55 protein-coding genes (2 of these 55 only partly in view) are annotated in these 57,116 nt (G+C 62.8%); 18 read left to right on the forward strand and 37 right to left on the reverse strand.

Annotated elements, in window-relative coordinates:
- Positions 1–138 carry the 3' portion of an LLM class flavin-dependent oxidoreductase gene (locus tag IWX88_RS09050; protein WP_196829461.1) on the forward strand. The gene continues 882 nt to the left of window position 1, outside the view, so 138 of the gene's 1,020 nt are visible here — the last part of the coding sequence; its start codon lies beyond the left edge, outside the window; its stop codon occupies positions 136–138.
- 42 nt (positions 139–180) lie between these two features.
- Positions 181–993: an SDR family NAD(P)-dependent oxidoreductase gene (locus IWX88_RS09055; protein ID WP_196829463.1), complete on the forward strand. Its 813-nt coding sequence runs from the start codon at positions 181–183 to the stop codon at positions 991–993.
- 94 nt (positions 994–1,087) lie between these two features.
- On the opposite strand, the gene IWX88_RS09060 is transcribed toward IWX88_RS09055, so the two are convergent.
- The gene (locus IWX88_RS09060) at positions 1,088–1,927 is read right to left on the reverse strand and encodes an endonuclease/exonuclease/phosphatase family protein (RefSeq protein ID WP_370568274.1); all 840 of its coding nucleotides are present in this window, start codon (positions 1,925–1,927) and stop codon (positions 1,088–1,090) included.
- A 55-nt stretch (positions 1,928–1,982) separates the two neighbouring features.
- Between IWX88_RS09060 and IWX88_RS09065 the strand changes: the two genes are divergently transcribed.
- On the forward strand, positions 1,983–2,210 hold the full coding sequence (locus IWX88_RS09065) for a DUF1653 domain-containing protein (RefSeq protein ID WP_196829465.1): 228 nt from the start codon (positions 1,983–1,985) through the stop codon (positions 2,208–2,210).
- Here the strand turns inward: IWX88_RS09065 and IWX88_RS09070 are convergent.
- The 3 genes from IWX88_RS09070 to IWX88_RS09080 all read right to left on the reverse strand — a co-directional run bounded on the left by IWX88_RS09070 (position 2,108) and on the right by IWX88_RS09080 (position 6,246).
- The gene (locus IWX88_RS09070; protein ID WP_196829467.1) at positions 2,108–3,445 is read right to left on the reverse strand and encodes a cation:proton antiporter; all 1,338 of its coding nucleotides are present in this window, start codon (positions 3,443–3,445) and stop codon (positions 2,108–2,110) included. The two genes, IWX88_RS09065 and IWX88_RS09070, sit on opposite strands and share 103 nt — an antisense overlap.
- 14 nt (positions 3,446–3,459) lie before the next feature.
- Positions 3,460–3,948, reverse strand: a complete 489-nt coding sequence (locus IWX88_RS09075) for a cation:proton antiporter regulatory subunit (RefSeq protein ID WP_196829469.1) — start codon at positions 3,946–3,948, stop codon at positions 3,460–3,462.
- Between the two features lie 126 nt (positions 3,949–4,074).
- Complete coding sequence (locus tag IWX88_RS09080; protein ID WP_196829471.1) at positions 4,075–6,246, reverse strand: ATP-dependent DNA helicase RecQ; 2,172 nt, start codon at positions 6,244–6,246, stop codon at positions 4,075–4,077.
- 182 nt (positions 6,247–6,428) lie between these two features.
- On the opposite strand from IWX88_RS09080, the gene IWX88_RS09085 reads away from it, so the two are divergent.
- Positions 6,429–6,923: a hypothetical protein gene (locus IWX88_RS09085; protein ID WP_196829473.1), complete on the forward strand. Its 495-nt coding sequence runs from the start codon at positions 6,429–6,431 to the stop codon at positions 6,921–6,923.
- A gap of 82 nt (positions 6,924–7,005) precedes the next feature.
- On the opposite strand, the gene IWX88_RS09090 is transcribed toward IWX88_RS09085, so the two are convergent.
- Positions 7,006–7,536, reverse strand: coding sequence for a glutathione peroxidase (locus tag IWX88_RS09090; RefSeq protein WP_196829475.1), 531 nt, complete (start codon positions 7,534–7,536; stop codon positions 7,006–7,008).
- 247 nt (positions 7,537–7,783) lie between these two features.
- On the opposite strand from IWX88_RS09090, the gene IWX88_RS09095 reads away from it, so the two are divergent.
- Both IWX88_RS09095 and IWX88_RS09100 read left to right on the forward strand, forming a co-directional pair.
- Complete coding sequence (locus tag IWX88_RS09095) at positions 7,784–8,704, forward strand: DnaJ domain-containing protein (protein ID WP_196829477.1); 921 nt, start codon at positions 7,784–7,786, stop codon at positions 8,702–8,704.
- A 232-nt stretch (positions 8,705–8,936) separates the two neighbouring features.
- On the forward strand, positions 8,937–12,449 hold the full coding sequence (locus tag IWX88_RS09100) for a bifunctional RecB family nuclease/DEAD/DEAH box helicase (RefSeq protein ID WP_196829480.1): 3,513 nt from the start codon (positions 8,937–8,939) through the stop codon (positions 12,447–12,449).
- Here the strand turns inward: IWX88_RS09100 and IWX88_RS09105 are convergent.
- On the reverse strand, positions 12,421–12,591 hold the full coding sequence (locus IWX88_RS09105) for a hypothetical protein (protein WP_196829482.1): 171 nt from the start codon (positions 12,589–12,591) through the stop codon (positions 12,421–12,423). The two genes, IWX88_RS09100 and IWX88_RS09105, sit on opposite strands and share 29 nt — an antisense overlap.
- Before the next feature lie 270 nt (positions 12,592–12,861).
- On the opposite strand from IWX88_RS09105, the gene IWX88_RS09110 reads away from it, so the two are divergent.
- Positions 12,862–13,551, forward strand: coding sequence for an endonuclease/exonuclease/phosphatase family protein (locus IWX88_RS09110; protein ID WP_196829625.1), 690 nt, complete (start codon positions 12,862–12,864; stop codon positions 13,549–13,551).
- 48 nt (positions 13,552–13,599) lie between these two features.
- Here IWX88_RS09110 and IWX88_RS09115 read toward each other — a convergent pair whose 3' ends face one another.
- From IWX88_RS09115 to IWX88_RS09150, 8 genes are all read right to left on the reverse strand, one after another.
- On the reverse strand, positions 13,600–14,058 hold the full coding sequence (locus tag IWX88_RS09115) for a DUF2269 family protein (RefSeq protein WP_196829484.1): 459 nt from the start codon (positions 14,056–14,058) through the stop codon (positions 13,600–13,602).
- Positions 14,059–14,536: 478 nt separating this feature from the next.
- Entirely contained in the window at positions 14,537–15,016 is a 480-nt protein-coding gene (locus IWX88_RS09120; protein WP_196829486.1) for a MarR family transcriptional regulator, read from the reverse strand.
- Between the two features lie 338 nt (positions 15,017–15,354).
- Positions 15,355–15,870: an FAD:protein FMN transferase gene (locus tag IWX88_RS09125; protein WP_370568276.1), complete on the reverse strand. Its 516-nt coding sequence runs from the start codon at positions 15,868–15,870 to the stop codon at positions 15,355–15,357.
- Between the two features lie 4 nt (positions 15,871–15,874).
- On the reverse strand, positions 15,875–16,192 hold the full coding sequence (locus IWX88_RS09130; protein WP_370568277.1) for a hypothetical protein: 318 nt from the start codon (positions 16,190–16,192) through the stop codon (positions 15,875–15,877).
- Positions 16,193–16,331: 139 nt separating this feature from the next.
- Positions 16,332–16,574 (reverse strand): hypothetical protein, encoded by a 243-nt coding sequence (locus IWX88_RS09135; RefSeq protein ID WP_196829488.1) that lies wholly within the window; start codon positions 16,572–16,574, stop codon positions 16,332–16,334.
- Positions 16,575–17,278: 704 nt separating this feature from the next.
- A complete protein-coding gene (locus IWX88_RS13895) occupies positions 17,279–17,470 on the reverse strand; it encodes a hypothetical protein (RefSeq protein ID WP_231369054.1) in 192 nt (63 codons plus the stop codon).
- Between the two features lie 132 nt (positions 17,471–17,602).
- On the reverse strand, positions 17,603–18,331 hold the full coding sequence (locus IWX88_RS09145; protein ID WP_196829492.1) for a VIT family protein: 729 nt from the start codon (positions 18,329–18,331) through the stop codon (positions 17,603–17,605).
- A gap of 51 nt (positions 18,332–18,382) precedes the next feature.
- Positions 18,383–19,657: an APC family permease gene (locus IWX88_RS09150; RefSeq protein WP_196829631.1), complete on the reverse strand. Its 1,275-nt coding sequence runs from the start codon at positions 19,655–19,657 to the stop codon at positions 18,383–18,385.
- Between the two features lie 192 nt (positions 19,658–19,849).
- Here IWX88_RS09150 and IWX88_RS09155 point away from each other — a divergent pair, with 192 nt between their 5' ends.
- Complete coding sequence (locus tag IWX88_RS09155) at positions 19,850–20,716, forward strand: ABC transporter permease (protein ID WP_231369055.1); 867 nt, start codon at positions 19,850–19,852, stop codon at positions 20,714–20,716.
- Positions 20,717–20,756: 40 nt separating this feature from the next.
- The gene (locus IWX88_RS09160; protein WP_196829496.1) at positions 20,757–21,212 is read left to right on the forward strand and encodes a universal stress protein; all 456 of its coding nucleotides are present in this window, start codon (positions 20,757–20,759) and stop codon (positions 21,210–21,212) included.
- A gap of 66 nt (positions 21,213–21,278) precedes the next feature.
- Here IWX88_RS09160 and cydC read toward each other — a convergent pair whose 3' ends face one another.
- The 5 genes from cydC to IWX88_RS09185 are packed head-to-tail and all read right to left on the reverse strand — an operon-like array spanning position 21,279 to position 28,068.
- A complete protein-coding gene (cydC, locus tag IWX88_RS09165) occupies positions 21,279–23,009 on the reverse strand; it encodes a thiol reductant ABC exporter subunit CydC (RefSeq protein WP_196829498.1) in 1,731 nt (576 codons plus the stop codon).
- A complete protein-coding gene (cydD, locus tag IWX88_RS09170; protein WP_196829500.1) occupies positions 23,002–24,657 on the reverse strand; it encodes a thiol reductant ABC exporter subunit CydD in 1,656 nt (551 codons plus the stop codon). The genes cydC and cydD overlap by 8 nt, the downstream gene beginning before the upstream one ends.
- 4 nt (positions 24,658–24,661) lie before the next feature.
- The gene (gene cydB / locus IWX88_RS09175; protein WP_196829502.1) at positions 24,662–25,711 is read right to left on the reverse strand and encodes a cytochrome d ubiquinol oxidase subunit II; all 1,050 of its coding nucleotides are present in this window, start codon (positions 25,709–25,711) and stop codon (positions 24,662–24,664) included.
- Positions 25,712–25,720: 9 nt separating this feature from the next.
- Positions 25,721–27,130 (reverse strand): cytochrome ubiquinol oxidase subunit I, encoded by a 1,410-nt coding sequence (locus IWX88_RS09180; protein ID WP_196829504.1) that lies wholly within the window; start codon positions 27,128–27,130, stop codon positions 25,721–25,723.
- Positions 27,127–28,068 (reverse strand): universal stress protein, encoded by a 942-nt coding sequence (locus tag IWX88_RS09185; protein ID WP_196829506.1) that lies wholly within the window; start codon positions 28,066–28,068, stop codon positions 27,127–27,129. The genes IWX88_RS09180 and IWX88_RS09185 overlap by 4 nt, the downstream gene beginning before the upstream one ends.
- 183 nt (positions 28,069–28,251) lie before the next feature.
- Here IWX88_RS09185 and IWX88_RS09190 point away from each other — a divergent pair, with 183 nt between their 5' ends.
- The 4 genes from IWX88_RS09190 (at position 28,252) to IWX88_RS09205 (ending at position 34,294) form a co-directional block, all read left to right on the forward strand.
- Positions 28,252–30,018 (forward strand): GAF domain-containing protein, encoded by a 1,767-nt coding sequence (locus IWX88_RS09190; RefSeq protein ID WP_196829508.1) that lies wholly within the window; start codon positions 28,252–28,254, stop codon positions 30,016–30,018.
- The gene (locus IWX88_RS09195; RefSeq protein WP_196829510.1) at positions 30,018–30,659 is read left to right on the forward strand and encodes a response regulator transcription factor; all 642 of its coding nucleotides are present in this window, start codon (positions 30,018–30,020) and stop codon (positions 30,657–30,659) included. The genes IWX88_RS09190 and IWX88_RS09195 overlap by 1 nt, the downstream gene beginning before the upstream one ends.
- A 135-nt stretch (positions 30,660–30,794) precedes the next feature.
- Positions 30,795–32,180 (forward strand): magnesium chelatase, encoded by a 1,386-nt coding sequence (locus tag IWX88_RS09200; protein WP_196829512.1) that lies wholly within the window; start codon positions 30,795–30,797, stop codon positions 32,178–32,180.
- Between the two features lie 68 nt (positions 32,181–32,248).
- A complete protein-coding gene (locus tag IWX88_RS09205; RefSeq protein WP_196829514.1) occupies positions 32,249–34,294 on the forward strand; it encodes a VWA domain-containing protein in 2,046 nt (681 codons plus the stop codon).
- A 75-nt stretch (positions 34,295–34,369) separates the two neighbouring features.
- Here IWX88_RS09205 and IWX88_RS09210 read toward each other — a convergent pair whose 3' ends face one another.
- The 5 genes from IWX88_RS09210 to IWX88_RS09230 all read right to left on the reverse strand — a co-directional run bounded on the left by IWX88_RS09210 (position 34,370) and on the right by IWX88_RS09230 (position 38,200).
- The gene (locus IWX88_RS09210) at positions 34,370–35,137 is read right to left on the reverse strand and encodes an SCO1664 family protein (protein ID WP_196829633.1); all 768 of its coding nucleotides are present in this window, start codon (positions 35,135–35,137) and stop codon (positions 34,370–34,372) included.
- Between the two features lie 2 nt (positions 35,138–35,139).
- Positions 35,140–35,703 carry a DUF3090 domain-containing protein gene (locus IWX88_RS09215; RefSeq protein WP_196829516.1) on the reverse strand — a complete coding sequence of 188 codons (564 nt, stop codon included), beginning with the start codon at positions 35,701–35,703 and terminating at the stop codon, positions 35,140–35,142.
- A gap of 9 nt (positions 35,704–35,712) precedes the next feature.
- Complete coding sequence (locus IWX88_RS09220) at positions 35,713–36,453, reverse strand: histidine phosphatase family protein (RefSeq protein WP_196829518.1); 741 nt, start codon at positions 36,451–36,453, stop codon at positions 35,713–35,715.
- A gap of 117 nt (positions 36,454–36,570) precedes the next feature.
- Entirely contained in the window at positions 36,571–37,290 is a 720-nt protein-coding gene (locus IWX88_RS09225; protein WP_196829520.1) for a hypothetical protein, read from the reverse strand.
- Between the two features lie 136 nt (positions 37,291–37,426).
- The gene (locus IWX88_RS09230) at positions 37,427–38,200 is read right to left on the reverse strand and encodes an SGNH/GDSL hydrolase family protein (protein ID WP_196829522.1); all 774 of its coding nucleotides are present in this window, start codon (positions 38,198–38,200) and stop codon (positions 37,427–37,429) included.
- Positions 38,201–38,921: 721 nt separating this feature from the next.
- On the opposite strand from IWX88_RS09230, the gene IWX88_RS09235 reads away from it, so the two are divergent.
- From IWX88_RS09235 to IWX88_RS09245, 3 genes are all read left to right on the forward strand, one after another.
- Positions 38,922–39,443, forward strand: coding sequence for a hypothetical protein (locus tag IWX88_RS09235; RefSeq protein ID WP_196829524.1), 522 nt, complete (start codon positions 38,922–38,924; stop codon positions 39,441–39,443).
- A gap of 103 nt (positions 39,444–39,546) precedes the next feature.
- A complete protein-coding gene (locus tag IWX88_RS09240) occupies positions 39,547–40,677 on the forward strand; it encodes a DUF916 domain-containing protein (protein WP_196829526.1) in 1,131 nt (376 codons plus the stop codon).
- A gap of 86 nt (positions 40,678–40,763) precedes the next feature.
- Positions 40,764–43,148 carry an ice-binding family protein gene (locus tag IWX88_RS09245; RefSeq protein ID WP_196829528.1) on the forward strand — a complete coding sequence of 795 codons (2,385 nt, stop codon included), beginning with the start codon at positions 40,764–40,766 and terminating at the stop codon, positions 43,146–43,148.
- A gap of 29 nt (positions 43,149–43,177) precedes the next feature.
- Here the strand turns inward: IWX88_RS09245 and IWX88_RS09250 are convergent, their stop codons facing one another.
- From IWX88_RS09250 to IWX88_RS09275, 6 genes are all read right to left on the reverse strand, one after another.
- Positions 43,178–44,125 carry a Ppx/GppA family phosphatase gene (locus IWX88_RS09250; protein ID WP_196829530.1) on the reverse strand — a complete coding sequence of 316 codons (948 nt, stop codon included), beginning with the start codon at positions 44,123–44,125 and terminating at the stop codon, positions 43,178–43,180.
- A gap of 113 nt (positions 44,126–44,238) precedes the next feature.
- Positions 44,239–45,012 carry an amino acid ABC transporter ATP-binding protein gene (locus IWX88_RS09255; protein WP_305038635.1) on the reverse strand — a complete coding sequence of 258 codons (774 nt, stop codon included), beginning with the start codon at positions 45,010–45,012 and terminating at the stop codon, positions 44,239–44,241.
- 2 nt (positions 45,013–45,014) lie between these two features.
- Positions 45,015–45,683 (reverse strand): amino acid ABC transporter permease, encoded by a 669-nt coding sequence (locus IWX88_RS09260; protein ID WP_196829531.1) that lies wholly within the window; start codon positions 45,681–45,683, stop codon positions 45,015–45,017.
- Between the two features lie 32 nt (positions 45,684–45,715).
- Entirely contained in the window at positions 45,716–46,534 is an 819-nt protein-coding gene (locus IWX88_RS09265) for a transporter substrate-binding domain-containing protein (protein WP_196829533.1), read from the reverse strand.
- A 166-nt stretch (positions 46,535–46,700) separates the two neighbouring features.
- Positions 46,701–48,740: an acetate--CoA ligase gene (gene acs / locus IWX88_RS09270; protein ID WP_370568279.1), complete on the reverse strand. Its 2,040-nt coding sequence runs from the start codon at positions 48,738–48,740 to the stop codon at positions 46,701–46,703.
- Positions 48,741–48,754: 14 nt separating this feature from the next.
- On the reverse strand, positions 48,755–50,128 hold the full coding sequence (locus IWX88_RS09275) for an LLM class flavin-dependent oxidoreductase (protein ID WP_196829535.1): 1,374 nt from the start codon (positions 50,126–50,128) through the stop codon (positions 48,755–48,757).
- A gap of 87 nt (positions 50,129–50,215) precedes the next feature.
- Between IWX88_RS09275 and IWX88_RS09280 the strand changes: the two genes are divergently transcribed.
- Positions 50,216–50,845 carry a flavin reductase family protein gene (locus IWX88_RS09280; protein WP_196829639.1) on the forward strand — a complete coding sequence of 210 codons (630 nt, stop codon included), beginning with the start codon at positions 50,216–50,218 and terminating at the stop codon, positions 50,843–50,845.
- A 12-nt stretch (positions 50,846–50,857) separates the two neighbouring features.
- A complete protein-coding gene (locus IWX88_RS09285; RefSeq protein WP_196829537.1) occupies positions 50,858–51,865 on the forward strand; it encodes an isopenicillin N synthase family oxygenase in 1,008 nt (335 codons plus the stop codon).
- Positions 51,866–51,884: 19 nt separating this feature from the next.
- On the opposite strand, the gene IWX88_RS09290 is transcribed toward IWX88_RS09285, so the two are convergent.
- From IWX88_RS09290 to IWX88_RS09320, 7 genes are all read right to left on the reverse strand, one after another.
- Entirely contained in the window at positions 51,885–52,709 is an 825-nt protein-coding gene (locus IWX88_RS09290; protein ID WP_196829539.1) for a hypothetical protein, read from the reverse strand.
- A gap of 3 nt (positions 52,710–52,712) precedes the next feature.
- A complete protein-coding gene (locus IWX88_RS09295) occupies positions 52,713–53,246 on the reverse strand; it encodes a hypothetical protein (protein WP_196829541.1) in 534 nt (177 codons plus the stop codon).
- 57 nt (positions 53,247–53,303) lie between these two features.
- Positions 53,304–53,531, reverse strand: a complete 228-nt coding sequence (locus tag IWX88_RS09300) for a hypothetical protein (RefSeq protein WP_196829543.1) — start codon at positions 53,529–53,531, stop codon at positions 53,304–53,306.
- A 241-nt stretch (positions 53,532–53,772) separates the two neighbouring features.
- Positions 53,773–54,357 (reverse strand): CoA-binding protein, encoded by a 585-nt coding sequence (locus IWX88_RS09305; protein WP_196829545.1) that lies wholly within the window; start codon positions 54,355–54,357, stop codon positions 53,773–53,775.
- Complete coding sequence (locus IWX88_RS09310) at positions 54,357–55,676, reverse strand: O-acetylhomoserine aminocarboxypropyltransferase/cysteine synthase family protein (RefSeq protein WP_196829547.1); 1,320 nt, start codon at positions 55,674–55,676, stop codon at positions 54,357–54,359. The genes IWX88_RS09305 and IWX88_RS09310 overlap by 1 nt, the downstream gene beginning before the upstream one ends.
- 84 nt (positions 55,677–55,760) lie before the next feature.
- Positions 55,761–56,672, reverse strand: coding sequence for a MetQ/NlpA family ABC transporter substrate-binding protein (locus IWX88_RS09315; RefSeq protein WP_196829549.1), 912 nt, complete (start codon positions 56,670–56,672; stop codon positions 55,761–55,763).
- A protein-coding gene (locus IWX88_RS09320) for a methionine ABC transporter permease (RefSeq protein WP_196829551.1) crosses the window boundary here: on the reverse strand, positions 56,669–57,116 show its 3' portion. 308 nt of this gene lie beyond the right edge of the window; 448 of the gene's 756 nt are visible here — the last part of the coding sequence; its start codon lies beyond the right edge, outside the window; it ends in the stop codon at positions 56,669–56,671. The genes IWX88_RS09315 and IWX88_RS09320 overlap by 4 nt, the downstream gene beginning before the upstream one ends.

The following is a 57,116-nucleotide window of genomic DNA, read 5'->3' on the forward strand; positions in this document are numbered from 1 at the left end:
ACCTTCCTCGACGAGTTCGCTGCCTCTGTGAACGCCGATGAGCTGCTCCTTGCGCATCAGTCACCGAATATCGACGATCGTCTGCGCTCGGTGGTGCTCACCGCCGAGGTTATGCACTGCCTGCAGCCGGTCCAATAATCAGCCGATCCACCACCCAGCCGCCACCAGAGATAATCGGGTATGCCCGAAACCATCATCATTACCGGAGCAAGCGACGGGATCGGCGCCGCCGCCGCCCGCGCTCTCTCCGCTAGCGAGCACACCGTCGTTATCGTCGGCCGCTCTCCCGAGAAGACAGCACGAGTTGCGGATGCCCTTGGCGCCCAGCACTTCGTCGCCGACTTCTCGAAGCTGAGCGAGGTGCGTCGCCTCGCCGAAGAATTGCGCGAGCGATACCCGCGCATCGATGTACTCGCCAATAATGCCGGCGGCATCTTCGGCGATCGCACCCTCACCGAGGATGGCCACGAGCTCACCCTCCAGGTCAATCACCTCGCGCCTTTCCTGCTCACGCACCTGCTGATGGACCGTCTCATCCTGAGCAAGACCCGTATCATCAACACCTCCAGCGTGGCGAACCTCAGCGGCAATATCGACATCAACGATCTCGATCTCGCGACGCGGTTCTCGCCCGGTCGCGCTTACAGCAACGCAAAACTCGACAACATCCTCTTCACGAGCGAACTTGCCCGCCGGTTCGGCGCCGAGGGCATCACCACCGCAGCATTCCATCCGGGGGTCGTCGCTTCAAATTTCGCGAGCGAATCCACCAGCCCACTTCGGGTGATCTATCGAAGCCTGCTGCGCAACACGCTTATTTCATCCGAAAAGGGCGCCGACACCCTGGTCTGGCTCGCTACCACCGCTCCCGGCCGCGACTGGACATCCGGAAATTACTACATCAAACGCAAACCGGGTCGCACCAACCGGCAAGCGGATGACGCGGGGCTCGCGAGCGCGCTCTGGGAGCGCAGCATGGCGCTGGTCGAGTAGGAACCTATATCCGGCGCATCCTGCAGCACTCGCAACCGCAATCGCACTCGCACTCGCAACCGCAATCGCACTGGCGGGCTCGGGCTCGACCCGCTCAGCCAGAGGCGCGTGCGCCGGTAAGGGTGATGAGTGCCTGCACCGGCGCGTGGTCCGAGGGCCAGCCGCCATCGAATTGGTCGACGTTGATTGCGGTCTTGGAGACGTCGATACCGGGAGTTGCGAGGATCCAGTCGATGCGCTTGCGATCGAGCCTGGGGGCGCGATAGTCGGGAAAGGTGCCCCAGGCATCAGTGACCCGCTCGATCGCCGTATCCCAGGTATCCACGAGCGTCCCTCCGGCGGTGAGGGCGTCGAACGGGAGCGAACCGACGCTCGTGTTGAAGTCACCAATGACAACAGTGGCGAGGGGCGTGAGGGCGACGAGACTGCGGACCAGCGCAGCGGAATGCATTCTCGAAGTGCGGGACCGATGATCGAAGTGGGTGTTGAGTAGCCGGAAAGTGTGGCCGGTGGCCCGATCCTGGAAGGTGACATCAACCAGCACCCGCGGCACCTTGTTGCCCCAGCTGGAAGAGCCGGCGATGGCTGGGGTATCGGACAGGGCCGTCTGGCTCCACTGCAGCAGCTTCAGCCGTCGACCATCGTAAAAGACCGGACAGCCCTCACCACGCTGATCTGCGTTACGTCCATAGCCGATTGAGCGGAATTCGTCCCCGAGTGCGTGGCGAAGAAATCCGGCCTGATCGGGCAGTGCCTCCTGAACCCCGATGATCGTGGGCCTCTCGGCCTTCAGGAGTCGAGACACCAGCGGCCGACGCCTGCTCCAGCGATCGGGGCTGCCCGGCATCAGGTGCGGTATCCGTCGGCGGATGTTGAAACTCATCACGTGCACCAGCGGAGCGATGACCGGGCCTAATAGCGGGGTGTCCGTCACGCAGCAAGCCTACGGTCGCAGCGATTCATATTCAGCCACGAGCTAGCCTTCTGTGATGGCCGAATCATTACCCGACATCCTCCCCGGCACCTACCGTCACTACAAGGGCGGCCTGTACGAGGTGATTGGGGCGGCAACCCACTCGGAGACCGAAGAGCCACTGGTCGTATACCGCGCACTCTACGGAGCATTCGGGTTGTGGGTACGTCCCCGCGAGATGTTTTTCGGTAACGTCCAGGTCGATGGCCAGAGCATAATCCGATTCGAACCGGTCCCGGGCTGAGCGGGTCCCGCTGACCCGATCCCCGCCGACCCGATCCCCGCCGAACCGATTCGCGCAGACGCGATCCGCTCCTGCCGGATGCTGAGCCGACGTCGGAACCAGGCCGCATCCGTCATCCGTGTGAGTAGCGGACCGGCAATGACTGTCAGCAGCACGTAGGCCGTCGCGAGTGGAGCGAGTCGCGGTTCGATACCGGAAGCCGCAGCCAACCCGGCAATGACGATCGAAAACTCACCGCGGGGCGTCAGTGCGAACCCGGTTCGCCACCGCCCGGGTACGCCGATACCCGCCGCAGCGGCCGCGCGGTAGCCGGTGAACGTCTTCGTCGCAATCGTGATCACCGCGAGGATGGCTGCAGGAAGGAGAACCGGCGGAATGCTTGCCGGCTCGGTGGAAAGCCCGAAAAATACGAAGAATACCGCCGCAAAGAGATCACGCAGCGGGAAGAGGAGTTGCTGGGCATTGTGCGCAACCCGGCCGGAGAGTGCGATTCCCACCAGGAATGCACCGACTGCAGAGGAGACATTGACTTCCTGCGCGATTCCCGCCACCAGCATGGTGAGTCCAAGAACACCGAGCAGGAGGGACTCCGAGTGCCCGGCAGCGAACAGTCGCGAGACGACGCGGCCATGCCGCAGGGCAAAGTAGAGAATCATCGCAACGACCAGCACCGCGATGGTCAGCGCCGTCGCTCCCGCAAGCACACCGGCTCCGATCGCCAGAGCTGAGAGCACAGGCAAATAGAACGCCATTGCCAGATCCTCAATGACCAGGATCGACAGGATCGTCGGCGTCTCTCGGTTGCCAAGACGCCGCAGATCCCGCAGAACCTTTGCGATCACTCCCGAAGACGATACCCAGGTGATGCCGCCGAGCGCCACGGCGGCCACCGGCCCCCACCCGAGGATGAGGGCGCACGCGGCGCCGGGCAGCGCATTGAGCAGAAAATCCAGAATGCCGGCTTTGCGCGACCGTCGAAGGCTGGTGATGAGCTCCGTCGGCGAATATTCCAGTCCGAGCATGACGAGAAGCAGGATGACTCCGAGTTCGCTTCCGAAGCTGAAAAAATCGTTGCCAGCGTCGAGCGGGACGAATCCACCCACCCCGAATGCAAGACCGGCGAGAAGATAGAGCGGGATCGCCGAGACGCCAATCCGATCGGCAAGCCGTGACAGCAGGCTGAGCCCGAGAAGCACGGCCCCGACCTCAATGAGGAGCAGTGCGGCGTCATGCATGGGCGGAAGGGATATCAGCCGTCGGTGAGCAGGCGAGCGAGGGCATCGAGCCCGGCACGGGTACCGACCGCGACAATGGTGTCTCCGGCGGCGAGGAGCGTATCCGGTGTTGGCGAGGGGATAACATCCGCCCCCCGCACAATTGCGACGATGGACGAATGCGTGCGTGTGCGGGCCTTCGTCGCGCCCAGCACCTCACCGGCATAGGGCGAGCCAGCCGAGATCACCAGCTGCTCGGTAAATAGCCCGGCAGCTTGTTCGCGGATGCCCGCGAGTTGTCCGAGCATCAGCGACGCCCCGAGCACATCGGCCAGGGCGGCGGCCTCATCGTCGGTCAGTGCGATGGAGTCAACAGCCTCATCCGGATCATCGACGCCGAACAGCGCGAGCTCCCGCTCGCCCGACCGATGGGATACGACACCAATGCGGCGGCCTTTTTTCGTGATCACGTCATGGCGCGTGCCGATCCCCGGCAGATCGACTTTTTCGACTCGTACGCTCACGCGGCAACCCTAACAGGAGGCCCGGTCAGGGTGGGCGCGACTGGCGCGACCAACCGGGTAGCGATTTTGCCAGTCTGAAGAAGCGACGCCAATTACTTGTCCTCCTTAAGCCTCCATCCCGTGTCCCTAGGCCCGAAGTGCCAACACGAAGGGCAACACGGCGGGGGTGCCGGCCCGCCGCAGTTCGCGTCCCGCCACCGTGAGCGTCCAGCGGCTATCTGCCAGGTCGTCGACCAGCAACACCGGACCCGATGTCAGATCGAAGCCAGCTGCCGGATCGCGACCCGCAGTCAGGATGAGATCCGCCGCGCCGAACCGCTGCCAGACGCCGGCGAGTCGATACGCACTATTGCCGCCCGGGTCTCCCAAGGGCCCTCCGCCGATCAAGTCGAGCGCACCGAAGTAGGGGAGCTTGCCAACCGCGGCGATGCCTTCGGCCACAGAAGCAATGAGCAGCGGATGGCGTCGCGAGGGCATGCTCACCACTGCGACTGGGCGCTCCTGCCAGCTCCAGTCCGCGAGCACCCGCACGCAGGCAGAGATCAGTGCCGGACTCGCCCGGGCGTCCAGCGAGTCGGGAGCAAACAGTTCGCGTAGAGTGCCACCCCACCCGAGGTCGGTCAGTCGCGCCAGCGCTCGGCCGGGCTCGGTGCGCTCGGCGATCGGGATATTGCCGCGAACATCGATCCCCAGCCGATCCATGCCACGCGGCCACTGTGCCCGCGGCTCCACCGCAACACCGACTCGATCGAGCGATGCTGCAGCCGCTGCAGTGGCGTCCACCCCTATCTCCGTGGCAAACCATGTGCCCGCACAGCGATCACAACGACCGCATGGCATCGCCGTGTCATCGTCGAGCGCCCGTTGCAGAAACTCCATGCGGCATCCAGAAGTCGTTTCGTAGTCGAGCATCGATTGCTGCTCCGCTGCCCGCGCGGCGGAGATGCGCTCGTACCGTTCGGCGTCGTAAGTCCACGGAACACCGGTGGCGATCCAACCGCCGGACACGCGCCGCACTGCACCGTCAACATCCAGCACCTTGAGCAGCAGTTCGAGGGGAGTGCGCCGAAGGTCCACTCGCGCCTCGATTGCCGCCGTCGACAGCGCCGAGCTGCCCAGTGCGTCAATCACCGCAAGTGCTTTTTGCTCCACCGGCATCGACGATGTCGCAAAATAGTGCCAGATCGCTTCGTCCTCGGTGCCCGGCAAAAGCAGAACATCCGCGTTTTCCGTTGCGCGGCCCGCGCGACCGACCTGCTGATAATAGGCGACCGGCGATGAGGGCGCACCAAGATGGAGCACGAAGCCAAGGTCGGGCTTGTCAAAGCCCATCCCGAGTGCGCTGGTCGCAACCAGAGCCTTCACGTCGTTGGACTTGAGTCGCTGCTCGAGCTGCTCACGCTCGGCGGTATCGGTGCGCCCGGTGTAGGCATGAACCTCATGGCCGGCGTCACGCAGCAGACGAGCAGTGTCCTCGGCCGCCGAAACGGTGAGGGCGTAGATGATGCCGCTTCCGGGGAGGTCTGACAGGTGGCTCAGCACCCAGGCGAGGCGGGCTTTCGAATCCGGCAGTCTCAGTACTCCGAGTCGAAGGGATGCCCGGGCCAGCGGGCCGCGGATGGTAACGACTTCCGACCCGGTCGGTCCAGCTGCCCCGGGCGAGTTGGATACTCCGGGAGCCCCGCCCGCGCCACCGAGCTGCTCGGCAACATCCGCCACCACTCGACTGTTGGCCGTAGCCGTGGTGGCGAGTACGGGGATTCCGTGCGGCAGTTGTGCAATGAGTTCGCGCAGTCGGCGGTAGTCGGGACGAAAGTCGTGTCCCCAGTCCGAAATGCAGTGGGCTTCGTCCACCACAAGAAGTCCGGCCCGCGCCAGCAGAGTGGGAAGCTGATCGTCTCGGAACGAGGGATTATTCAGTCGTTCGGGAGACACAAGCAGTACATCGACCTCGTCAGATCGCAGCTTGTCGAGCACCTCCCCCCACTCGTGCGCGTTAGCGGAATTTATGGCGACCGCGCGCACCCCGGCGCGAGTTGCGGCAGCCACCTGGTCACGCATCAGCGCCAGCAGTGGGGAAACCAGGATCGTGGGCCCGGCTCCCCGCTGTCGGAGAAGAAGTGTCGCAACAAAGTAGACGGCCGATTTACCCCAGCCGGTGCGCTGCACCACCAGTGCCCTCCGACGGTGTTCGACCAGAGTCTCGATCGCTTCGAACTGACCCTCGTGAAACTCGGCATCCTCCCGGCCGACGAGAGAGCGCAGGATGGCGAGGGCGGGGGAGTGGCTGTCGGTCATCTCCCCAGCTTGTCATCAGCGCCGCGACAGCGTGCTGATGCGACCGTCGATGCGAGCATTCCGATGGTGAATCCACTGTGGTGGAGGAGAAGCCGGTCCACTCCTCCACCGGGCACTCCTGACCGTCGTTTGTCCCGGAAGCGCTGGGCTACCGGAGATCGACGGCGCAAAAGCGTCATCCTGTGGCAATGAAACCCCATTATGACGACACCGTCACCCAGCCCCTCACGAGCGACAACCTCATTGAAGCGAGGGTTTCCGCTCTGGTCGGCCGTGCCTGCCGACGGCAGATCTGGTTCCTGTTTCTCGACAGTGAGAACATTCAGTTGCCACTGATCATGCCGGTTGCCGATCTGCCCGCGCTCCCGGATGCGGCAGTGACACGACTGGCCGACAACGTCGCCTTTGGGGTCGGACATCTGAATGCCCGAGCGGTGATCATCGTGCTTGAACGATATGCCGGGACACAGTTCAGTACCGCCGACACCGCCTGGGCCCGCGCGCTGGATAAGGGATTTGCTGCGGCTGGTTTGCCAGTGCGTGCCGTGCTTGTCAGCCACAGCCGCGGGGTGCGCTGGTTTGCCGCGGATGACTATCGCTGGGACTCCACTGGCACGGCAGACAAGATCGGCACAGACAAGACCAGCACAGACAAGATCAACACTGACGGGGACTAGGCACACGTCTCACACACGGCGCATTCTGGAGGCACTCACGTGATGCGCTCCCTCCGGGTTCATGCCTGTCTGGGCAGTACACCTAGCCGATGGGCAGGGAGGACTCGATGAGCGCGACGATCTCCGGGGAGTCCGGCTGCATTGTCGGGCGGAACCGATGCACCGCACCATCCCGGGTGATGACGAACTTCTCGAAGTTCCACTTCACCTTGCCTGCTTTGCCGGAGGAGTCGGGAGCTTTGGTCAGTTCGGCGTACAGCGGATGCGCGTTCTTGCCATTGACCTTGACCTTCTCGAACATGGGAAAAGTGATGCCCCAGGTCGTCGAGCAGTATTCCTTGATTGCGTCATCAGTGCTCAGCTCCTGCAGGAACTGATTGCTGGGGAACCCGAGAACGCTGAATCCGCGGTCTCCATAGGTCTTCTGCATTTCCTCGAGCTTTTTGTACTGCGGCGCGAGCCCGCAGCGGGATGCCACGTTCACGATGAGGAACACCTTGTCACCAAGATCAGCCAGCGATGTCGACTTTCCATCGATTGTGGTGAGCGGAATGGTTTCGAGTGGGCTGGTTTCGTGTGGGGTGGTTTCGTGTGGACTGTCGCTGATGGTCATGATTACGCAATCTATCTCCCGAAACCGGGTGTTCCCAGCGAGCGAGCCCGGGTACCGATAAGTGTCGAAACGGGCCATGTCCACTCCAACGTGTTGTGCCGGCAGAACGTCTTCACGTCGATCCCAGCCAGCCTTCGCTACTGTCGTAGGGTGATGCGCCGTTCCTTGGCATTCCGGCATCCCTACAAAACACGCCCGCAGCGAACCGTGAATCCCAGCGAACCGACAATCCCAGCGAAAGCGAGTCATGCCCGACAGTCCGATCTCTGCCAGCCCCTACGAGGTGCTTGGCGTGAGCGCACTGGCGAGCCAAGATGACCTGCGACGTGCCTATCGCCGGTTGATGCGCGAAACGCATCCCGACACCGGCGGTAACGCCGCACGATTCAATGCCGTGCAGGTGGCATGGGAGCGGATCGGCGACCCGGACGATCGCGCGGCATACGACCGCGGGCGGCCCATGCTGAAAAGCGACGATTCTCCATTCACCTGGGCACCACAACCACGACCCAAACAGGCGGACACCCGCCCCCGCGCCCGCTCTTATGGACATCCGGGAGGCTGGAGACGGGAGCGTTATCTCGTGTTGATGCGCGAATGGGTGGGCCGGGGTGAGTCCCTCGACGATCCCTACGACCCTGCCCTGGTGAGATCAGCACCGATACACTTGCGCCACCTGCTCGCGGATGCCCTCGCCGAGGAAGCGACCGCCCGAACACTCGCCGCGCTGGGGATCGGATTCACGGTCTGGCACGACGTGAGTACCGGCCCTCCGGAGGAGAAAATCGACCATGTGGTACTCGGTCCGACCGGGCTGTTTGCGATCCTCTCCGAAGACTATGACGAGCCAGTGCGCAGCCGTCGCGGCGAGTTGCTTGGCAAGCCGCTCGGCGAGGCGCGCCCCATGCACGACCTCTCAGTGCGCGCCAAGATCGTGTCCCGTGCCGCCCGGGTGAAGTTCACCGCGCTGCTCATCGTGTTGCCGGATGACGCTCTCGATGAACCCTTCACCGTGCTCGGTACCGCCAGAGGAGCAACGACGGTGATCACGCGTCAGTCGACGCTCCCGGCACTGCTGCGCGACGGCGTGCCCGGGGCAAAAGTGATCGGCGGCAACGCGCTATTCGACGTGCGCACACGGCTCCAGGCTGGCATCCGCTTCGTCTGATGTCCAAGGCACCTCTGTAACAAGCCCTCGCAACAAGCCCCGGTAACCAGCCACCTCAACCCGCCACCGTAACCAGCCACCTCAACCCGCCACCGTAACCAGCCACCTCAACCCGCCACCGTGATGAGCAGCTGCGATGAGCAGCCGATCTGATTCCCGCCGCGACCCGGTGTCGTGGGTCCGCCCCATACTGGGCTTAGTTCACCACCACGACCCACGATGAGGATGCTGCATGTTCCTGCTCAGCGACCGCACCGTCGTGCACTCGGCCTCTGACCTCAGCGCTGCGGCCAGTTGCGAATGGGCCGTGATGCGCAAACTCGACTCCCGCCTCGAGCGTATCCAAGCCCCGCCGGCAACAACCGACGACATGCTGGAGCGGGCCGCGCGTCTCGGTGACCGGCACGAGGAACGATTCCTCGAATGGCTGCGGACTCGGATGCGCGTGGTCGAGATACCGCGCCCCGAACGTTCGAGCGATCCAGCCGCGGTGGTCGAGCTCACCACCACAGCTCTCCAGAGCGAAGCGCCGGCGGTCTACCAGGCCGCGTTCTTCGATGGCAGATTTCTCGGCTACGCGGACTTCATCATCCGAAATCCCGACGGACTGTACGAGGTCTACGACACCAAGTTGGCCCGCCACGCCAAAATCACCGCACTGTTGCAACTCGCGGCCTATGCCGAGCAATTGCAGAAGCTCGGTATACCGACTGCGGCACGCGTGTGCCTGATTCTCGGGGATGACAGCGTGAGCGAACACCGTCTCGCAGACATCCTTCCGGTATACCGACGCCGTCGCACCCGCCTGCAGCAGCTGGTCGATGACCGAGTTGCAGACTCGAAACCGACGGCGTGGGGGGACACTCGCTATGCCGCGTGCGGGCGCTGTGCTGTGTGTGAGGAACAGGTGCAGCTGCACCATGACGTGCTGCTGGTGGCCGGACTGCGAGTGACCCAGCGCGCGCGCCTGCTCGACGCGGGGATCAGCACCATTGAGCAGCTGGCCGTGTCGACCGGGCCAGTGATCGGGCTCTCCGAATCGACGCTCACGGCACTCCGCGAGCAAGCCAGCATGCAGACGGCCATGCCGACCGCAATACCGACACCCGAGCACACCACCGATCCCACCACCGGGCACACTTCTCCGGGGCTGGCGTGGCGAGTCGTCGCTCCGGCAGCCCTCGGTGCTATCCCCGCTTCCGATCCGGGGGACATCTTCTTCGACTTCGAGGGTGATCCGCTGCACCAGGAGGGCACAGCGTGGGGCCTCGACTATCTCTTCGGGCTCGTCGAAGCGGACTTGACCTTCCGCTCGTTTTGGGCACATGACCTGACGCAGGAGAGACAGGCTCTTGTCGATTTTCTCGACTACGTGGGGGAGCGTCGGCGTGCGTATCCGGGTATGCACATCTACCACTACGCCTCCTACGAACGCACCCATCTGCTGAGTATCGCCGCGAGACACGGGGTGGGCGAAGAGGCCGTCGACGACCTGTTGCGCAACGGCGTGCTCATCGACCTCTATCCGATCGTTAAACAGTCGCTTCGGGTGGGCAGCCGCAGTTACTCGCTCAAAAAGCTTGAACCGCTGTACATGGGGGACCGCGCACGAACCGGCGTCACGAACGCGGCCGATTCCATCACCGAATACGTGCGTTCCCGGGATCTTTTCGACGAGGGGCAGGCGGATGACGCGGCCCAGGTCCTCGCCGAAATCGCCACCTATAACGAGTATGACTGCGTCTCTACCCTCGCCTTGCGTGACTGGCTTCTTGAGCGCGCCGCAGAGAACTCGGTGCGGGCGGTAGGCCGGGACGCACTCGTGCTCGACGTGCCGCTCACCGAACCGGATCCGGTCTATGTCGAGCTTGCAGCACTCGTGGCGGATTTCCCGGCGGGCGAGCGCACCGCCGATCACACGGCCATCGCCCTTGCCAGCGCCGCGATTGACTACCACCGTCGCGAGGGCAAGAGCTTCTGGTGGGATCATTTCGCCCGACTTGCAGCCCCCGTTGAAGACTGGGCCGATACGCGCAATGTGTTTGTTGTGGAGAGCGCAGAGGTAATTCGGCAGTGGGGCATCACGGGGAATGCGCGCACCGAGTCGCGCGAGCTGAGACTCACCGGAACCGCTGCCCCTGGGAGCTCCTTCAGCGCATCCGATACTCCTTGGCTGGTGTACGACCCACCATTTCCGCCGATCGACGCCGGGTGCGATCCCGGCGCTCGCGTCGCCCATTGCCGTACCGGCATCGTTGTGTGCGACGACGGGTCACTGTTGCTCACCGAGCGCCTCAAGGCAACGGCGTCGACCTATGATCAGCTCCCGCTCGCCCTCGCTCCGAGCTCTCCGCCGAATCCGGGCACCCAGGTCACCGCCATTTCCGAGTGGGGACGGGCCGTGCTCGACGCCTATCCGCAGTTGATGCCCAACGCGGCCCTCGATGTTCTTCGCCGAATACCGCCACGTGGGCTGCGCGACGCTGTCAGCGGTTCCGGTGGAACCATCGCAGAGCGGATGCGGGACGCCCTCCTCAGCCTCGATCACTCTTACCTCGCTGTGCAGGGGCCGCCAGGTACTGGCAAGACCTGGAATGGCGCTCGGGTCATCGCCGACCTCGTGCAGAACCACGGTTGGCGCGTCGGGGTGGTCGCGCAGTCCCATGCGACAGTGGAGAACATGCTCGCCGCGGTGGTCGCTGCGGGGCTGGATCCCTCCCGGGTCGGCAAGAAACCGCGGCCGGGCAGCGACTCAGAGCCGAAGACCTGGACGGCACTCACCGACCGGTCACTCGGAGAATTCACTGCGCAACCGGGATTCGTGGTCGGCGGCACCGCCTGGCTGTTCAGTAACGAGGGTCGAGTACCGCGCGGATCCCTTGACCTGCTGGTGATCGACGAAGCCGGACAGTTCTCTCTTGCCGCCACGATCGCATCATCCGTTGCCGCGACGCGCCTGCTGTTGCTCGGTGACCCCCAGCAACTGCCGCAGGTGAGCCAGGGCACGCATCCGGAGCCAGTGGATGTCTCAGCTCTTGGTTGGCTCAGTGACGGCCACGACGTGCTGCCGCCCGAGTTCGGCTTCTTCCTCGATGTCAGCCACCGCATGCACCCCGCGTTGTGTGCGCCGGTTTCAGAGCTGTCCTATGAGGGTCGCCTGCGCTCGCATCCGTCGGATCGCGATCTCGATGGGGTCGCGCCTGGGCTGCATTCGGTTTCCGTGATCGCTCACGGCAACTCCACGACCTCGGTTGAGGAGGCGACTGCCGTGCTTGCGATCGTGCGCGACGTGGTGGGGCGAGCCTGGACATCCGAAGGCAAAACAAGCGGACTTGCCCCTAATAACGTGATCGTCGTCGCGCCGTACAACGCGCAGGTTCAGCTGTTGCGCGAGACCCTCGACGCCGCGGGCTTCGGGGGAATTCCGGTCGGTACCGTTGACCGTTTTCAGGGCAAAGAGGCCGCAGTCGCAATAGTTTCGCTCGCGGCATCCTCCGCGGCAGACGTACCGCGCGGGATGGAGTTCCTTCTTCTTGCCAACCGACTCACTGTGGCAATCTCCCGGGCACAGTGGGCGGCATGGCTGGTGTACTCGCCCGGGATCACCGAAACGTTACCCACGAGCATTGCAGCGCTTGCCCAGCTGAGTGCGTTCATCCGCCTCGTGGAGCCCGACGCGCTGGCAAACCCTCTCCTGCTAAATCGGTTGACGCGTCTCAATCCCGATGGTCGGGACGGTCCTTGACGTCCTCGGGGATTTCCGAATCGGTGTACTCGCCATCCTCACCCTCGCTGATGGGGGTGTGCGATCCATCCGTGAATTCTTCATCCGTGAACTTGCCTTCGGTCTCTGGACCGCCGCCGGTGTTCTCTTTGTTGCCAGACATGATTACTCCGTGTTCGTATGTTCGTATGTTCGTGTGTTCGTGGGCCAAATGTTTTCATCGAGCAGTAGTCGACGAAACCCACTCCTAGCTTCGGGCAAAGCTCCTGTGATTGCTACCCCGGGCTCCCTCGCTGATCGCTTTTCGCAGATTGAGTACTGTTCGAGTGCTTTCACAGGCACTGGGTGACGCCAGCGCACCGCGAGCGGCCTAGGCTTTTATGGGGCGTTCCGATAGGAGCGCCGAACAGGCCAGACGAGCGGGATCCCAGTGATCAGAGTCATCAGCTATAATCTTCGCAAGAATCACGCCAGCGGCGAGCTCGGTGAACTCGTGGGCCGATTCGCTCCTGACGTTCTGTGCTTGCAGGAGTGCGACACAACGGATCTGCCGGTCGATGTCGGCCAGCTTCGCCTTGCTGACTCCACCAAGCGCAACCGGCTCGGACTCGCCGTTTACTACCGCACAGACCGGTTCAGCGCCCTCGAGACTCAGGCCTTTTCACTGAAAAAGTCTCTGCACGACATGGTGCTCAAGCCCGCCCACGAGCGTCTGATCGGCACCAGGCTGGTTGACCACGAGACCGATCATGAGATCGTGGTTGCGTCATTCCACGCCGCACCGCTGACCGCGCGCAATTCGCTGCGTCGGGAGCAGATCCGCGCCGCCCACGAATTACTGCTCACTCTCGGACACGGTCTGCCGACCCTTATGGTCGGCGACTACAACTACCCTTTGTTCACCACGACCCTCACCCAGCGGGTGAACGAGTCGGGCTACGACCTGACTCTCAGCGACCGCAGCACCTACACACGCTATAAATTTTTCCGCGGTCACTTCGACTTCGCAACATCTGTCGGTCTGGGGATCGACAACGTCGAAACCCTCGATCGCGGAGCGTCTGACCACATGCCGATAATGGTCAGCGCGTCATACCGCGAGAACGCGGTCGCGTCGCGATGACTTGACACCGGCAAGGACATACGGTCGATCCGTGCTGGCGAACGGGAGCTAGGGCTTCCAGACCATCAGCACAACCACAGCGACCAGGAGCAGGCTCGCGAGACCGGATGCGCCAGCGATCACGCTGTAGCCGGCGGGACGTGCAGCCATGATTATGCCCTCGGCGCCAGTTGATTCCGTAACGGCATCCGCAACCCTTTTCATCGACGGCACCGTGATGAAGAGGTTGATTGCCACTGCGATCACGTAGAGCACGATTGAGCCGACAATCCACCCGGTCGACAAGGTCACATTGTTTTGTGGATCAGCAACTTCGATGAGTATGAAGCCGGATGCCAAGACTACGAGCGAGAGCAGGGTGAAAGTGGATGTCGCCCGCGCGAGGGCCTGCACCTGGGCACCGTTGCGTGCGCGGGCGGCACGCATAGCGGTCATCGGCAGGATGGCCATAGGACCGACGATGAAGACGGCAGCGATCACGTGCAGAGCAGCAAACAGGATTTCCAAGATGACCTTTCGACAGTTTTGTCAACGGCGTCAGTCCGCGCGGTTCGTGAACCAGCGATCAGGATGCCAATCACTACATGCCCACCGAATGCCCACCACATGCCCACTCCACCGGCATGCACCAAATCGGCACTCGCGACACCGGCAGCCCATTGCCTGACCGCCAACCCGGCGCGGCACCATCATTGATCCGAGTGGTTCTCTCCGGCATTTCCAGCAAACGAGGGCAAACCGCACACCCACGTCAACAATGAATGGGTGCGTTCAGCATGATGGATTAGTCCGGCTTCACTGGGGACTTAAGGCCCGGTGATGTTCCGAGCCATCCTGATTGCCGGCCCTCCGGTGACAGCCCTGGATAACAATCTCCGGTGACTCGCGTCGAGCACAGAAATCGAGTACAGACGTCGAGCACAGTCGTCGAGCACAGTCCCCGAACACAGGTCCGACGTCAAGTCCCGTGGAAATACCCCCGAGGTCAGGCGACGAGACCAGGCTCTGCGGACGGCGGCTGTATGCTTCCCAATTCCGCCGCGACTGACACGATGAGCTCTGCGCAGATTCGAAGGTGCTCTTCGGACATGTCCTTCGTGGCAACACCGAGGGAGACTTCGAATTCGAGGTAAAGCTCCTCCATCAGTTGATTCGCCGCGGGGGTCAGCTCCAGAAAGAGGCTGCGCCGGTCGCTGGGGTGGTCGACTCGATGCATGAGTTTCGCCTTGACCAGGCGGGTCGAAATCGCTGTGACGGCACCGGTGGTCATCTCCATCGACTCAGCGAGTTGCTTGGGAGTGAGGCTTCCAGCCTCGGCAACACGTGCCATTGCGCGCAGTTCGCTTCCGGTGATCCCGGCTTGGATCGCAATACGGTGGCGGTTACTGTCGAGTGCCCGCATCAGGATGAGCGTTGCGGCCGGAAAGCCGTTGAGAGTGTGTGCTGCCCCGAACTTTTCGTACACAGAATCCCCTTATTCATCTGCCTGGTAAGCCGAGTTACCCGCCCGGCCTGCGTATAAATTGATCTTGAGAATGCTCTCACATGTTACTTCTTAAATGCCTCAGCGTTTGTTCCCGGAATCCTCCACGGTTCCTGTGTAGTCCCAGGGCTGCAATTGGTAGGTAAGCCGATGACTGATTCGCACCGGTGATGCACAAAATGAAAAGAGCTGGAGGCCATCCCGACGGCCCCCAGCCGCGCTTTTTATGGCGCATGTCAATTATTACAGAATAGTTTGATGATTGCGATTCTTTACTATCAAGGTAATTTCTCAACGGTTTTTTGGTGTTTGCTTCGTCGTCATCGTGATTGCGCAAATGCGGCACGGAGACCGGTTGTTGCGGTGAGCGAACCATCCCAAGCAACGGTGAGCACGTCTACCGACCAGCGTTCCACGACCGATGCGAGAGTCGTCGGGCCGCCCGCGATGAGCACATCACCGCCCGCGTTCATGCACCAGTGGTGAAATCCGCTACCCTGCAGTGCATCGGCCGCAGCCTGCATCGCCCGTGCCTTCACTGTGCCGTTCAGATCGATGACTCCATCCGTACGGTGAGGTGTGAATGCGCCGTCGGTAGCGTCTCGCCAACGGAGGGCACTCGCATACATCGACCTTAATTCGACGCTGGAGTCGGTGAGCACCAATTGCCCCGCTGCGATCCGGGAGAACTCAAAGCCTGGTTGGTAGAGGCTGAAACGCTCGTCGAAAGTGCGGAAGCGTGACTCGACCACCGCCACGGCATCCGCCGAGGTGGGCAAGTCAGGAAGGGTAAGAGAAACCATCGTGCCCATCGCCTCGAAGAGGTGTGTGCCCACGCGCTCAGATAACGGCCTGGTCGAGCGCGGACTGCAGCGAGGTGAGGTAGGCATCGCTGGTGTAGGTCGCACCGCTGACGCTCGATACGATGAAGCTGCCGCTTGCCGAATCAGCCGGAGCATCGGGCGTTGCAGCCTCCGCTGCAGCAGAGGAAGACGGGGAGGCGGCAGTGCCCGTGCTCGTGCTTGTACTCGCGCCCGTGTTCTCGCCGATCGAGCTGGCCACCGTCGCATGCGTTACGGCAGCCAGGCCTGCCTGCCAGCCGACGATGAGGATAGCTACGGAGGCGAATATGCCACTGAGTGCTGCGCGTATTCTCACCAGTCGAACCGTTCTGTGTGGAGCTGATGCTCGGGGATTCCGGCTGTGCGAGCGTCATGCTCGACCAGGTCAAGCCATGAGGTCGGTCCACAAATATAGAGGTCGGAGTTCTTCAGATCGGGAAATATGCTTCTCAACGTCACACCTCGAGAGGCGTCAGCCTGCGGCATCCACCCCGGGCATCCTCGAGAAACGCCCGCACCGGGGTGATGCCGATACCGGCGACCATGATGGCGAGCTTGGGGGCCGTTCGTGCGGTATCCGTGAACACGCCGTACGGACCCTCGAGCGACACACGGGTGCCCGGCCGCACCGCGCTGATCGCACTACTGCCGATGCCGAGTTGGCGCACGGTGATCCGCGCGGCGTCCTCAGTGGGCACCGATGACAGAGAGTGGACACCGATGACAGGGAGATCGGGTGTGAGTGCCACCAGGTGCGAGCGGTCCAGAAACGCCAGATGAAGAATTGGCCGCCAGAGATATCGAGCGAGCGCAGGTTACGCCCGGAAAAGTGGATCGACACCACGCCGCGGGCCACGTTCTCGACCCGGCTGACGCGCACGCGATGTCGGATGGTGGAGACCAACGGTTCGATGAATCGGTAGGTAGTGATCGACCCGAAGGCGAGTACATACAGAGCGATCCAGTAGACCCTCTCGACACTTCCCGCCGAGAGGATGCCGCCGACGCTCAACTGGTGTGGAACTGCGAAGAGCACGGCAACGTAGCTCAGCAGGTGTACGAGGTGCCAGCCTTCGTAGCTGAATTTGCGGCGCACGGCCACAAGAGAAGTGATCACCACGCCGAGCGAGCGGTGCACAGCGATCGCGCGGTCGTGGCCGACGGTGCGGTCGATGCTGGGGATGCGTGCAGCGAGCTTGATCATCACGAGAATGAAGTCGGTACCGATGAGGCCGGCGACGATTCCGATGCTGGTGACGGCATCCGCAACAGAGCCGAACTTTGCCGATCCACCGGTGGCAAGAAAGAGAGCCGCTGCAGCGGCACCGACAGCCCAGAGGCACGTGACCAGGTGATCTGCTATGCGCTTACCGTGAATGGGATACCGCCAACGTGTGAGTTCTCACATCTGGGGAATGGCGACCAGCTCGGTCACGGAGGAATCGGAATCTGCGTCGGCCAGAGCCTGGTCTGAGGCTTCGACGATCGACACGACCTGGGCGTACCCCGCTGCGAGGGCAACTGCGAAGATCACGGCAGCGATCACCGGGTTCCCGATGGTGATCCACGCCCGAATGGGGAGCCGTTGAAGCACAGACCGCTCCTGTGAGCCTCGAGAGAATAGCCCGACCCGCGCCGCGTCACGATAGCGAGAACTGCTTCACACTGAGCGGGCTGTTGCCGATCGCGGCCCACGAGGATTCGTGTGAGGCCGCCCCGCTGGGGGCTAGACAATGCCGGTGGTGCCGAGCAACGCGCCGATCGTGAAGGTCGCAACGAGCGCGAGAGCACCTCCGATGACGACGCGTGCCGCCGCACGGGCCCGACCCGCACCGCCGATGTGGGCGCTGATCAGTCCGGTGGCGGCGAGGGCGAGCAGCACGACCGCGAAGGTCACGGGAACGCGAAACTGCTCGGGCGGCAGCAGTATCGCGAGCAACGGGATGACGCCACCGGCAAGGAAGGCCGCCGCGGAAGCAAAGGTGGCGTGCCACGGACTGACCACGTCGTTCTGGTCGATGTTGAGCTCAATCGAGAGGTGGGCGGCGAGAGCGTCGTGTGCGGTCAGCTCCGTCGCGACGGTCAGTGCCGTCTCTCGACTCAGTCCCTTCGCCTGGTACATGCCAGCGAGTTCGGCGAGCTCCTCATCCGGTGTCTCCTCCAGCTCGCGTCGCTCCTTCTCGATCAGAGCGTGCTCACTGTCGCGTTGGCCGCTCACCGAGACGTATTCGCCGAGGGCCATCGAAATTGCCCCTCCGACTAGGGCGGCAAGTGCGGCGGTGAGAATGGGAGCGGTGGCGGTGGTGGCACCAGCGACACCGACGGCGATCGCGGCGACGGAGACGATGCCGTCGTTTGCGCCGAGCACTCCGGCTCGAAGCCAGTTGAGCTTCTGCGCAACGCCGCCCATATGCGGTTCGTTCGCTTGCTGATTGGGGGCGGTCTGGTAGGTCATTTGCCTATCAAACCCCCTTTGTGACGGGATTTCCACGAAGGAAAGGCTCTCCTATGCCCGCAGGTGCATAGACCTCTCACGGCGCAGTCGAATCGCCCGATAGGCCACCCCGAGAGCGAGTATTCCGACCCCGGTTGCGACAGCCGTGAGGGGGAGCGTGACCACGAGGGCGATACATCCCACCACTCCGAGCACCGGGATGATCCGCGGATATCGTCGCTGGTGCGCCCCCTGGCTGAGTGCCGCCAGGTTCGCCACCAGATAGTAGAGCAACACTCCGAACGAGGAAAAACCGATTGCGCCGCGCACGTCGGCAATGAGGATGATCAGGCACACCATCACCGCGAGTGTCACCTCCGCGCGGTGGGGAACTCCGAATCGCGGATGTACCGCGGCAAGCCGGCGCGGCAGGTCACCCTCCCGCGCCATCGCGAGAGTCGTGCGACCGACGCCAGCGATGAGCCCGAGCAGCGCACCGAGGCATGCTGCGGCCGCCCCAACGGTTACCAGCGGGCCAGCCCAGCTCCATCCGCTCGCCTGCACAACCGCGCCAAGAGGAGCCATCGATACGCCAAGTGCCGCACTGCCGAGACTGCCGAGAAGCACCACTGCGATGGTTGCGTAGATCATCACGGTGAGCGAGAGTGCGATCACGATAGCCCGCGGGATCGTTCGGGCGGGGTTCTGCACTTCTTCGCCCATTGTGGCGATGCGGGCGTAACCGGCGAAGGCGAAGAAGAGCAGTCCGGCGGACTGCAGCACCCCGTACCATCCGCGCCCAGTGAGGTCTGCGAATGGGTCGATGCCCAGCCGGGCAACGGATGTTCCCGCGGCGACAACCACTACAAGCACCGCCAGCACGATCACCACGAGGATGCGGATGAGCATGGCAGTGCGCGTGACACCCCGGTAATTGACCGCCACCAGTACGATGACAGCGGCGATCGCGGCCGGCTTACCCCAGGCCGCTGGCACCGCGTAGGCGGCAAAAGTGAGTGCCATCGCCGCGCAGCTTGCGGTCTTGCCGACGACGAAACTCCAGCCGGCGAGAAAGCCCCACCACTCACCGAGCTGCTCCCGGCCGTAGACATAGGTGCCACCGGAGGTGGGGTAGGCCGCGGCGAGCTGGGCGGAGGAGGTGGCATTGCAGAACGCCACAATCGCGGCGATGACGAGGCCGACGAGCAGGCCGGCGCCCGCGGCCTGAGCAGCGGGCGCGAGGGCGGCAAAAATTCCCGCCCCGATCATCGAACCGAGTCCGATGAATACGGCACCGCCGAGACCCAGACTGCGGGCGAGCGCAGGTGCAGCCTCGGGAAAAGGCATGGCGGAGGACTCAGCGGAAGAATCGGCGGAGGGCACACGCGCACTGTACGACATCCGCGTAAACGGGTGGGCCGGGTTGCGGGCAGCGTTGTCGGCGCATGGCGAGCAGGGATCCGGGCTGGCCATGATCTAATCGAGAGCAGGTCGCCGATTGTGTGCGCGCGCAGGATGAAGGTTGGGATGGAGGCGGGAATGACGCCATTCGTCACGATCATCGCAGTGGCGCTGCTCGCCGCCATCACTCTCATCGTGGTGATCGCTCTGCGGCTCGAGCATCCCTGGCTGCAGCCCTTGGCGGTTCTGCGTGCGGCAGTGCAGTTGGGCATCCTGAGCGTGATCCTCGGCGGAGTGATCAGTAATATCTGGCTAGTAGCGGCATTCCTCGCCGTGATGGTGATGGCGGCAACCTGGGTTGTGTACCGACGGTTGGGGGTTGCACCGCACTATCTGCTGCCTATCGTCGCGACCGTGGTTGCAGCATCCGCTGTTCCTCTTGCGGTGGTATTCGCCACCGGTGCCATCGCGGGCAGTCCGCGATACCTGCTCGCGCTCGGCGGCATCGTGATCGGCAACACGATGACGGTGTGCACACTGATGGGTCGCTCACTCGGATCGCTCTACCTCTCCCAACGTGACGAAATTGAAGCCTGGCTCTCGGTCGGCGCGACACCGCGTCGGTCAGCGCTTCGAGCGGTGCGCTCGGCGGCGTCACTCGCTCTCATTCCATCGACCGACCAGACTCGAACCACCGGAATCGTCACCCTTCCCGGTGCCTTTGTCGGTGCGGTGTTCGCCGGAGCATCACCGATTCAAGCTGCCCAGTTCCAGATCGTCGTGCTCGCTGCGGTGCTCGCGGCAGGAGCGCTCTCGGCCGCAACTTTTACCGCGGTCTTCGGCGCACCCGAAGTGCTGCCGCTCGAGGAGCGCGCGCTCGGCGAACGCCGCACTCCCTCGCTATCGCGCGCTTCTGGTCGACCTCACGCTCCTGGTCGACCGCACGCTCCTGATCGACCGCACGCTCCTGGTCGACCTCAAACACCCGGTCAAATCGGGTCTTAGGTCCCTTGTCTCTGACAACCGCACGGCGTCAACTGGAATTATGCAACCACTGAGTGACTCCGCAGCACCCCCGCAATCACCGCGCCGGGTCGGGCACATCATCGTGGGGGTGGACGGATCCAAGGCATCCCTCCGCGCCCTCGCCAAGGCGGCCACTCTCGCCGACGCGCTGAACACCGAACTGCGAATCCTCACCACCTGGAAGTTCTTCGCCGACTACAACGGCATCGGCGGCACCGATTGGTCACCAGAGAACGACGCCAGAGAAATTTTGGATGATGCGAGTCACCGACAGTTCGGAGACTCGCTGCCGCACTGGGTGACGACCGGCTCAGTCGAGGGAAGCCCAGCACAGCGACTTATCGACGCGAGCGAGGGGGCGGAGATGATCGTGCTCGGCAGCCGAGGCCACGGAGGGGTGATGGGCCTTCTGCTCGGATCGGTGAGTTCAGCCTGCGCGGAGAAGGCGCACTGCCCGGTGCTCGTGGTCCACTGAATGCTTGTGGTCCACTGAATGCTTGTGGCCTGCTGAACGAACGCATGTGCGGCCGCGCACGCGTGCCTAACCCAGCCGCACGCGTTGAGTGACCAGATCGTCAGGCACCGGAAGGTGCGAGATCACAATGACGGTGCGCGAATCCTCGCCGCGTAGGTCGGTTGCGGCGGACAGGATGTCACGCATCAGCCCGGAGGCACGCTCAGGATCCACGTTGGCAGTCGGCTCGTCAAACACGATCACCGGAAAGTCGGCGAGCAGGGCGCGAGCGAGAGCGAGCCGCTGAGCCTGACCGCCGGAAACCAGCGCACCATCGTCGCCGACGCGAGCGGATAGCCCGCCGCGTTCGCGCATCCATTCGGCTAGGCCGACCCGGTGGAGCACCGTGACCAGCTCCTTATCGGTGGCCGAATCATGGGCGAATAGAAGATTTTGGCGGATGTCCTCGTCGAAGAGATACGGCGTCTGCTCGCAGAGTCCCACGATGCTGCGAACGGCATCGGCCGAAAGCTCTCGCGCTTCGACTCCGCCGATGCGGTAGCTGCCGCTGTAGTCGAGAAATCGCACGAGCACATGGGCGAGGGTGGTCTTACCCGATCCCGATGCGCCTTCGACGACAACACGTTCGCCACGCTGGATACTGAGGTCGAGTCCGCTGAACGCCGGGTCAGATTCACCCGGCCAGCGTGCACCGAGTGCCCTGAGCTGCAGCATCGGCGACGCTGCTGCGTGAGCAGCCTGTGCTGCCACCAGTGGACGTGCCGACGATGCTGACGATGCTTCTGGAGTTTCGACGGGGATTTCCACCGGTAGGCTCGCCGGCGTTGCTTTCGCCACTCGGCGCGCACTGGCACGCACCTGCCGGAACGCCCCGAGTGCCACGGGGGCGCTCGCAACAACCTCGAATACAACAAGCGGAATCAGCGCGATCACCGCAAGCGCGGGGCCCTCCAGCCCGTGTTCGAGCGCCGGAATGCCCACCAACAGTGCGGCGACGCAGGCCAGTGTCGCCAGCGCGGAAAGAATCGCGGATGACGCCCCAACGCCCCCGGCCTTCGCGAGCGTCGCGAGGCGCACGCGCTGGTCGGCGTGCGTGACCGCGTCAGCCCGCTGAGAACTGGCGTCGTAGGCCACGAACAGATCGAGGTTCGACACGTAATCGAGCAGCCGGTCGGAGAGCTCGCCGCGCAAGGGAGCGATCGATCGCTCTGCGCGTGCGGCGATAACGGTCTGAACGAGAGTGGCTGCACCGAAAGCGAGAATGAGCGCGCCAGCGAGAGTGACACCGGCGGAGGGAAGCACGATAGCTACCCCGATCACACTGAGGATGGCGGTCAGCAGCGTCACCACCAGCGGTTGAATCACGCGAAGAGGAAGATTCTGCAACTCATCCACATCATTCACCAGCCGGGTCAGCAGGTCACCGCGCCCGGTGCCTGACGCCTCACCCCGAAGACCGTCGGGGGCCAGTGGCACGAGTCGACGGTAAATACCGACTCGTACCGCAGAGAGTTGCCGGAACGCCGCATCATGACTGCAGAGGCGCTCCACATAGCGCGATGCGGCCCGCAGCAAAGCGAATGCGCGCACCCCCACGATGGCCGCACCGAGAAAGAGAATGGGCGGTTGCTCGGCTGCCCGCGTGATGAGCCAGGCCGAGGTAGCGAGTAGTCCGACCGAACTGAGGGCGGAGACCAGGCCAAAAAATACCCCGGGCACAAATTGGCGAACCGCAGGCTGGGCGAGCCGCAGCACAGCCACCGTCGGGGAATCACCACGCAGCCGAGAATCAGACATGGACGGCGACTCCCAGTTCGATGAGATCGTCAGCGGCGGCAATGACCGCGGGGCGATGGCTGACGATGAGCACGGTGTAACCAGCGTCGGCAAGAGTGCGCATTCCTCGCAATAACTCTGCCTCGGCGTGACAATCGAGGGCGGCGCTCGGCTCATCGAATACGAGTACCGGGCAGTACCTGGTCAGACCGCGATAGATCGCCCTGGCCACTGAGACGCGTTCAGCCTGCCCGCCGGAGAGTCCGCTGCCGGTGACGGTCACTCTGGACTGCGGATCGAGCTGGGGGAGGGCGGCGAGCGCCAGCGCGCCGCGCACCAGCGCCGCATCCGGCTCTCCGTCTCCGAGAGCGACATTCTCGGCGATCGTCCCCTCGAGCAGTGCACTGCTCTGGCCGGCCCAGGCCGTAAGCGCCCGCCGATCGAGGGTGCCGCAGCTCCGATCCGAACCGATGGCACCGGCGACTTCGATCTGACCGTCGAATGGCACAAAACCGAGAAGAGCGGCAACCAGGGAGGATTTGCCCGATCCGCTTGGGCCAGCGATCACCGTGATCCGCCCGGCACGGATGACCGCAGAGAACCGATCGACGGCAACTCTGGCGTCATAGTGAACGCTCACTCGCGCGAAGCGCAGGTCGCGCGCCTGGAGCGTACGCGCTGTGCCAACCGTCCTCGGGGGTTCGGGTGCCACGCAGTGCGCCGCATCGAGGATCTCGAAGACGTCCTCGGCGGCAGCAATCCCGTCTGCGGCCGCGTGATAGTTGGTGCCGACCTGACGAAGCGGCAGAAACGCCTCGGGTGTGAGCAGCAGAACGAAGAGGCCGACAGCCAGGCCAAGGCTGCCGTCGATCAGCCGCAGGCCGACGGATACCGCCACCAGCGCCACCGAGAGGCTGCCAATCAGCTCGAGGGCGAAGCCACTCACAAACGACAGACGGAGTACCTTCATCGTCTCGACACGGTAGTCCTCGGTCAGTGCGGCGATCCGCGTGGCCTGCCGGTGTTGGCGCCCGAAGATCTTGAGGGTGGCGAGCCCGCTGACCACATCGAGGAAACTGCGAGACAGTTGGGCGAGCACCACCCACTGTCGTCGCTGTACTGACTGGGTGGCGAGTCCGATGAGAATCATGAAGACCGGTATCAGCGGCAGCGCAATGACCACGAGGATGCCGCTCATCACGTCCTGCAGGAAGATCGCGGTGATCACCAGCGGCGTCGCGATTGCGGTGAGAATGAGCTGGGGGAGAAAAAGGGAGAAATAGCCGTCGAGGGCATCAAGGCCCGGTCCGGCCGTTGTGACGACATCCACCCGGTTGCGTGTGCTCAGCCAACCGGGGCCGAGCCGGGCGAGCCCGATCATGAGTTTTCCGCGCAGTTGGCTCTTCACCGTGGCGGCTCCCCGGGCCGACGCGACATCCATCGCCAGGAGTGTGCCGGCGCGCAGGATGCCAGTGCCAGCGAGCAGGAGGATGCCCGGAAACAACTCGAAGAGCGACTGCCCGGCGATTGCGCCGACGATGGCCTGCGACAGTAGCCAGCAGAACGCGAGAGTCGCCGCCGTGCGCACGATCCCCAGCACAACGCCAACGCAGAAGAAGGTGCGGGCGGCCGCCGCATAGCGCAGCAGCCGTGGATCAAGTGGACGCATCGGTTCAGCCGCCGAGCACGGGTGCCGACGCCGAGGGGGAGTCGCTGCGCGGCTGCGTGTCTTCGGGCATCGAGGCGCGGGTGATGCGTTTGCGGAACACCCAGTAGGTATAGGCCTGGTAGGCGAGCACGAATGGCAGCACCGCGACAGCGACCCAACTCATCACCGAGAGCGTGTACGGCGTGCTCGACGCATTCGCGATGGTGAGGCTGTTCGCCACATCATTGCTCGCGGGCATCACATCGGGAAAGAGCGCGGCGAAGAGACTCGCGACGGCAACGGCGATTGTGCCGGCCATCAGGGAAAACGCATACCGCTCACGACCGCGCAGGTTAGCGAAGAACGACGCGATCAGGAGCACGGCCGCCAGGATTGCCAACGGCCACGATGCGACCTGGCCGTTGGCGAGGTTGGTCCAGAGCAGGAAGACCGCCGCGACGATGATCGTGAGTGCACCAGAGCGCACGGCGAGCTTCCGGGCGCGCAGGCGCAGGTCTCCATCCGTTTTCAGGGAGATGAACACCACCCCGTGGGTGAAGAACAGCAGGAGCGTCGTGAGACCGCCGAGCAGAGCGTAGGGGTTCAGCAGGTCGAACAGCGTGCCCGTGTAGTTGTGGCCGGAGTCGAGCGCGACCCCCTGCACGATATTTGCGAAGGCGACACCCCAGAGCAGTGCTGGCACGACCGATCCGACGACGATCATGCCGTCAAACCATTTCTTCCAGCGCGACTCAGGACGGTGATGGCGGTACTCGAACGAAACACCACGAGCGATCAGAGCGAGCAAGATGAGCAGCAATGCAAGGTAGAACCCGCTGAACAGGGTGGCGTACCACTCCGGAAAAGCGGCGAACAGCGAGGCTCCGGCCACGATCAGCCAGGTCTCGTTCATGTCCCAGACCGGACCGATCGTGTTGATCATGACGCGGCGATCGATGTCATCCCTCCCGAGAAATGGCAGCGCCATCCCGACCCCAAAATCGAAGCCATCGAGCACGAAGTAGCCGATGAAGAAGAAGCCGACGATCCAGAACCATAAAATATTGAGATCCATTTTTTGCTCCTAGTAGACGGTCACGGTTGCGGTGGGGGCCTCGGACGCGTCGCTCAGAGGCGCACCCTCCGGTCCCTTCTGGGCGGCTCGTTTGAGGAGTCGGAATTCGACCACCGCAAGGATTCCGTAGATCAGGGTGAAGGCGACGATCGAGATCAGCACGTCGAGACCGGTGAGGTTGGGCGAGACGCCGTCGCTGGTCTTCAGCAGGCTGAAGACGATCCAGGGTTGGCGGCCCATTTCGGTGAAGATCCAGCCGACGATCATGGCGGCGAGAGGCAGCGGGAATGCCCAGACCGCGATGCGCCAGACCCACGCGTTCTTCGGCAGGCGGCCCTTGCGCATCAGCCAGAGGCCGACCGCGGAGAGCAGCACCGAGAGCATACCGAGTCCGATCATCCAACGGAACGACCAGTAGGTGGCCCAGACGACCGGCGCATAGTTGCCCGGGCCGTACAGGGTGCGGTACTGGGCCTGCAGGTCGTTGATGCCCTCGACGGTGCCGGTCAGTGTGTGGGTCGAGAGGAACGACAACAGGTAGGGGATGCGGATCGAGAACAGCTCGTTCACCCCGTCCGGTGTGCCGAGAGTGAAGATCGAGAACGACGCATCTGATCCACTGACAGTGTTGTAGGCGGCTTCCGCTGCCGCCATTTTCATCGGCTGCGTCTGCACCATCACCAGGCCGAGCTGGTCACCCGTGAGCACGGTCAGGATGCCCGCGCCGATCATCGTCCACATCGCGAAGATGATCGCCGGTCGCATGGTGTCGAGATTCTGCTGGCGGGCGAGGTGCCAGGCGGCGATGCAGATCACGAGTGCTGCGGAGACCATGAACGACGCGGTGATCGTATGAGGGAACGACGCGAGCGACACTTTATTGGTGAGCACCGCCCAGATGTCGGTGAGCTCAGCCCGACCGCGAGCCTCGTTGATGCGGAAGCCGACCGGGTTTTGCATGAACGCGTTCGCGGCAAGGATGAAGTAGGCCGACAGGATGGTGCCCGCTGCCGTGACCCAGATGGTGGCGAGATGCACGCCCTTGGGCAGTTTGTCCCATCCGAAGATCCACAGGCCGATGAACGTGGCTTCGAGGAAGAAGGCGAGCAAGCCCTCCATGGCCAGTGGAGCGCCGAACACGTCGCCGACGAATCGCGAGTACGTCGACCAGTTCATACCGAACTGGAACTCCTGCACGATGCCGGTCACCACCCCCATTGCAAAGTTGATCAAGAAGATCTTCCCGAAGAACTGGGTGAGCTGCAGATACTTGACCTTCGCCGTGCGGTACCACGCCGTCTGGAACACCGCCGTGGTGGTGGCCATGCCGATCGTGATGGGGATGAACAGGAAGTGGTAAATCGTGGTCAGTCCGAACTGCCACTGGGATAAAACGAGAGGGCTGAGGATGTCGTTCACTCTGATCTCCGGATCGGGTGTTTGAGGGCTGCGAGGGTGGCGTCGGCAACGGTGGCGTCGGCATCGGTGGCGTCGGCAACGGTGGCGTCGGCAACGCTGGCTCCGTGCACGACGAGAGTGGGTCCGGCGATATTGAGCAACACGTCATGGCTGACCGGGCCGAGAGCGGACTGTGCCGCACCGTGTCGACGCGAACTGCCGATGACGAGCAGCTCGGCTGACATCCCGGCGTCGACGAGCGCCTCAGCCGCCGGACGCCGCAGAGTACGGGTGCGCACGAGAAGGTCGTCGCCCGCGCTGCGGGCAAGGTGGACGGACTGGGACCCGAGTGTTTCCGCGGCACGCCGTGCGCGCGCATCGGCGGCGGCAGCATCCTCTCCGTCCCCGTCGGCATGTGAACTCCAGGCGCGAAGCAGGATGAGTTCTGACTGCCCGCGGTGTGCCTCGGTCGCTGCGAAACGCACGGCGGCTCGACCGGCTTCGGAGTCATCGATACCGGCGACGATTCCGTGTCGCTCGGTGGTCGATCCCTCGGGGATCACGGCCACCGGGCACCATGCCGTGGCAGCGAGCTGGAGACCGCGGGAGCCGAAGGCCTGGCCGTGCAGAAAACCGGTCTTGTTCGTGCCGACCACCACGAGATCCACCTCTCGAGAGGCAACCCCCAGTTCGACCATCGGATCGCCAAACAACACCCTGGTCTCAACGGACACAGTGGGATCGATCGAGCGGGCGACGATCGAATCCTTCTCGAGAAGCGCGTAGGCCACGGGATGAAGTTCAGCGAGCGATTGCTGACCGACCATGCCCCACTCGTCGTCGATCACATGGACGAGCACGATGCGGGAGTGCAGGGATGCCGCACGCAGCACCGCCCAACTGATCGCCGCTCGGCACGCCGAAGTCCCGTCTACACCGACCAGGATCGTTCCACCCATCAGAGTTCCCCGTTTTCTATCACCACCAGCATGGAGCGGCACTCACCTACCCAACGGGTCTAAAGTCCCGCCAACGCGGGGCTCCTCACCCGGCGACGCGCTACGCTGAGAATCGTCGGTGCACGTGCCGAATCACTTTTCGGACTCGGGGTACTGGCTCAGCGCTGGCGGAGGAGTCGTGTGGTGTCGAACGACGAAATGCTCACTTTTCCTGACGAACCACGGGCCGAACTCGACCGGGCCCTGGGCGATCTGGTCGATCGCGCGCAGGATGTGCTTGCGACGCAGGGGCGCCTTCGTGCGCTGCTTCGGGCCAACCTCGCCGTCGTCGAGCATCTTGAGTTGCCGGTCGTGCTGCAGCGGATCGTGCAGGCTGCAGTGGAGCTGGTCGGTTCCGAATATGGCGCGCTCGGGGTCATCGCCCCGGGGGGTGGGCTCGAGCAGTTCATCCACGTGGGGATACCCCCGGAACAGGCGACGATTATCGGCCACCTCCCCGAGGGACACGGCCTGCTCGGCGCCCTCATTGACGACCCACGTCCCATCCGGCTCGCGCACCTCCAGGACGACTCCCGCTCGAGCGGATTCCCCACCGCGCATCCGGGGATGGAAAGCTTTCTCGGGGTGCCGATCCGAGTGCGTGACGAGGTCTACGGCAATCTCTACCTGAGCAATTCATCGTCCGGAGCCTTCAGTCGCGAAGACGAGCAACTCGTCGAGTCTCTCGCCGCGTCGGCCGGGTTTGCGATCGACAACGCCCGGCTGTTCGCCGAGACCTGTCGCAGGCAGGCCTGGTCGGCGGCGTCAGCCGAGATCACTGCTGCGATGCTCTCCTCCAACCAGTCGGACTCCCTGCCAACGCTCGTGAGCCGGGTGCTCGTGCTCGCTGAAAGCGATCTCGTCTGCATGATTCTGCCCGGACAGGATGCGGGAACGCTCGTCGTCGAAGTCGCGCGCGGGCAGGGGGAAGCCGACCTTTTCGGGCGCACCTTCCCCGCGGCAGGCACTCTCGCGGCCAGCGTTCTCGCGGGCAAGCAGCCTCGCCTCGTGGGCGATGGCGGCCCGGACGCGCACCTGTTCTCCATCGAACATCCACTCGGTCCGATGATGGCCGTGCCCCTGATCGCCGCGGGTCGCGCCGAGGGCGTGCTGCTTGTCGCACGCATGGCCGGAGGTCTTCGCTTCACCCCCTCCGACCTCGAGATGGCAGCGGACTTCGCCGGGCAGGCCAGCCTGGCGGTGCAGCTAGCGCGGGCACGAGCATCCGAACAGCGGATGCTGCTGCTCGAGGATCGCGGACGTATTGCCCGCGATCTTCACGACCATGTGATCCAGCAGCTGTTCGGCACCGGTCTCGAGCTGCAGAGCGTGGCTGGGTCAATCGAATCTCCAGTCGAACGGGAACGGATCCTGCGCTCGGTGAGCAACCTCGATAGCGCCGTCACCCAGATTCGCACCGTGATCTTCGCGCTGTCGGCGCGCCAGGACACTCTTGACTCTGTGCGCCACCGCATCCTCGATCTCGTTCATGACCTCGCTCCGGGGCTGCAAAAGAGCCCGACCGTCGGGTTCACCGGCCCGGTCGATCTCGTGGTCACCGGCGCGCTAGCGGATGATGTTATTGCGGTGACGCGTGAGGCCCTGACCAACGCGGTCAAACACTCACAGGCCGATCAGACCGGCGTGACACTCGACATAATCGACGGCATGGTCCACCTGATGATCTGCGATAACGGTGCCGGAATCACCGACACCTCGCGGCGCAGCGGTCTCGCCAACCTCGAGGCGCGGGCGACTGAGCGCGGCGGATCCTTTGTCATCACCACCGGCCCCACTGGCACTACCGTCGAGTGGAGCGTACCGATTAACGACAGCGGCCCGATCAACAACAGCGCACCGGTCAGCAACACAGCACCGGTCAGCAACACAGGCCACGAAGCGGTGGCCTGATGATCCGAGTATTTTTGGTCGATGACCACGAGATCGTGCGGCGCGGGATCGCGGAACTCCTCGGAGCCGAACCCGACATCGAGGTGATCGGTGAGGCAAGCACCGCCGCGCAGGCACGGTCACGCATTGCCGCGACGCGTCCCGATGTGGTGCTGCTCGACGTGCGCCTGCCCGATGGGAGCGGCATCGACGTCTGTCGCGATGTCCGCTCGCAGAATCCACTGGTCAAATGCCTCATTTTCACCGCCTACGACGATGATGACGCGCTGTCCGCGGCGGTCATTGCCGGGGCATCCGGCTATGTGCTCAAGGATATCCGCGGCAGCGGCCTGGTCGACTCGCTCCGCAGAGTTGCCGCTGGCCATTCCCTGCTCGATCCGGTGCTCACTCGCAAAGTGATCGAGCGCATCCACACCCGCAACGACACCGACCCCCGTCTCGGGTCGCTCACCGCACGCGAAACCCAGATTCTTACCCTGATTGCCGCCGGGCTCACCAACCGCGAGATCGGTACAGAACTGACGCTCGCTGAGAAGACGGTCAAGAACTATGTTTCGGGTCTGTTGGCGAAGCTCGGCCTGCACCGGCGCACGCAGGCCGCGATCCTGCATCTCGGCTCGCATCCGGCAGCGGACGGCTGATTCGGTCAGCTCCAGCGGACGAACAGTATCGGGGCGCTCATCCCGCAGTTTTACAGCCGCGGACCTCGTTGGAATGCCGCAAGCGCACGCCTGTTTCCCAGACAAGACGGACGGGGCCGGGCGTAGCATTTTAGGGTGATACCTTCAACCCAGACCACTGTCGGCGCACTGCGGGCGTCCGGCCATGTTCAGAAGACGCTCCGCGTCGAAATACGCGACAACCTGCTGTCCGCTCTCCGCGAGGGCCGCAATCCGTGGCCGGGTCTGCACGGCTTCGAATCCACCGTAATCCCGCAATTGGAGCGCGCCCTCATTGCCGGACACGACATCGTTCTCCTCGGAGAACGTGGGCAGGGCAAGACACGGCTGTTGCGCACCATGGTCGGACTGCTCGACGAGTGGTCGCCGGTCATTGAGGGCTCCGAGCTCGGGGAGCATCCATTCGAGCCAATCACCACTGCAAGTCTTCGCCGGGCTGCGGAGCTCGGTGACGACCTTCCCGTCACCTGGCGCGGTCGGGACGAACGGTATTCCGAGAAGCTCGCCACGCCTGACACCTCGGTAGCCGACCTGATCGGGGATGTCGACCCGATGAAAGTCGCCGAAGGCCGAAGCCTGGGCGACCCGGAGACGATTCACTTCGGCCTCATCCCTCGCAGCCACCGCGGTATCGTGGCGATCAACGAGCTGCCCGACCTCGCCGAACGCATTCAGGTGGCGATGCTCAACGTGATGGAGGAGCGGGACATCCAGATCCGCGGTTATGTTCTGCGACTCCCGCTCGACGTGCTCGTGGTTGCGAGCGCCAACCCCGAGGACTACACGAATCGCGGCCGAATCATTACCCCGCTCAAGGACCGCTTTGGCGCCGAGATCCGCACGCATTACCCGACCGAGCTGGTGGATGAGATCGCCATCATCCGCCAGGAGTCTGACCTCGTAGCCGATGTTCCGGACTATCTGGTCGAGATTCTCGCCCGCTTCACCCGTGCCCTGCGCGAATCGAACGCGGTGGACCAGCGCAGCGGCGTGAGCGCCCGCTTCGCCATCGCGGGTGCGGAGACGATCGCCGCAGCGGCAATCCACCGAGCAACCCGCCAGGGTGAGGCGGACGCAGTGGCCAGGCCGGTAGACCTGGAAACAGCCGTCGACGTTCTCGGCGGCAAAATCGAGTTCGAGTCGGGCGAGGAGGGGCGCGAAGACGAAATTCTCGACCACCTGCTGCGCACCGCTACGGCGGAGACGGTCCGTGCGCACTTCCACGGCCTCGACTTCGACGTGCTTATCGAAGCCATCGAGAGTGGCGCAATGGTCACCACCGGCGAGCAAGTGACCGCCGGCGACTTCCTCACTGGACTGCCGTCGCTCGGCGAGTCAGAGCTTTACGACCAGATCTGCGAACGTCTCGGAGCAGCCAATGACGGGCAGCGGGCTGGCGCCATCGAGCTCGCTCTCGAGGGGCTGTATCTCATGCGCAAGATCAGCAAGGAAAGCGGCGGCGGCGAGGTCATCTATGGCTGAGATGATCTGCACTCAAAACGCCGTGCCTGGCGACATCCCGACTCAGCTCCACGGGAGGGGAAACACCGATGGCTAGAACGAATCGACGACTGATTCGGCGTTCCCGGTATGGCAGGTATGACGGCGGACCAGATCCGCTTGCCGCACCCGTCGACCTCTCGGAGGCCCTCGACGCCATTGGTGAGGACGTCATGGCTGGTTCCTCACCCGAGCGCGCCATGCGCGAATTTCTCCGCCGCGGTGGCAGAGACCAGGCGGGACTCGACGATCTCGCCCGCCGGGTTGCCGAGCGTCGTCGCGATCTGACCAGAAAGAACAACCTCGACGGCACCCTGCAGGAGATCAAAGAACTGCTCGATAAAGCTGTTCTTGCCGAGCGCAAACAGCTCGCTCGCGATACCGAAATCGATGACAGCGATCGGATGCTCGCCGAGATGCAACTCGACGCTCTGCCCGCTTCTCCGGCAGCAGCTGTAGCCGAATTGAACTCCTACGACTGGAAGAGCAGCGAGGCGCGCGAGTACTTCGAGAAGATCAAGGACCTGCTCGGGCGCGAGATGCTCGACCAGCGGTTCGCCGGCATGAAAGAGGCTTTGGAGAACGCGACGGATGAGGATCGCGCCGCCATCTCCGAGATGATGAACGATCTTAACGCGCTGCTCGATGACCATCAGCGTGGCAAAGATACCCAGGAACAGTTCGACGAATTCATGGAGAAGCACAGCGAGTTCTTTCCCGACAAGCCCGGCAATATCGACGAGCTGCTCGACTCGCTTGCCGAACGCGCCGCTGCTGCCCAGCGGATGCGCAATTCGATGACACCGGAGCAGCGCAATGAGCTCGATGCTCTCGGCCAGCAGGCGTTCGGATCGCCGGAGCTGATGCAATCACTGTCCCAACTCGACGGCTCTCTGCGGGCGCTTCGTCCCGGTGAAAACTGGGGAGGCTCTGAGCAGATGGACGGTGAGCAGGGTCTCGGTCTCGGTGACGGCACGGGGGTCTTTCAGGACATCGCCGAGCTCGACACGTTATCTGACCAGCTCTCGCAGTCCTACAACGGCTCACGCATGGACGACCTCGACCTCGACCTGCTGTCCCGCCAACTCGGCGATGAAGCGGCGGTCGACGCTCAAGTGCTCAAGCAGCTCGAGAAAGCACTCCGCGATTCCGGCACGATGAAGCGCGGCTCTGACGGCCAACTCAAGCTGACTCCAAAAGCGATGCGTCAACTCGGCAAAGCGCTGTTGCGGGATGTCGCCAACCGCATGTCCGGCCGTCAGGGTAACCGTGAGCTCCGCCAGGCCGGTGCGGCAGGGGAGCGCTCCGGTGCCACCCGCGAGTGGGCCTTCGGTGACACGGAGGCCTGGGACATCCCCCGCACGATCACTAACGCGCTGATCCGAACAGCCGGAGACGGCGGATCACTCGGGGCGGGCGTCCGCATGGAAATCGGTGATGTCGAGGTGCAGGAGACCGAGGCGCGCACCCAGGCGTGTGTCGCACTGCTTGTCGATACCTCGTTCTCGATGGCGATGGATGGCCGGTGGGTGCCGATGAAACGCACCGCTCTTGCACTCCATTCACTGATCACGAGCCGATTCCGGGGTGATGACCTGCAACTCATCGCTTTCGGTCGCCATGCCGAAGTGATGGATATCGAACAGCTCACCGGGCTCGACGCACAGTACGACAAGGGCACGAATCTGCACCACGCCCTCCTGCTGGCCAACCGACATTTCCGCAAGCATCCCAGTGCCCAGCCGGTGCTTCTCATCGTCACCGATGGGGAACCGACCTCGCACCTTGAAGCAAGCGGCGACGTCTTCTTCTCGTATCCACCGCATCCGGTGACCGTCGCTGTGGCTGTTCGCGAGCTCGACAACTCGGCGCGGCTCGGTGCGCAGACAACGTTCTTCCGCCTGGGAGAGGATCCCGGTCTCGCACGCTTCATCGATTCGATGGCCAAGCGCGTCGACGGCACAGTGGTTGCGCCCGAACTCGATGACCTCGGAGCCGCAGTGGTGAGTTCATACCTTGGCTCCCGCCGGGGCACAGGAGGTTCGGGCGCCTCAGGCGGCGGCGACACCATGTTCGGGCGCGGCTGGGGCTACTGAGGCGGATTCACCGGGTGGTTGCACACATCTCAGCGGTGCACTCAGCTCAGCGGTGCGCTCAAAATAGCTATCCGCTCAGAATAGCGGCCAGGGCATTGGGGGCGTCCTGCCATGGGGAGAGGGGAACTTCCCTTCGGAGGTCAGTCGATCGCAGCGTTCCGCCACCGCCACGATCTCCTGTTCAGTGATCAGCCCGGTAAGTGCTTCTCCCAAATCGCCGGCAAGACTCGAACGCACACACTCGACCCCGTTCAGTTCGTCGACGGTGAGATCCTCCCCGCGCCACCCCCACAGCACAGTGCGGAGCTTATGTTCGACGTGGAAGGTGAGGCCGTGATCCACTCCGTAACGGCGTCCATCCGCCATCGCGAGCACATGCGCACCCTTGCGATCGGCGTTGTTCACAACGATGTCGAACACAGCCATCCGTCGCAGCGCAGGGGAGTCCTCGTGAATGAGAGCAACCGAGCGATTGCCGTTATCCGTGCCGTCGAAGACACGACGCCAGCCGGTGTCGGGAACGGCGTCTGACGCAACCAGATCCACCGCATCCTGTTCGGGATCGATGTCCTGCCAGAGCTGAACCATCCCCACCCCCCGAGGGCCGTCACGCAGCCAGGTGCGCGGAACGACATGCCAGCCGAGCGTTTCCGACACCAGGTAGGCCGCAAACTCTCGACTCGCCAGGTCCCCATCGGGAAAGTCCCACAGTGGACGCTCACCCGCAACTGGCTTGTACACGACCGAGACTCCGTCGAGCTGAGCCAGAAAGGTGCCGTTCGAGGCGGTTGCGATGCGTCCGGTCAGCTCGAGTTCACCGTCCTGGAGGTCGGCTGCGGGCAGTGTCAAATATCGTCGGGCAGCGCATGGACGTGCCCCTCCGGGTCAATCGGTGTGCCGCAGTCAGAGCAAATGGGGCGACCGGCGCCCACTACTTCGAGGGTGCGCTGTGCAAAGGCCCGCGCGGTGCCGACCGGGATCCGCACCATCATCATCTCCGTCGGCTCCACCTCGATCCGCTCCATTTCGCTCGAATTACCAGCATCGCCCTCGACCAGCACGAGCGGATACGCCTCGATCACCACCTGCGCGGTCGAGGGATCCCAGCCAAGACTCATCACCCCCGTGCGGAACTCGGCGTCGACCGGTTGCTCGAGCGGGTCATTATCGACGAGCTCGATGGGGGTCACCGCCGGCACGCTTACCGGGTTGCCGTCCGACCGCATCAGCTGATCGAGTATCTCTTCGATCTTTTCCGCGAGCAGTGCCGACTGCTCCTTCTCGAGCGAGACACTGACGACTCGATTACCGGAACGGGCCTGGAGGTAGAAGGTGCGCGATCCGGGGTCGCCGACTGCGCCGACGACCACGCGATCCGGCCAGTCGAACCCGTGAACAATGGTTGCCATGACCACATCCTACGAGTTGGATGTGGGTGGTTCCTCAGCGTTTCCTGCCCCGCCGCCGACCGGGGCGTCACCGGCTGGGGCGACTGTTCGGAGCCACGTCAAATCGCCGGAATCCGTGTTGGTGGCGATGACCTCGGGACGGCGCGATCCGTACCGCACAATCGAAACGGATGCGGGACCCACACTGATGCGCTGGAACAGATCCAGATGCATCCCGAGCGCATCGGCAAGGATCGATTTGATGATGTCACCGTGACTCACCGCCACCCACACGGCGCCAGCACCGTACTGCGACTCGAACTCAGCATCGTGCCGCCGAATGGCCGCAACCGACCTGGCCTGCATCGCTGCCATGGACTCACCGCCGGGAAATACGGCCCCGGATGGGTGAGACTGCACCACCGGCCACATGGGCTCCGCAGCGAGATCCTTCAGGGATCGCCCCTGCCACAGACCGTAATCACACTCGGTGATACCGCGGTCGAGCATCAGCTCTAACGGAGCAACCGAAGTGTCGACACCCTGCCGGTCGAAGGTCTGCCGGTCGAAGATCTGCCTGGCGGTCTGGCGACAACGCTCCAGCGGACTCGAAACGATGCCAACCAGCGGTACGACCGCAAGGCGCTCGCCCGCCCGCGCTGCCTGTTCGCGCCCGAGAGAGTCGAGGCGTACTCCCGAGGCACGCCCTGCGAGCACGCCGGCGACGTTTGCGGTGGTGCGACCGTGCCGCACGAGGATGACTGTGGCCATGATCTAAGCCTAAACATCGAGCCGACACGTATTCGCCACCTCGGCACCACCCGAAAACAGCAATCGAGCCCCCGCATTAACCGGTGACGATGGGTTCGGGGGCTCGAGGTGCGCCGGTTACTTCAGGGCGTTATGGATGGCCAGGCGATCGGCCCTGGCCTTCACCAGATCGGTGTGAGCGACCTTCATCGAAGCGCGAGCCGACTGGAACACTGCCTCATTGGCGTTGCTATCGGCAGACGTGGCCGAAAGCACCTTCGCAGAGACACCGCTGAGTGCGGTGCGTGCGGCATCGGTCTGAGCTTTAAGATCGGCAAGATCAGCCTGTAAGGCTGCCGTCGACTTGGCGGTCTCCTTACCGGAGAGAGCCGCGCTGAGCTTCGTCTCTGCGGCCGTGAGCGTGGGAATTTCGATCGAGACAACACGGTCGATACCAACGATGAGGTGTGCCTGACTGATCGTCAAACGGTCGGCGCGGTAAGTGCCGCGGATGGTCTTCAACTCTGCGGATGCGGAAGCGCGGGTCGTGTCCGCAGCCACCCGGGCCGCGCTGGCCTTGAGTGCGGTCAACTCGGTCGTGAGGCGGTCCGACAGAGTTGTCTTGTCAGATGCGCTGATGCCTTTGGCAGCATTCACACGCGCAATCGCGCTGGTTAGAGCCGCTTCCTGCTTACCGGTCATCATCTCGGCAGCGGTGTGGACGGAAGCGAGAGTGTGTGGATTCTTGGATGTGTTGTGTGTCAAAGCGGTGCTCGCAAATACGGGGGCGCAGGCGCCGACGACGAGGGCTGCCGCTGCGACGGTGCCGACGAGTGAGGTAACAGCAATGTGGTTCATGATTTTGCTTTCCGTTGTCGATCATGGTTGCCGGACTGGTACTTCGACTCCCATCACCCTGCGCGCTTCACATTCGGCCCTCGTCAACTCCGTGTTCGAGCGACGTAAGTTGCCACTTCTGCATCTGCTTGTGCGCTCACTTGTGTACTGCGTCGGTGGCGTGTTGGTCGGTGGTGATGGCCGTCTGGATGGCGGTGGCTAAGACCTGCTGGCCGGCGGCGGTCGGGTGAACGTCATCGTCTTGCAGGAATTGCGGTTGTTCGCTGAATGGTTGTGCGATGTCGAGATAGTGACCGCCGACCGCGGTGACGGCCCGTTGCATTTGAGAGTTGATGTCAGCAAGTTGCGAGGGTGGTTCTGACTCCGACCAGACGGTGCTCAGGCCAATGATTTCGGCGTCCGGAAACTCGGATCGCAGGTCGGCGAGGGCGCTGAGTGTTGCGGCGAGCAGTTCGGGATCCGATTGTCCGAAGTCGTTGCTGCTGCCCTCGATGATGATGAGGTCGGGGTGCAGGTCGGAATCGGTGACAGCGGCTGAGCGGATGACAGCGCCGAAGGTGTTTCCGCACTCGTCGGGGCTGCCGGGGGCGAGGAACCCTGCCCCGTCGCAGGCGAGGGAGGTGAGGTTCCACCCGTTGGCGGTGGCAAGCAGCCCTGGCCAGGCATCCGCTTTATTGAGCCCGAAGCCATTCATGATCGAGTCCCCGATGGTCAGCACTCGGATCGGCGCAGCAACCACGGGAGCAGCCGCCACTGGAGAGGATCCGGCGCTCGGTCGCGAGGCGCCCCACAGAAAGAATGCGGTCAGTCGCGGATCCGCAGTCGCTGTTATTCCTGCCGCGGTGATGATTGAGCCGAGGGCAATGACTGCCGCGGTGCCGAGTAATGCGGTATGAAAAGTGCGGTGCATGGTAGTGCGCTCCATGGCCGAGCATCAGGATCGGATCTGTGGTCGTGACTCCCAGCATGAGGGACGGTCGAACAGCTTTTCTCCACACCGTGTTCGGGTTGTGTAATTTCGTCCCATTCAGCGTCGTGCCGAACGCCAGAGCTAGCGTTTCTGACGTGCTCGCACGGCCCGTCCACCCGCCAATTTTGGGCCCGCTGCTCACCATGCCCGACTATGTCTCACACACAATCACTGGCAGCTGCTGAACACCAATCTGGCAATATGCCCAGAACTTGAGCAATGACTCAAATTAATTCTGGTTCCTGGCCTTATGATTTTCGAGGTCATAATCTCAACTATAAAGATCAGTAAACAATTCTTCATGTGACCCAACCCGACACTTTTTTCAGTACCCGACATTGAAACGAGACTTCCGTTGCGCAAAAGCCTGCTCGCTGTGTGTGTTTTTACCTCCTCAGCCCTCCTCATCGCGGCCAGCGCCCTGCCCGCGAGTGCGGCGATTAACGGTTCTTACCCCTCAGGTTCTGGATACGGCGGCACAACCGGTCCGAACGCGGCGGCTCAGACTGACCCGCTCACGTCAACCACCGCCACAGCGGTTACCCAAGCTTCTTCGGTCGCGGCGAACGCGAGCGGCTCCATCTTCGGCGGGACTTTGAGCGCCGCTGTGTACGGCGCCTACCTGAGCCCGGCAACCTTGAACGGTACGGCGACTCAAACTATGACGGGCTCTTCTGCCCCCTGGAGCCTCATCGATGGGCGCGGCACCGGTGTCGCGTGGAACCTATCAGTGTCGGTGAGCAACTTCATCAGTGCAGCGGTGGGCAGCGGCAACACGTCTCAGCCCCTTCGAACGATTTACGGATCGAATCTGGCAATTACGCCGGGGAGCTTCGCCCTAGCCGCTGACACTGCGTCCGGTATCACCCCGGCAACTGGTAGTTATGACTCTGACGCGGGCAACGGTTCCGCTCAGGCCACTGGCAGCACCGCCGCCGTGGTCGCCCATCCACTTGCCTACTCCAACAGCGACGCCCCGGTCTCCGGCTCCACTTTGGTCTCCGGGGCAGATTCGGTGGCCGGAACGAACCTCGGTGGGGGAGCCAAGGGCGGCTATGTATTTTCGGCACCGTCCTTCACTCTCACAATCCCGCGGAATGCCTACAAGTCGAACGTCGACAACAGCAGTGGCTCGCCCGTGATTCAGCCCTACGTCGCTGTGATCACCTTCACAATCTCCTAACCGGCCGGGGGCAGGGCGACATGCTGTTCAGTACTCACAATTCCTGTTTTGGGCGAGGGTTTCGGCGGAGAATGGAAGCAGCACACGCATCGGGATGTCGCGCATGATCGATCCGCCAGCGAATAAAACCCGTCTCCACCGCACAGCTGCCGCGAAGATCATCATTTTGATGGCGGGAGTCATGCTGCTGGCCCCCGCGATGGTCGTCGCTGGGGAGCTACCGGCATCGGCTGTGGATGATGGATCCGTTGGGATCAGCCCATCCAATGAGCCAAACTTCTTTCACCTCTCCGTTGAGCCCGGTGCTTCGCTGGTCGAGTCCGCCATCGTAAGCAATCACACCGACTCGGCCATGCCTCTGCTGGTGTACGCGGTGGATGGCAGCATGTCGAAACAGGGAGCCTTCTTGTTGGCTGCCCAGGCGGATCCGCGTGAGCAGGTCGGAGGCTGGACCAGCGTTGGGCAGACGCAGATTACAGTACCGGCTAATTCGGAACTCAAAGTTCCCTTCGTCGTTACGGTGCCGCTAGGCACACCCCCCGGAGACTACGTCGGCGGTCTCGTCATCCAGAGTGCACCGGTTGCGGGAACGGTGTCGCAGTCAGCCAACGGTACGGCGGTGCGAATGGACATCGTCAAGAGAAGCGGTGTACGCGTGTACCTCACCGTGGCTGGCACTGCCCTCACACAGCTTTCGCCCGGGGATCTCAGTTGGCAGCGGAGCGGTGACATGATCTCCGTGTATCTACCGCTTCGCAACACGGGCAACGTCACGATGCACCCGACCGGCACCTTCACGTTGAAACGCCCATTGGGCTCGACCACCGAGGTGAGGTTTGAGGTGCCGGAGAGTATCTTGCCCGGCAAAAACTTCACTCTTGTGGCTCAATTTCGTGCCTCACCGGCCGTAGAAATCGGGGACGCCACAGTAGTTGTCAAATCCGAGGCTCCCACGATGACGATGACGACCACCGTCGTCTCGATCACCTGGTGGATAGTCGTCGGTGTGCTTGTGGTCTTACTGCTGCTTGCCGCAGCCGTCTGGCGCACCATAAGATTCGTGAAACAGGCCCGATCGGCGATAGCGGAGGTTCGTGGCACTCAGCTCATCTCTCAACCGCAGACCATTACCGGTGCAATCCCTGTCCGAATCGGCGGAGGAAGACACGCCGCCGCCGCGTGGGTCGGCGACGATAATTCCGCAAGGCAAACTGAAGAAAAACCCGGCCCGTGACCATCCGGTCGCGGGTGAATGGTGCTGAACCACCGCCAGCCCGTCATGCAAGCGTCGCACTAACGTGCACCCTGAGCCGTGGCTCGGTGATCCGGCTTCTTTCGCTGGTCTTGAGCACCGCGATCGTCGTCAGCACGCTGACAATGCCCTCGCTCACTGCACGCGCCATCAGCTCGTCGACAGCGCCAGACCTCGGTGCAGCTCAGACCTATTCAGTGTTAGCTGGCACAACAGTGGGAAACACCGGAGCGTCGACAATCGGTGCTGACCTTGGCACCTATCCGGGTACGACGATCACCGGTTTTCCTCCGGGTATCGTGACCGGGAATCAGCATCTCGGAGATAATTCTGCAGCAGCGGCCCATTCCGCGCTGCAGACGGCATACGACTCGGCGGCCTCGCAGCCCTCCACCGCCCTGATCGACGGTGACATTGGTGGGCGTTCATTTGCGCCGGGGGTCTACCGCGCTGGCGCAGCCATCACCGTCAGCTCCAATATTGTTCTGGATGCCGCTGGAGACCCCGGCTCGTATTTCATCTTCCAGGTTGACGCGGCCATGAGCGTCGCCGTAAGTGTGCGCGTAAGCCTCAGGGGAGGGGCGCAATCTGCCCATGTTTTCTGGCAGGTAAACGGCGCCGTCTCAATGGGAGCTTCGGTTCACTTTGTTGGTTCGATACTGGGTAATGCCGCAATAACCCTCGGGGCGAATGCCTCCCTGGTGGGTAACGCGCTCACCCTCAACGGTGCAATCTCACTGAGCTCGAGCAGCATCGAGCCCCAATCTCCGATCGAATTGGGTACAGCAGGCGATTTCTCCGCCCTTGCGGGATCGTCCCTCATCAACACGGGTCCCACCGTTCTCAGCGGCAATGTGGGGGTCAGCCCGGGCACCTCGCTCAGCGGCTTTCCCCCGGGAATCACGAGTGGATCCGCGCACAGTGGCGATTCGGTTGCTGCCACCGCCCAATCAGACCTTGCCAGCGCCTATATCGATGCCGGAGCCCGAGTCTCAACTGCCCCGATCAGCGGCGACTTATCGGGGCGCATCCTGCGCGCGGGTGTCTACACCTCCACCTCCGCTATTCAGCTCTCGACAGACCTCACACTCGACGGAGGTGGAAGCTCCCGCGGCATCTATATTTTCCAGATCAACGGAAGCTTGAATACGTCAGTGGGGAGCCGCATCCTTCTGATCAATGGTGCACAACCGTCCAATGTGTTTTGGAGGGTTTCCGGTCAGGTCATACTCGGCGGCGGATCTTACTTCCGTGGAACCATCATCGGGTCTACAGACATCCTGGTCGGCGCCAACACCAACCTCATCGGGCGCACCCTCTCACGCCAGGGAATCGTGAGCTTACGCACTTCACCACTGTCAACCGATGCACCGGTCGCGCTCGGACTCGCATCCACCTATTCCGTGCTCGGAGGTGCGTCGGTGATCAACAGTGGCGCATCCACGCTGCAGGGGGACATCGGTGTCTCTCCCGGCACCGCCCTGACCGGCTTCCCTCCGGGGTCGGTAGGTGGCTCGCAACACGCAGCCGACTATGACGCTGCTCGTGCGCAGGAAGACCTGTACACCGCCTACACAGACGCCGCCGGACGAACACCTACCGCGACCATTGCCGGTGACATTGGTGGTCGTACCCTAGTGCCCGGGGTCTACCTGTCGGGTGCTGCTCTGACGATCAGCACCTCTCTCGTGCTCGATGGTCTGAATAATCCCAACGCCATCTTCATATTCCAGGTTCGGGCCGCCCTCAGCACTGCGGCGTTGAGCTCAATCTCCCTTGTGAATGGAGCTTTGGCAAGTAACGTCTTCTGGCAGGTGACTGGGGCCGCATCACTCGGCGCAAATTCGACATTCACCGGCACCATTCTTGGCTTGGCAGCCGTGAGTGTCGGAGCCCACGTCGACCTCCTCGGTCGAGTGCTGGCGATAAACGGCGCGGTGAGTCTCGATGCGGATGTCATCAACACCCCGCCGATGGGGGTCTGGTATCTCACTGCGACAATCCGTTCCGCGGATCTCAGCCCCGTGATCCTCGACGGGACTTCTACCCAGATCGCAACCCACCAGACCAGCGAATGGGTTGTCACTGACAACCGAGGCACGCAGGCTGGATGGACATTATCTGTCTCTGCCACGCCGCCAACCAGCCCGGCGGGTACGGTCGAAAAAAACACTCGCAGCCTGGCGGTCGGCAAATTATCAATCGACCCTGGACCTGTCGCCGCCCGGGATCGCCCCGGCTCGATTGCCGGAATCCACGCCAACAAAATTACTCCCTCAGGTGTACCGCAGGCTCTTGTCTGGTCTGACGGAACCCACACTGGGTCGTACACCTTCAACCCCACTTTTTATCTCTCCATCCCCCCAAACACGTTTCGCTCAAATTTCTCCGGCACACCCGGTGCAAGCCCGTTGACCCCCTACGTCTCGATCGTCACCTACACGATCAACTAACGCGTGGATGTGCCATCCGATGGATATCGTCACGTCACCGCTGCACCGACAGCGCTGAGGTGATCGAAGCGCTGGAGCAGTAGCCCTTCGCGCAGCGCCCACGGGCAGATCTGCATCGATTCGATGCCGAGCCCGATCATCGCCTCCTCGGCAACCAGCGCCGCGGCGAGCAATTGTTCGGCACGAACGAGGGAGACACCGGGTAGTTGCACTCGGGCCGAGATCTTCATGCGACTGAGCCTGGCTGTCAGCGGTGACAGCTCGATGAGTTTCAGTTCACGCGTGGCATAAAGACCGGCGGACTGCTGGGCTGCCCCGTTGATCCTCGCAAGGGAGCGGAACGATTTTGAGGTTGCCGCGACGATCGTGGGCACGGCACGCTGGAAGACCGACTCGAGCGGCCCGGCGAGCGTGTCGCGAATATGCTCCCGAGTGGCCTCGATGGCGCGGCGCTCTGGCGGATCCCCGTTCAGTCGGTCCCGAGTGAGTCGACCGGCACCCAAAGGCAGCGAGACCGCAAAATCCGGCTGTTCATTTGCTCCGATTGCCAATTCGAATGACCCACCGCCGATATCCAGGTTCAGGATGTTGCCAGCACCCCAGCCATACCACCGTCGAACGGCGAAGAAGGTCGCCGCCGCTTCTTCCGGTCCGCTCAATTCGGCGAGCCGGATGCCGGTCTCCACAAAGACTTGCTCCAAAACAGCTGGCCCATTGGATGACTCACGAACAGCGGATGTTGCGAACGCGAGCACATCTTCGGCATGGTGTTCCGCCGCAAATAGGGCAGCCTCCGTGACGAAGGCGATCAACGCACGCTGTCCCGCCTCGGAGATCGCTCCGGTCTCATCGACAAAAGTGAGCAGTTGAAGCGGCAGCTTATGGGAGGCGAAGGGGATCGGACTCGCCCCGGGGTGCGCGTCGACCAGAAGAAGATGTACGGTATTGGAACCGATGTCTAAAACGCCTAACCGCATGAGAGTGAACTTATCTCCTCGATGACGGTTCGCGATAATTACCGGGCACGAACCCAACACATTCCTGCTGATTGACCAACTCCGCGACAGGGCTGCTCAGGGCGGGCGCAGCCCTAGAACGGGAATAGCAACCGATGCAGGAACTGCCTCGTGCGCTCCTGCGTCGGCGCGCTGAACATCTGCTGCGCGGTGCCCCGCTCCACAATCACGCCCCCGTCCACGAATGCAACTTCGTCGGCCACTTCTCGGGCGAACTGCAGTTCGTGGGTGACGATCACCATCGTCCAGCCCTCCACTGCGAGCTCCTTCATCAGACCGAGCACATCCCCAATCAGCTCCGGATCCAGAGCGGATGTCGGCTCGTCAAACAGCAGGAGCTGAGGCTTGAGAGCGAGCGCGCGCACGATTCCCACACGCTGCTGTTGCCCGCCCGAGAGCTCGAACGGATAGCTATCCTTCTTTTCGCTCAGGCCCACCCGCTCCAGCAGTGCGAGCGCTTCCTCCAGCACCTCGGGGCGTGGCCGCTTCTGCACAATGACCGGACCCTCGACGATGTTCTCCAGCACCGTCTTGTGCGGAAACAGGTTGTAGTGCTGAAACACCATCGCAGATCGGTCGCGCAACGCAGCGAGCACCTTCGGCGGGGGAGTGCTCGAGAAGTCGATCGCACGCGCGCCGGCAACCTCCACAGTTCCCCCGTCCGCGATCTCGAGCCCATTCAGGCAACGCAGCAGCGTAGTTTTGCCCGATCCCGACGGACCAATGAGCACGAGCACCTCGCCACGGCCAACCCGCAGTTCGATCGACTCGAGCACGCGTGTGGAACCGAAGCTCTTGCTCAGCCCGTGCACGTCGATCAGCGGGGGTGAGGCTTCAGTGGGCGACATAATCAGTGGGCAACATAGCGATCCAATCTTTTCTCAAGCACGCCCTGGATGGATGACAGCAGCAGGCAGATCATCCAATAGACGAAGGCCGCCTCGAGGTAGACCAGCAGAAAATCTCCGCTGAACGCGGCTATCTCCTGTGCCTGCCGGAAAAGCTCCGTCACCAGAATGAGGGAGGCGAGCGAGGTGTCTTTCACCAGGCTGATAAAGGTGTTCGACAGTGGAGGTACCGATACGCGGGCGGCCTGCGGCAGAATGATGCGGGTGAGCGCCCGCCGGCGGGACATACCGATCATGTACGCGGCCTCCCACTGGCCCTTCGGCACCGAGAGAATTGCAGCACGCACCACCTCAGCCGCGTAGCCACCGACATTGATCGAGAATGCCAAAACGGCACTCGGCCACTTGTCGATCACCACACCGAGCGACGGCAATCCGTAGAAGATCACGAAAAGCTGTACGAGCAGCGGAGTTCCCCGCACGAGGGAGATGTAGACGCGCGCGATGCCCGAGACGACTCTGACCTTCGACAGCCGCATGAGCGCGAGTGCCACGGCAAGCACGAGCCCGATCGAAAACGAGGCTAGTGCCAGCGGTATCGTGCCAACGAGCGCCCCCTGCACAATCGGCCAGAAGGAGCTGCGCAGCAGATCCCAGGTGGACTGATTCATTGTTCGTTAGGACTCCTGTTGCGTGGCCTGTGCTACTTGCTGACGTCGGCTCCGAAGTACCTGGTGGAGATTTTCGTCAGCGTTCCATCCGCACGCAGCTCATCGAGGGCCGTGTTGACGGCTGTAACAAGTGTTCCGCTGCCCGTGGCGAAGGCGAACGCGTTCTTCGTCGAGTCGGTGGTTTCTGCGGCGACTTTGAGACCGGATGCGTCACCCTGCTTCATGAAGTCGAGCCAGGTCAGCTTGTCGTTCAGCGTCGCAGCTACCCGGCCCTGCTTCACGAGGGCTACCGACTGTGCCCATCCCTCGACGGCCTCGACCTTCGCGCCGTTCTCTTTGGCCCGCGCGTACCAGTTACTGGTGAGAGACTGCGCGACGGAAACCCCATCCAGATCGGCGAATGAGGTGATGGTGCCGTCATTCGACTTGACCACGATCACCCCGGTCGAGACCGTGTATGGCTCAGAAAATTCGTAAATAGCTTGACGCTTCGGGGTGATCGAAACCTGGTTTGCGATCACGTCGAAGCGGCGTGCCTCGAGTCCGGCGAAGAGCGCGTCCCACTGGGCCTCCTGGAATTTGGCTTTCACTCCGAGCTGCTTAGCTACGGCCTGCGCAACTTCCACGTCATAGCCGATGAGGGGGCCTGACCCACCATCGTGATAGGTGAACGGGCGGTAGGTTCCCTCTGTGCCGATCACGAGAACCCCTGCCTTCTGCACTGCCGCAAGCGTGTCAGTTGCGACGGCCCCATCGGCCGGAACAGCCGCCCCTGCCGAACATCCGGTGAGCGTGAGGGCTGCTGCGGCGACGATGGCGACGATGGCGACAGTGAGAGTTTTGGTCTTCATGGTGTTCCTGATCCGCGAGGCCGTAATCGACCACCTCGACGTTATGAGCCGCGGGACGATGTGGCCCGGGCGTTCCACACGGTAACAACGGCGCGGCACCCCTACACATTCCTGTTACGGCCCATGACCCTGCCTGAGCCTGCCTGACCCTGCCTGAGCCTGCACGTCAGCCGTGGTGAGCGTTACTCGCGCTGCCCTGGTCAGCCGACGCCATGATCGCGGCGATCAGACCGGGAACCGCGTCATCCTGCAGCGCCGTCGTGTCTCCGAGTGGACGTCCGCTGGCAATGTCGACGAGCAAACGGCGCATGATCTTGCCCGAGCGGGTCTTTGGCAGCTCTGGCACCATCAGGATGTCGCGCGGCCTGGCGATCGCACCGATGACGCGAACCACGTGGGTGCGCAGTTCCTCGGCGAACTCGATTCCCGACGTCAACTGGGCTTCATTGGCTGGGATCACGAAGGCCGCAATCGCCTGTCCGGTTATCGGGTCCGAAACTCCGACCGCTGCTGCCTCGCCGACTGCCGGATGCTCCAGCAGCGCGGATTCGATTTCGATCGTCGATAACCGGTGGCCCGACACGTTGATCACGTCATCCACCCGACCGAGCAGCCAAATGTCGCCGTCGTTGTCATATTTGGCGCCGTCGCCGGAGAAGTAGAAACCCTGCTTCGCAAACCGCGCCCAATACGAGTCACGGTAGCGATCGGGATTGCCCCAGACCGTGCGAGCCATCCCCGGATAGGTGCCGTCGATAACGAGGTAGCCACCGGATCCGCGCGGTACCTCGACTCCGTGATCGTCGACCACGAGCGTGCGCATGCCGGGCAGAGCGCGCAGGGCAGACCCAGGCTTGAGCGTGGACACACCCGGCAGCGGCGCCATCACTGCCGCTCCGGTTTCCGATTGCCACCAGGTATCGACGATTGGTGCGCGCGAGCCGCCGATATTCTCGTGGAACCACACCCAGGCTTCCGGGTTGATGGCTTCGCCGACCGAGCCGAGCAGGCGGATGCTGCCCAGGTCGTACTCCGACGGCACACGGCTCGGAAACCAGGTCATGAAAGTGCGAACCAGGGTGGGAGCGGTGTAATAGGTGGTCACGCCATAGCGCTGAATAATCTCGAAGTGCCGTCCCCGATGTGGCGTATTGGGGGTGCCCTCGTACAGCACCGAGGTCACGCCGTTCGAGAGCGGACCGTAGAGCACGTAACTGTGCGCGGTGACCCAGGCGAGGTCGGCCGTGCACCAGTACACGTCCGTGTCCTTCGCGTCGAAAACGGCCCAGTGCGTCCAGGAGGCGTGCACTAAGTAGCCGCCGCTCGTGTGCACGAGCCCCTTCGGCGTGCCAGTGGTGCCCGAGGTGTACATGATGAACAGCGGCGTTTCGGCGTCGAAGAATTGCGGCTGGTGAACATCCGCCGCGGCATCCACCGTGTCATGCCACCACACATCTCGGCCGGGTGTCCAGGGGATGTCAGGGGTCTCGTCTCCGGTGCGACGCACGACGAGCACGTGCTCGATGCTGTCCACGCCAACGACCGCGGCATCGGCGGTCGCCTTGACCGGCACCGCGGCACCGCGACGGTATTGGCCGTCGCTGGTCACCAGCAGCTTCGCCCCGGTGTCCTCGATGCGGAGGCGCAGTGCCTCAGCCGAGAAGCCGCCGAAGACGAGGGAATGGATCGCCCCGATGCGGGCGATTGCGAGCGTGACGACGACCGTCTCGACGATCACGGGGAGGTAGACGACCACGCGATCACCCTGACCTACTCCGAGTGCGGTCAGGGCGTTGGCCGCCCTCGAGACCTCGCGCAGAAGATCCGAGTAGCTGAGCGACCGCCGGTCACCCGGTTCGCCCTCGAAATGGAAGGCGATCTTGTCTCCGTTGCCGGCGGCGACATGCCGGTCAACGCAGTTGACTGCCACATTGAGAGTGCCTCCGGCAAACCACTGGGCCCGCGGGATCGACCACTCGCCGGTCTCGGTCGGGAGGGTGGGCTCCCAGCGGTGATCGGTGTGCCACGGCTCTTGCCAGTCGAGCCGGGCAGCCTGCTCCGCCCAGAATGCGACCGGGTCAGCCGCAGCGCGATCCCACCAACTGCCGTCGACATTGGCTCGGGTGGAAAACTCCTGGGGTGGGGGATAGCGCCGGGTTTCGTTCAGCAGATTGCGGATGGTCTGATGATCGTCGGATGTGGGCACCTTACGCCGTCTCGTTAGGCAGAACGCACCCGGTAACTGGCTCCCTTGTGCTCGTCGGGCAGACGGTCGCCCCGGCCGTGGAGTTTGTTGCGGAGTGTGCCGTCGACGTACTCGCTCGGGTAGGCACCGCGCGCCCGCAGCTCGGGGATCACGTGGGTCACGACATCCTCAAAGGTGCCGGGGGTGATGGCGTAGGCCAGATTGAAGCCGTCCACATCCGTCTCCTCCACCCACTCCTGCAGGGTGTCGGCGATCTCCGCGCCGGATCCGACGATGAACGGGCCGAGCCCGCCGATCGCCCCGAGCCGCGCGATGTCGCGCACCTTCCACTCGCTGCCGTCTTCGTTGGCCTCCTGGTAGTTGGCCACCACGGACTGGATCGCGTTGCTCTTGACGTTGCCGATGGGCTCGTCGAGGTCGTACTGTGACAGGTCGATGCCCATCCAGCCCGACATGAAGACGAGTGCGCCCTCCTCACTCGCGTAGGTGAGGTAGTCCCGGTACTTGGCCTGCGCCTTCTCCGGTGTTTCATCGGTGATGATGGTCAGCAGTGTGTAGATGCGAGCAGAGTAGCGGTCACGGCCGGCTGCCTCGAGGGCGTCCCGAATCTTCGTCACGGTGGCCCTCAGCCCGGCCTTGGTCGACGCCGCGACGAAGATCGCCTCCGCATTTCCGGCGGCGAAATCGATGCCTCGGGTCGATGCTCCGGCCTGGTAGATGACCGGCGTGCGCTGCAGCGACGGCTCGGACAGGTGGATCCCCGGCACGGTGAAGTGTTTACCCTTGTGACCGATCTCGTGCACCTTGGTCGGGTCGGTGAACACCCCGGATTCTCGGTCGCGGATGACGGCGTCATCCTCCCACGACCCCTCCCACAGCTTGTACAGCACCTCGAGGTACTCGTCAGCGTGGTCGTAGCGATCGTCGTGCTCGAGCTGGTCTTCATTGCCCATGTTTCGGGCGGCGGATGGCAGGTATCCGGTGACCACGTTCCATCCGACCCGTCCGCTGGTCAGGTGGTCGAGGGTCGACATGCGCCGGGCGAACGGGTACGGATGCTCGTACGCGGTGCCAGCGGTGACCCCAAACCCGAGATGGTCGGTCACCAGCGCCATCGCCGAGATCAGCAGTACCGGATCATTCACCGGCACCTGGGCACCGTGCCTGATTGCGGCCTCGTTCGAGCCGCCGTACACGTCGTAGGTGCCAAGCACATCTGCGATGAAAATGCCGTCGAATCTTCCGCGCTCGAGCAGCTTGGCTAGCTCGGTCCAGTAACGAAGGTCTTTGTATCGCCAGGACTGGTCATCGGGGTGCCGCCACATTCCGGATGACTGATGGGCGACACAGTTCATGTCAAAGGCGTTGAAGCGAATCTGTCTGGGCATTTATTCATCGTGGTGGTTATCGCGCGCGATGCACAGTGTGACGAAACATAGCGTCACACTGCGACACAGATTCGTGTCGGGCGCCCGCTGCGGCGCACGCTTAGATCTCACTCACTTTTTTGCGATCGGAACCCCACGAGCACTCATGATCAGGCTGCAGCCGTTGAGCCGCAGCCCTCAGACAGCGACCAGAGTCCGAGCCATTTTGGTGGGCTTACCCCGGACGAGTTCAAAGCGGCGTTCCGCAGTCATGCGGGGGGTGTCGCAGTGATCACGGCCGATGCCGGAGATGGTCCGGTGGGAATCACCGTCACCTCGGTGTTCTCGGTGAGCGCAGAGCCACCGCTGCTGGTATTTTCGCTGTCGGATCAGGCCTCGAGTGCACCGACTATCCGCCGAGCCGACACCGTTGTGGTGCACCTGCTCGGGGCAGAGCAGTTGCCCATCGCCATACTCTGCGCCACCAGTGGTGCCGACCGGTTCGCCGACACATCGCTGTGGGGGAGGCTCGCCACGGGGGAGCCGCATTTCCCGAGCGCGCACGCGTGGATCCGCGGTCGCATCATCAACCGCATGACCGCAGGCAGTTCCACGATCATCGCCGTTCACGCGCTCGAGTCGAATGTGTCGTCGATCACCTCGGGATCCGACCCGCTGGTCTATCACAATCGCACCTGGCACAGCCTTGGCGAGCACTCGACGCTTCGCCCGGCGTGAAAGGATCAGTTCATGCTCTCGTCGCTTCCTATCCTCGACCTGTCCCTCCTCGATGCCGGCGCGGAGGAGGCGGCTCAGTTCCGTTCCGATCTCCGGGAGGCCACCCATGACGTCGGATTCTTTTATCTCGTCGGCCACGGAGTGGATGCCGAACTGATCGACGAAATCCTGGACGAATCCCGTCGATTCTTTGAGCTGCCCGTCGAGCAGAAGCTCGAGATCGAGAACGTGCACAGTCCCCAGTTTCGTGGATACACCCGCGTGGGGGGCGAGCTCACCCACGGTGACGTCGATTGGCGCGAGCAGATCGATATCGGGGTCGAGCGTGCTGCGGTCGAACCGGGGCCCGGTGTGCCGGATTACTGGCGGCTCGAAGGGCCGAACCTCTGGCCCGCAGCACAACCGGAATTGCAGGATGTCGTCACGCGCTGGAACGAGCAGCTGAGCGATGTTGCCCTTCGCCTCATGCGGGCGTGGGCGGTCTCCCTCGGCTCGCCGGAGGACATCTTCGACGAGGCCCTCGCCAGCAAGCCCTTCTCGCTCATCAAGATCGTGCGCTACCCGGGAGAATCAGGCCCGGTTCCGAAGCAGGGCGTTGGGGCGCATCGGGATGGCGGCGTTCTCACCCTGCTGATGGTCGAACCGGGCAAGGGTGGCCTGCAAGTCGAACACGATGGTGCCTGGATTGACGCGCCATCCGTTCCTGGAGCCTTCGTCGTGAACATCGGCGAGATGTTGGAGCTGGCCACCGGGGGCTACTTGAAGGCCACTCTGCATCGCGTCATCTCATCCCCGAGTGACTCCGACCGCATCTCGATCCCCTTTTTCTACAACCCTGCCCTCGACGCCACCATGCCTCGCCTGCAGCTGAGCGCGGAACTTGCCGCGCAGGCCCGCGGGCTCTCTGTGGATCCGACCAACAGTCCAATTCTCGAGACCTATGGCGACAACGCACTTCGTTATCGGCTGCGCGCCCACCCCAACGTCGCCGCCGTCCATCATGCGGACCTGATCGGCTGAACCCGGATCCGCCTCACGCTCATCTGCTGAGGAGCACCCCGTTCACGAAGATGATCGCCGGGAATGTTGCGGTGAAGGCCCAGAAGAATGTGTCGAGGCCGATCAGCACGGCCGTGGCGAGATGGAGCACGGCTGCGGCGAAGAGCAGCACTATCAGCAGCCCGGGTGGGGAGATCAAGACCACGGGATAGATGAGCTCGACGCCGATCACCGACCATCCAACTACACCTCCGAGCCACGGTCTCTTGTTGAGTGCTGCTGAGGCTCTGGACTGGCCGTAGGTAGCGGTGTTGAGGATGCTCTTCATTGCCGAGCCCGCACGCCACTGTGCGTTGGAGATTTTCGATATTGCGGCGGCAAAGTACGACAGGACAGCTTGCGCAGCGATGAAATACAGACCCACGGGCTGAAAAGGACTCGACATCGGGAGCAGGAAGGTGAATGCCAGGCCAGCGAGGATGATGACCGATATTTGGTTGGAGCCATCTTTGCCGTATCGAATCTGGTAGGTCAGAAAAAGACTGGTGAGCAGAATGATGCAGGCGTAACTTCCGTAGAGAACATTGCTCTGAAACGGAATGATGAGCGCTACGGTGCCGATAATTCGAACGACCACAACAATGCGCAACCACACGATGCCGCTGTGTCCGACCATCCATCGACGTGACACCCTGCGTGACTTTGTCGTGATGTGTGTCTTCGTGAGGACCTGCCTGCTGTTCCAGTCGAAGAGCCCACTGGAGAAGAACTCTCTCAAACTCAGAAGCAATTGCGTGGAACTTTGAAGCAGGCCGATGCCCACGATTACTGCGGTGATCCGTGCGGCGGTTTCGATTGTCAGCATGGCTTAGGAAACCGGGTGGGTGAGCGAATAAAAACGAACGCGTGGCACTGAGGCTCCACTTGGCCCGCGTGTTTCAACCAGCGCGAACTGGTAAAAAGCCTGCGACGACAACGAACCCCCGAGTCGCTTACGTGCGACGTTCAGCAAAATTATGTACGGCGCAGTGAATTGAAGCCGCTCTGCGGAATTGTTCTGGCTGAAAAGCGCGAGGAGCTGAAACAGTTCGATCATGCCTTCTCGATAGCGTTTTTGCGGGTTCCACAGGGGAAAGAACATTCCTCTTGGCGACAAATTCAACTCCAACCATGGGCTTGCGCTCGTTTTATCGTCTCGACTGCGATAAACAAAATGGAAATTACTTGCGCCGGGGTCTGGCGTGAAGAACGACCAGCGTGGCACCAGAGTGAATCGGTCGAACCGTGTGGTCAATCGGCTCAGCTCATTGTTCTTCTGAAATGCGATGGTCAGTAAAAGCCACACAGAGAATATGACGACTCCGATAACACCGAAGATGGAGCTTGCAATATCAATCATCATGTGATGTTCCTCGGATCGACTCGGTCAAAGAATAAAACAGACAGTTGCAATTCCGGGTCATTTCGACCGCGCGGCAATTGCGTCTGCCTGGTGGGCCCGAAGCACCTCCAGCGTCTGTGCCGGTCGGTCTCCTTCCGGAACATCTGCAAGATCCTCGTTCATACCCGCTGCGTCGAACCGGATAGCCGAGCCACCGTCGGTGACAACCCAGTCGACATCAGGGTCGACAGGGGTGGTGAGACTGTCCAGGCTCGAGAGTTGAAGATCGGTGAGGCTGATAGCCATGTGCATTTCGCCTTTCGGGCTTGGACAAACCGTGGTCACGCGCTCTCAGCGAGCATTCCAGATTGCTTGCGGTTGCTCGTGTTGACTCGCGCTAGCGCAGAAAAAGCAAAACACATCGTTTTAGTTACCCGATATCTACTCTGTGCTCCAACTTACGTCAACTGGCAGCAACTCAGCACTGCGGAGTGCTCAGAGCGGTTATTGCCTCGCCCCGAGTGATGTGATCTGGGATAGCTCAGCATCACCGTGCTGTTTTGCGCGCGGAGATCACCCCGGTGTTGAAACCGAGCAGGTAGAGACCTCCGTTGAAGCGGGCGTGCTCGATCTTCATACAGCGGTCCATGACCACCGTGAGGCCCCTGCTCTCGCCATCGGTCGCGGCATCCTGGTTCCAAATGCCGAGTTGGACCCAGATGGTCGGAGCGCCGATGGCTAGGACCTCATCGATCACCGAGGGGATGTCGCTCGCCTTGCGAAACACATCAACGATGTCGGGCACCTCCGGCAGCGAGGCAAGGTCGGGGTAGGTCTTGTGGCCGAGGATCTCGTCGGCGTTCGGGTTCACAAAATACACTCGATAGTTGCTGGACTGCAGCAGGTAAGTTCCGACAAAATAACTCGACCGTGCCGCATTGGGGGATGCGCCAACGATCGCAACCGATTGAGCGTTCTGCAAGATTTTCAGACGTTGTTTGGCACTCGGTCCCACCCAGGTGCGCTGCGTCTTCAGAAGTTTCGCAAGGGGCGAGTCGGCCGACAGTTCGCAGCTCAGGCCGTTGGCCAGTTGCGCGGTCACTGTGTCTGCGGTCACTGCATCTGTGGTCATCACTTGCCTTCCGTTGCCAGGGTCAGTGCCTGGTCGAGGTCGTAGACGATATCCTCCGGGTCTTCGATCCCCACGCTGATGCGCACGAGGCCCGGGAGTACCCCTGCGTCGATGAGTTGCTGCTCAGTGAGTTGCGCGTGGGTGGTGGAGGCCGGATGAATCACCAGCGTCTTCGCGTCACCGACGTTGGCAACATGGCTGGCCAGGTTCACCGACTCGATGAAGGTTCGCCCGGCATCCCTGCCGCCCTTGACGCCGAAGGTGAAGATCGAGCTCGGTCCCTTGGGCAGGTACTTCTTCGCGCGATCGAAATGCGCGTGCGAAGGGAGGCCAGCCCAGTTGACGAATTCGATCCGGGGATCGGCCTCGAGCCATTCGGCGACGATCCTGGCGTTGGTGACGTGCGCCTGCATGCGGAAGGCCAGGGTCTCGACGCCCTGGGCTAGCAGAAATGCAGAGTGCGGTGCGAGCACAGGTCCGATATCTCTCAGCTGCTCTGAACGCAGGCGGGTGAGAAAGGCATACTCGCCGAAGTTGCCCGACCAGTTGAGGTTGCCATAGGTGGGAACGGGAACATCAAACAGCGGAAATTTGGCGCTGTTCCAGTTGAATCGCCCTGACTCGACCACAACTCCGCCCATGGCAGTTCCGTGACCGCCAAGAAACTTTGTCGCCGAGTGGATGACGATATCCGCCCCCCATTCCATCGGCCGGTTGAGGTACGGGGTCGCGAAGGTCGAGTCGATAATAAGGGGAATGCCCGCGGCATGAGCGACATCGGCCAGCCCCTCGAGGTCGGCGATCTCACCCGACGGGTTCGAGACCGACTCGGCGAAGATCAGCTTGGTCTTGTCGGTGATCGCCGCGGCGTAGTGCGCCACATCCGTGCCGGGCACAAAGGTCGTCTCGACGCCGAATCGGCGCAGCGTGACGTCGAGTTGGGTGACGGAACCGCCGTACAGCCCTGCGGATGCGACGATGTGGTCACCGGCACCCACCAGTGAAGCGAAAGTGATGTACTGCGCAGACAGGCCGCTCGAAGTCGCGACAGCACCGAGTCCACCCTCGAGACTCGCGATCCGCTCCTCGAACGCGGCAACCGTCGGGTTGGCGACGCGGGAGTAAATGTTGCCATATTTCTGAAGCGCGAATCTGGCCGCAGCATCCTCCGTGTCATCGAAGACGAACGCCGTGGTCTGGTAGATCGGGAGGCCACGGGCGCCCGTCACCGCATCCGGAATGTTGCCTGCGTGGATGGAGCGGGTGCGAAAGCCCCACTCCCGGTCTGTGCGGTCCTGGTCTGCCGTGCTGTCTGCCATAGCTTCACGTTACCGGTGTGTGCTGTGTGATCTACGCTGCGTCGCCATGGGGGGTAACACTGGCAGCGGAGTGCGCAATCGTGTCTATTTCTCTTGCAGCGGCAGCAGGATGCCTTTCACTGACGAGTCCGTGGCCAAAAACTGCTGGACAGCGGGATCTCTGAATACTGCAACAAGCTTCTTGATGTTTGCGGTTTCAGCAAACTTGGTTCCGATGGTGAGCTGGCCGGCGAACTCATCCGGGGCCTGGGGTGCAAAAATCTGCTTCTCGAGTGGGATTTTTGCTGCGAGGTAGTACTCCGTGTAGCCGACGGCGGCATCGAGGTCAGGCAGGGCGCGTGACTGGGCCCCGAAGTCGAGAAGGGTGAACCTGATGCGCTTCGGATTCGTGGCGATATCAGCCTGGGTGGCCTTCGCCTTCACAATGCCTGGCTTGAAGGTAATCAGTCCCGCGCGCTCGAGTACCCACAGGCCCTGGGCCTCGTTTGCCGGGTCGGAGTAGAGCGAGATCGTGGCCCCATCCGGAATGTCTTTCACGTCCTTCCATTTGTCTGACCACAGGCCGAAGCCCCAGCAGAAGACCGGTGTCGCCGCCGTCTCCCTGAAGTCGGGGTTGGCCTCAAGCACCTGGCTCAGCCAGAGCTTGTGCTGATAAATCGTTCCGGCGACCTCGCCCTCGCTCACGGCACGATTGATGGTGTTGCTGTCGGAGAGTCCCGTGAATGCCACCCTGATGCCGTACTTCGGAGCTACTTTTTCGGCGATGAAGTTGATGAGCGCCTGCTCGGAGGCGTTGCCCTCGGCAGTTGCGACGGTCAGGGTCGCGCCGGCGATATCCGCTGCGGACTGTGCCGGATTGAGCATGGGGATGCCGACAGCAGCCACGATTCCGACACTCACGATTGCGGCCCCGACGATCCAGGGCCAGCGGCGACGCTTCTTCAACTCGAAGCCATGCTCGGAGTTGCTAGCGTTGGGTGTGGTTTCGATGCTCATGAACGATCTCCTGATGTGGGGGTGCGGGTGCCGCGGGAAAGAAATGTGCGGGTCGAAAGTGCGGTGCGTCTGGCCTGGGGCGTAGTGAGGCGTACGAGGCGATCGCCGGTGAGCTGCACGGCGGCGACCAGAGCTACGAGAACGATGATCGTGGCGAGCATAACGCCGTTGTCGAAACGCTGATAGCCGTAGGTGACTGCGACGTAGCCAATGCCGCCGGCCCCGATCGTGCCCGCGATCGCCGAGTATTCGATCATGGCGATGGTGTTGATGGTGAGGCCACCGATGATTGAAGGAACCGCCTCGCTCAGTTGTGCAGTTCTGATGATCTGAAGCGGGGACGCACCGGATGCCTTCGCGACGCGGGTCAGTGAGACGGGGATACCGCGAAGCGAGTTTTCGACGATCCGGGTGAAGAAGGCGATGCCCGCGATGGACATTGGC

Source organism: Frigoribacterium sp. CG_9.8, from assembly GCF_015751965.1.
In the GTDB taxonomy this organism is placed as follows: domain Bacteria; phylum Actinomycetota; class Actinomycetes; order Actinomycetales; family Microbacteriaceae; genus Lacisediminihabitans.

What these genes read in the sequence shown, in the direction of transcription:
- IWX88_RS09315 (WP_196829549.1), bottom strand. Translation starts at nt 56,672, where the DNA reads ATGAGCATCGAAACCACACCCAACGCTAGCAACTCCGAGCATGGCTTC.
- IWX88_RS09205 (WP_196829514.1), top strand. Translation starts at nt 32,249, where the DNA reads ATGGCTAGAACGAATCGACGACTGATTCGGCGTTCCCGGTATGGCAGG.
- IWX88_RS09230 (WP_196829522.1), bottom strand. Translation starts at nt 38,200, where the DNA reads ATGCACCGCACTTTTCATACCGCATTACTCGGCACCGCGGCAGTCATT.
- IWX88_RS09290 (WP_196829539.1), bottom strand. Translation starts at nt 52,709, where the DNA reads ATGCTGACAATCGAAACCGCCGCACGGATCACCGCAGTAATCGTGGGC.
- IWX88_RS09240 (WP_196829526.1), top strand. Translation starts at nt 39,547, where the DNA reads ATGATCGATCCGCCAGCGAATAAAACCCGTCTCCACCGCACAGCTGCC.
- IWX88_RS09055 (WP_196829463.1), top strand. Translation starts at nt 181, where the DNA reads ATGCCCGAAACCATCATCATTACCGGAGCAAGCGACGGGATCGGCGCC.
- IWX88_RS09185 (WP_196829506.1), bottom strand. Translation starts at nt 28,068, where the DNA reads ATGGGTGGAACGATCCTGGTCGGTGTAGACGGGACTTCGGCGTGCCGA.
- IWX88_RS09300 (WP_196829543.1), bottom strand. Translation starts at nt 53,531, where the DNA reads ATGGCTATCAGCCTCACCGATCTTCAACTCTCGAGCCTGGACAGTCTC.
- cydB (WP_196829502.1), bottom strand. Translation starts at nt 25,711, where the DNA reads ATGGATCTCAATATTTTATGGTTCTGGATCGTCGGCTTCTTCTTCATC.
- IWX88_RS09065 (WP_196829465.1), top strand. Translation starts at nt 1,983, where the DNA reads ATGGCCGAATCATTACCCGACATCCTCCCCGGCACCTACCGTCACTAC.
- IWX88_RS09220 (WP_196829518.1), bottom strand. Translation starts at nt 36,453, where the DNA reads ATGGCCACAGTCATCCTCGTGCGGCACGGTCGCACCACCGCAAACGTC.
- IWX88_RS09265 (WP_196829533.1), bottom strand. Translation starts at nt 46,534, where the DNA reads ATGAAGACCAAAACTCTCACTGTCGCCATCGTCGCCATCGTCGCCGCA.
- IWX88_RS09145 (WP_196829492.1), bottom strand. Translation starts at nt 18,331, where the DNA reads ATGACCTACCAGACCGCCCCCAATCAGCAAGCGAACGAACCGCATATG.
- IWX88_RS09250 (WP_196829530.1), bottom strand. Translation starts at nt 44,125, where the DNA reads ATGCGGTTAGGCGTTTTAGACATCGGTTCCAATACCGTACATCTTCTT.
- IWX88_RS09195 (WP_196829510.1), top strand. Translation starts at nt 30,018, where the DNA reads ATGATCCGAGTATTTTTGGTCGATGACCACGAGATCGTGCGGCGCGGG.
- IWX88_RS09225 (WP_196829520.1), bottom strand. Translation starts at nt 37,290, where the DNA reads ATGAACCACATTGCTGTTACCTCACTCGTCGGCACCGTCGCAGCGGCA.
- IWX88_RS09275 (WP_196829535.1), bottom strand. Translation starts at nt 50,128, where the DNA reads ATGCCCAGACAGATTCGCTTCAACGCCTTTGACATGAACTGTGTCGCC.
- cydD (WP_196829500.1), bottom strand. Translation starts at nt 24,657, where the DNA reads ATGCGTCCACTTGATCCACGGCTGCTGCGCTATGCGGCGGCCGCCCGC.
- IWX88_RS09310 (WP_196829547.1), bottom strand. Translation starts at nt 55,676, where the DNA reads ATGGCAGACAGCACGGCAGACCAGGACCGCACAGACCGGGAGTGGGGC.
- IWX88_RS09080 (WP_196829471.1), bottom strand. Translation starts at nt 6,246, where the DNA reads ATGACCGACAGCCACTCCCCCGCCCTCGCCATCCTGCGCTCTCTCGTC.
- IWX88_RS09070 (WP_196829467.1), bottom strand. Translation starts at nt 3,445, where the DNA reads ATGCATGACGCCGCACTGCTCCTCATTGAGGTCGGGGCCGTGCTTCTC.
- IWX88_RS09215 (WP_196829516.1), bottom strand. Translation starts at nt 35,703, where the DNA reads ATGGCAACCATTGTTCACGGGTTCGACTGGCCGGATCGCGTGGTCGTC.
- IWX88_RS09100 (WP_196829480.1), top strand. Translation starts at nt 8,937, where the DNA reads ATGTTCCTGCTCAGCGACCGCACCGTCGTGCACTCGGCCTCTGACCTC.
- IWX88_RS09305 (WP_196829545.1), bottom strand. Translation starts at nt 54,357, where the DNA reads ATGACCACAGATGCAGTGACCGCAGACACAGTGACCGCGCAACTGGCC.
- cydC (WP_196829498.1), bottom strand. Translation starts at nt 23,009, where the DNA reads ATGTCTGATTCTCGGCTGCGTGGTGATTCCCCGACGGTGGCTGTGCTG.
- IWX88_RS09260 (WP_196829531.1), bottom strand. Translation starts at nt 45,683, where the DNA reads ATGAATCAGTCCACCTGGGATCTGCTGCGCAGCTCCTTCTGGCCGATT.
- IWX88_RS09105 (WP_196829482.1), bottom strand. Translation starts at nt 12,591, where the DNA reads ATGTCTGGCAACAAAGAGAACACCGGCGGCGGTCCAGAGACCGAAGGC.
- IWX88_RS09285 (WP_196829537.1), top strand. Translation starts at nt 50,858, where the DNA reads ATGCTCTCGTCGCTTCCTATCCTCGACCTGTCCCTCCTCGATGCCGGC.
- IWX88_RS09155 (WP_231369055.1), top strand. Translation starts at nt 19,850, where the DNA reads ATGACGCCATTCGTCACGATCATCGCAGTGGCGCTGCTCGCCGCCATC.
- IWX88_RS09295 (WP_196829541.1), bottom strand. Translation starts at nt 53,246, where the DNA reads ATGATGATTGATATTGCAAGCTCCATCTTCGGTGTTATCGGAGTCGTC.
- IWX88_RS09095 (WP_196829477.1), top strand. Translation starts at nt 7,784, where the DNA reads ATGCCCGACAGTCCGATCTCTGCCAGCCCCTACGAGGTGCTTGGCGTG.
- IWX88_RS09150 (WP_196829631.1), bottom strand. Translation starts at nt 19,657, where the DNA reads ATGCCTTTTCCCGAGGCTGCACCTGCGCTCGCCCGCAGTCTGGGTCTC.
- IWX88_RS09090 (WP_196829475.1), bottom strand. Translation starts at nt 7,536, where the DNA reads ATGACCATCAGCGACAGTCCACACGAAACCACCCCACACGAAACCAGC.
- IWX88_RS09235 (WP_196829524.1), top strand. Translation starts at nt 38,922, where the DNA reads ATGACGGGCTCTTCTGCCCCCTGGAGCCTCATCGATGGGCGCGGCACC.
- IWX88_RS09255 (WP_305038635.1), bottom strand. Translation starts at nt 45,012, where the DNA reads ATGTCGCCCACTGAAGCCTCACCCCCGCTGATCGACGTGCACGGGCTG.
- IWX88_RS09160 (WP_196829496.1), top strand. Translation starts at nt 20,757, where the DNA reads ATGCAACCACTGAGTGACTCCGCAGCACCCCCGCAATCACCGCGCCGG.